General features: G+C 72.2%; 50 protein-coding genes, 1 tRNA gene and 1 pseudogene (1 of these 52 cut by a window edge). 29 read left to right on the forward strand and 23 right to left on the reverse strand.

Annotation, left to right across the window (positions count from 1 at the left end; all coding sequences use genetic code 11):
- The 3 genes from TU31_RS19340 to TU31_RS19350 all read right to left on the reverse strand — a co-directional run.
- Nucleotides 1-255, reverse strand: partial view of an FmdB family zinc ribbon protein gene (locus TU31_RS19340; protein WP_042156218.1) — the 5' portion only. It extends 84 nt beyond the left edge of the window; 255 of the gene's 339 nt are visible here — the first part of the coding sequence; its start codon is at nt 253-255; its stop codon lies beyond the left edge, outside the window.
- A gap of 112 nt (nt 256-367) precedes the next feature.
- The gene (locus tag TU31_RS19345; RefSeq protein ID WP_042156221.1) at nt 368-1,669 is read right to left on the reverse strand and encodes an MFS transporter; all 1,302 of its coding nucleotides are present in this window, start codon (nt 1,667-1,669) and stop codon (nt 368-370) included.
- Nucleotides 1,670-1,984: 315 nt separating this feature from the next.
- On the reverse strand, nt 1,985-3,505 hold the full coding sequence (locus TU31_RS19350) for a potassium/proton antiporter (RefSeq protein ID WP_042156223.1): 1,521 nt from the start codon (nt 3,503-3,505) through the stop codon (nt 1,985-1,987).
- Between the two features lie 188 nt (nt 3,506-3,693).
- Here TU31_RS19350 and TU31_RS19355 point away from each other — a divergent pair, with 188 nt between their 5' ends.
- Nucleotides 3,694-6,417, forward strand: coding sequence for a penicillin acylase family protein (locus TU31_RS19355; RefSeq protein ID WP_042156225.1), 2,724 nt, complete (start codon nt 3,694-3,696; stop codon nt 6,415-6,417).
- Nucleotides 6,418-6,580: 163 nt separating this feature from the next.
- Here TU31_RS19355 and TU31_RS19360 read toward each other — a convergent pair whose 3' ends face one another.
- Complete coding sequence (locus TU31_RS19360) at nt 6,581-7,189, reverse strand: 5-formyltetrahydrofolate cyclo-ligase (RefSeq protein ID WP_078885864.1); 609 nt, start codon at nt 7,187-7,189, stop codon at nt 6,581-6,583.
- A 111-nt stretch (nt 7,190-7,300) separates the two neighbouring features.
- On the opposite strand from TU31_RS19360, the gene galU reads away from it, so the two are divergent.
- From galU to TU31_RS19395, 7 genes are all read left to right on the forward strand, one after another.
- Nucleotides 7,301-8,203, forward strand: coding sequence for a UTP--glucose-1-phosphate uridylyltransferase GalU (gene galU, locus TU31_RS19365; protein ID WP_042156230.1), 903 nt, complete (start codon nt 7,301-7,303; stop codon nt 8,201-8,203).
- 4 nt (nt 8,204-8,207) lie between these two features.
- Nucleotides 8,208-9,548, forward strand: coding sequence for a molybdotransferase-like divisome protein Glp (gene glp, locus TU31_RS19370; RefSeq protein WP_042156232.1), 1,341 nt, complete (start codon nt 8,208-8,210; stop codon nt 9,546-9,548).
- Nucleotides 9,549-9,608: 60 nt separating this feature from the next.
- The gene (moaC, locus tag TU31_RS19375) at nt 9,609-10,091 is read left to right on the forward strand and encodes a cyclic pyranopterin monophosphate synthase MoaC (RefSeq protein WP_042156234.1); all 483 of its coding nucleotides are present in this window, start codon (nt 9,609-9,611) and stop codon (nt 10,089-10,091) included.
- On the forward strand, nt 10,088-10,591 hold the full coding sequence (locus TU31_RS19380; RefSeq protein WP_042156236.1) for a MogA/MoaB family molybdenum cofactor biosynthesis protein: 504 nt from the start codon (nt 10,088-10,090) through the stop codon (nt 10,589-10,591). Before moaC ends, TU31_RS19380 begins: the two co-directional genes overlap by 4 nt.
- Nucleotides 10,592-10,605: 14 nt before the next feature.
- On the forward strand, nt 10,606-11,220 hold the full coding sequence (locus tag TU31_RS19385) for a GNAT family N-acetyltransferase (RefSeq protein ID WP_042156238.1): 615 nt from the start codon (nt 10,606-10,608) through the stop codon (nt 11,218-11,220).
- Nucleotides 11,221-11,371: 151 nt separating this feature from the next.
- Entirely contained in the window at nt 11,372-12,403 is a 1,032-nt protein-coding gene (gene sepX, locus TU31_RS19390) for a divisome protein SepX/GlpR (RefSeq protein ID WP_042156239.1), read from the forward strand.
- A 75-nt stretch (nt 12,404-12,478) separates the two neighbouring features.
- A tRNA-Ala gene (locus TU31_RS19395) sits at nt 12,479-12,551 on the forward strand.
- Nucleotides 12,552-12,677: 126 nt separating this feature from the next.
- Here the strand turns inward: TU31_RS19395 and TU31_RS19400 are convergent.
- From TU31_RS19400 to TU31_RS19435, 8 genes are all read right to left on the reverse strand, one after another.
- On the reverse strand, nt 12,678-12,863 hold the full coding sequence (locus TU31_RS19400; protein WP_052718988.1) for a hypothetical protein: 186 nt from the start codon (nt 12,861-12,863) through the stop codon (nt 12,678-12,680).
- Between the two features lie 191 nt (nt 12,864-13,054).
- The gene (locus TU31_RS40280) at nt 13,055-13,747 is read right to left on the reverse strand and encodes a M23 family metallopeptidase (protein ID WP_078885865.1); all 693 of its coding nucleotides are present in this window, start codon (nt 13,745-13,747) and stop codon (nt 13,055-13,057) included.
- Nucleotides 13,748-14,009: 262 nt separating this feature from the next.
- Nucleotides 14,010-15,305: a glycosyltransferase gene (locus TU31_RS19410; protein WP_042156243.1), complete on the reverse strand. Its 1,296-nt coding sequence runs from the start codon at nt 15,303-15,305 to the stop codon at nt 14,010-14,012.
- Between the two features lie 331 nt (nt 15,306-15,636).
- Complete coding sequence (locus TU31_RS19415; RefSeq protein ID WP_042156245.1) at nt 15,637-16,422, reverse strand: MerR family transcriptional regulator; 786 nt, start codon at nt 16,420-16,422, stop codon at nt 15,637-15,639.
- 205 nt (nt 16,423-16,627) lie between these two features.
- A complete protein-coding gene (locus TU31_RS19420; RefSeq protein WP_042156247.1) occupies nt 16,628-17,023 on the reverse strand; it encodes a GntR family transcriptional regulator in 396 nt (131 codons plus the stop codon).
- Between the two features lie 169 nt (nt 17,024-17,192).
- Nucleotides 17,193-18,209: an ABC-2 membrane transporter-related protein gene (locus TU31_RS19425; RefSeq protein ID WP_042156249.1), complete on the reverse strand. Its 1,017-nt coding sequence runs from the start codon at nt 18,207-18,209 to the stop codon at nt 17,193-17,195.
- The gene (locus tag TU31_RS19430) at nt 18,206-19,135 is read right to left on the reverse strand and encodes an ABC transporter ATP-binding protein (RefSeq protein ID WP_042156252.1); all 930 of its coding nucleotides are present in this window, start codon (nt 19,133-19,135) and stop codon (nt 18,206-18,208) included. Before TU31_RS19430 ends, TU31_RS19425 begins: the two co-directional genes overlap by 4 nt.
- 133 nt (nt 19,136-19,268) lie before the next feature.
- Nucleotides 19,269-19,754 (reverse strand): GNAT family N-acetyltransferase, encoded by a 486-nt coding sequence (locus TU31_RS19435; protein WP_042156255.1) that lies wholly within the window; start codon nt 19,752-19,754, stop codon nt 19,269-19,271.
- Between the two features lie 143 nt (nt 19,755-19,897).
- Here TU31_RS19435 and TU31_RS19440 point away from each other — a divergent pair, with 143 nt between their 5' ends.
- Together TU31_RS19440 and TU31_RS38065 are read left to right on the forward strand one after the other, a co-directional pair.
- Nucleotides 19,898-20,701 carry an exodeoxyribonuclease III gene (locus TU31_RS19440; protein WP_042156257.1) on the forward strand — a complete coding sequence of 268 codons (804 nt, stop codon included), beginning with the start codon at nt 19,898-19,900 and terminating at the stop codon, nt 20,699-20,701.
- Nucleotides 20,702-20,801: 100 nt separating this feature from the next.
- Nucleotides 20,802-21,569 carry a DUF6333 family protein gene (locus tag TU31_RS38065; RefSeq protein WP_042156259.1) on the forward strand — a complete coding sequence of 256 codons (768 nt, stop codon included), beginning with the start codon at nt 20,802-20,804 and terminating at the stop codon, nt 21,567-21,569.
- 224 nt (nt 21,570-21,793) lie between these two features.
- Here the strand turns inward: TU31_RS38065 and TU31_RS19450 are convergent, their stop codons facing one another.
- Complete coding sequence (locus TU31_RS19450; protein WP_042156261.1) at nt 21,794-22,315, reverse strand: hypothetical protein; 522 nt, start codon at nt 22,313-22,315, stop codon at nt 21,794-21,796.
- Between the two features lie 416 nt (nt 22,316-22,731).
- Here TU31_RS19450 and TU31_RS19455 point away from each other — a divergent pair, with 416 nt between their 5' ends.
- Entirely contained in the window at nt 22,732-24,639 is a 1,908-nt protein-coding gene (locus TU31_RS19455; protein ID WP_245698604.1) for an AfsR/SARP family transcriptional regulator, read from the forward strand.
- Nucleotides 24,640-24,664: 25 nt separating this feature from the next.
- Here the strand turns inward: TU31_RS19455 and TU31_RS19460 are convergent, their stop codons facing one another.
- Nucleotides 24,665-25,471, reverse strand: coding sequence for a MerR family transcriptional regulator (locus TU31_RS19460; protein WP_245698605.1), 807 nt, complete (start codon nt 25,469-25,471; stop codon nt 24,665-24,667).
- Nucleotides 25,472-25,690: 219 nt separating this feature from the next.
- Here TU31_RS19460 and TU31_RS19465 point away from each other — a divergent pair, with 219 nt between their 5' ends.
- From TU31_RS19465 to TU31_RS19480, 4 genes are all read left to right on the forward strand, one after another.
- The gene (locus TU31_RS19465) at nt 25,691-27,214 is read left to right on the forward strand and encodes a flavin-containing monooxygenase (protein ID WP_042156268.1); all 1,524 of its coding nucleotides are present in this window, start codon (nt 25,691-25,693) and stop codon (nt 27,212-27,214) included.
- Complete coding sequence (locus TU31_RS19470) at nt 27,211-28,188, forward strand: alpha/beta fold hydrolase (RefSeq protein WP_042156270.1); 978 nt, start codon at nt 27,211-27,213, stop codon at nt 28,186-28,188. Before TU31_RS19465 ends, TU31_RS19470 begins: the two co-directional genes overlap by 4 nt.
- On the forward strand, nt 28,185-29,066 hold the full coding sequence (locus TU31_RS19475) for an SDR family oxidoreductase (protein ID WP_042156272.1): 882 nt from the start codon (nt 28,185-28,187) through the stop codon (nt 29,064-29,066). Before TU31_RS19470 ends, TU31_RS19475 begins: the two co-directional genes overlap by 4 nt.
- 127 nt (nt 29,067-29,193) lie before the next feature.
- A complete protein-coding gene (locus TU31_RS19480) occupies nt 29,194-29,451 on the forward strand; it encodes a hypothetical protein (protein ID WP_042156274.1) in 258 nt (85 codons plus the stop codon).
- A gap of 87 nt (nt 29,452-29,538) precedes the next feature.
- Here TU31_RS19480 and TU31_RS19485 read toward each other — a convergent pair whose 3' ends face one another.
- A complete protein-coding gene (locus TU31_RS19485; protein WP_042156276.1) occupies nt 29,539-30,168 on the reverse strand; it encodes a hypothetical protein in 630 nt (209 codons plus the stop codon).
- 230 nt (nt 30,169-30,398) lie between these two features.
- The gene (locus TU31_RS19490; RefSeq protein ID WP_042156278.1) at nt 30,399-31,016 is read right to left on the reverse strand and encodes a L,D-transpeptidase; all 618 of its coding nucleotides are present in this window, start codon (nt 31,014-31,016) and stop codon (nt 30,399-30,401) included.
- 238 nt (nt 31,017-31,254) lie between these two features.
- Here TU31_RS19490 and TU31_RS19495 point away from each other — a divergent pair, with 238 nt between their 5' ends.
- Nucleotides 31,255-32,238: an RICIN domain-containing protein gene (locus tag TU31_RS19495; RefSeq protein WP_042156674.1), complete on the forward strand. Its 984-nt coding sequence runs from the start codon at nt 31,255-31,257 to the stop codon at nt 32,236-32,238.
- A 22-nt stretch (nt 32,239-32,260) separates the two neighbouring features.
- Here TU31_RS19495 and TU31_RS19500 read toward each other — a convergent pair whose 3' ends face one another.
- The gene (locus TU31_RS19500; protein WP_042156675.1) at nt 32,261-35,596 is read right to left on the reverse strand and encodes a S41 family peptidase; all 3,336 of its coding nucleotides are present in this window, start codon (nt 35,594-35,596) and stop codon (nt 32,261-32,263) included.
- A 317-nt stretch (nt 35,597-35,913) separates the two neighbouring features.
- Here TU31_RS19500 and TU31_RS19505 point away from each other — a divergent pair, with 317 nt between their 5' ends.
- The 6 genes from TU31_RS19505 (at nt 35,914) to TU31_RS19530 (ending at nt 42,832) form a co-directional block, all read left to right on the forward strand.
- Nucleotides 35,914-37,047 carry an energy-coupling factor ABC transporter permease gene (locus TU31_RS19505; RefSeq protein ID WP_042156280.1) on the forward strand — a complete coding sequence of 378 codons (1,134 nt, stop codon included), beginning with the start codon at nt 35,914-35,916 and terminating at the stop codon, nt 37,045-37,047.
- Between the two features lies 1 nt (nt 37,048).
- Entirely contained in the window at nt 37,049-37,810 is a 762-nt protein-coding gene (cbiQ, locus tag TU31_RS19510) for a cobalt ECF transporter T component CbiQ (protein WP_042156282.1), read from the forward strand.
- Nucleotides 37,798-38,568, forward strand: coding sequence for an energy-coupling factor ABC transporter ATP-binding protein (locus TU31_RS19515; protein WP_042156284.1), 771 nt, complete (start codon nt 37,798-37,800; stop codon nt 38,566-38,568). Before cbiQ ends, TU31_RS19515 begins: the two co-directional genes overlap by 13 nt.
- Nucleotides 38,569-38,691: 123 nt before the next feature.
- Nucleotides 38,692-39,909, forward strand: a complete 1,218-nt coding sequence (locus TU31_RS19520) for a serine hydrolase domain-containing protein (protein ID WP_107070719.1) — start codon at nt 38,692-38,694, stop codon at nt 39,907-39,909.
- A gap of 396 nt (nt 39,910-40,305) precedes the next feature.
- Complete coding sequence (locus tag TU31_RS19525; RefSeq protein WP_245698606.1) at nt 40,306-41,793, forward strand: alpha/beta hydrolase; 1,488 nt, start codon at nt 40,306-40,308, stop codon at nt 41,791-41,793.
- An 85-nt stretch (nt 41,794-41,878) separates the two neighbouring features.
- Nucleotides 41,879-42,832 carry a TIGR01777 family oxidoreductase gene (locus TU31_RS19530; protein ID WP_042156288.1) on the forward strand — a complete coding sequence of 318 codons (954 nt, stop codon included), beginning with the start codon at nt 41,879-41,881 and terminating at the stop codon, nt 42,830-42,832.
- 18 nt (nt 42,833-42,850) lie between these two features.
- Here the strand turns inward: TU31_RS19530 and TU31_RS19535 are convergent, their stop codons facing one another.
- The 3 genes from TU31_RS19535 to TU31_RS19545 form a co-directional block, all read right to left on the reverse strand.
- A complete protein-coding gene (locus TU31_RS19535; RefSeq protein ID WP_042156290.1) occupies nt 42,851-43,702 on the reverse strand; it encodes an EamA family transporter in 852 nt (283 codons plus the stop codon).
- A 161-nt stretch (nt 43,703-43,863) separates the two neighbouring features.
- Nucleotides 43,864-45,516 carry a penicillin-binding transpeptidase domain-containing protein gene (locus TU31_RS19540; RefSeq protein ID WP_042156291.1) on the reverse strand — a complete coding sequence of 551 codons (1,653 nt, stop codon included), beginning with the start codon at nt 45,514-45,516 and terminating at the stop codon, nt 43,864-43,866.
- Nucleotides 45,517-45,671: 155 nt separating this feature from the next.
- Nucleotides 45,672-47,411, reverse strand: a complete 1,740-nt coding sequence (locus TU31_RS19545; protein WP_042156293.1) for a dolichyl-phosphate-mannose--protein mannosyltransferase — start codon at nt 47,409-47,411, stop codon at nt 45,672-45,674.
- A gap of 88 nt (nt 47,412-47,499) precedes the next feature.
- Here TU31_RS19545 and rsmI point away from each other — a divergent pair, with 88 nt between their 5' ends.
- The 6 genes from rsmI (at nt 47,500) to TU31_RS19575 (ending at nt 53,141) form a co-directional block, all read left to right on the forward strand.
- The gene (gene rsmI / locus TU31_RS19550; RefSeq protein WP_042156295.1) at nt 47,500-48,369 is read left to right on the forward strand and encodes a 16S rRNA (cytidine(1402)-2'-O)-methyltransferase; all 870 of its coding nucleotides are present in this window, start codon (nt 47,500-47,502) and stop codon (nt 48,367-48,369) included.
- 176 nt (nt 48,370-48,545) lie between these two features.
- Nucleotides 48,546-49,007, forward strand: coding sequence for a hypothetical protein (locus TU31_RS19555; RefSeq protein ID WP_042156297.1), 462 nt, complete (start codon nt 48,546-48,548; stop codon nt 49,005-49,007).
- Between the two features lie 33 nt (nt 49,008-49,040).
- On the forward strand, nt 49,041-49,916 hold the full coding sequence (locus TU31_RS19560; protein ID WP_042156299.1) for a TatD family hydrolase: 876 nt from the start codon (nt 49,041-49,043) through the stop codon (nt 49,914-49,916).
- A 189-nt stretch (nt 49,917-50,105) separates the two neighbouring features.
- The gene (locus TU31_RS19565; RefSeq protein ID WP_042156301.1) at nt 50,106-51,260 is read left to right on the forward strand and encodes a resuscitation-promoting factor; all 1,155 of its coding nucleotides are present in this window, start codon (nt 50,106-50,108) and stop codon (nt 51,258-51,260) included.
- A 22-nt stretch (nt 51,261-51,282) separates the two neighbouring features.
- The gene (gene rsmA / locus TU31_RS19570; RefSeq protein ID WP_042156303.1) at nt 51,283-52,215 is read left to right on the forward strand and encodes a 16S rRNA (adenine(1518)-N(6)/adenine(1519)-N(6))-dimethyltransferase RsmA; all 933 of its coding nucleotides are present in this window, start codon (nt 51,283-51,285) and stop codon (nt 52,213-52,215) included.
- A 23-nt stretch (nt 52,216-52,238) separates the two neighbouring features.
- On the forward strand, nt 52,239-53,141 hold the full coding sequence (locus TU31_RS19575; RefSeq protein WP_042156679.1) for a 4-(cytidine 5'-diphospho)-2-C-methyl-D-erythritol kinase: 903 nt from the start codon (nt 52,239-52,241) through the stop codon (nt 53,139-53,141).
- Between the two features lie 18 nt (nt 53,142-53,159).
- Here TU31_RS19575 and TU31_RS39190 read toward each other — a convergent pair.
- Nucleotides 53,160-53,872, reverse strand: a pseudogene (locus TU31_RS39190) (aminoglycoside phosphotransferase).
- Nucleotides 53,873-54,170: 298 nt separating this feature from the next.
- Here TU31_RS39190 and TU31_RS19585 point away from each other — a divergent pair.
- On the forward strand, nt 54,171-54,614 hold the full coding sequence (locus tag TU31_RS19585) for a nuclear transport factor 2 family protein (RefSeq protein ID WP_042156305.1): 444 nt from the start codon (nt 54,171-54,173) through the stop codon (nt 54,612-54,614).
- A 144-nt stretch (nt 54,615-54,758) separates the two neighbouring features.
- On the opposite strand, the gene TU31_RS19590 is transcribed toward TU31_RS19585, so the two are convergent.
- Both TU31_RS19590 and TU31_RS19595 read right to left on the reverse strand, forming a co-directional pair.
- Nucleotides 54,759-54,977 carry a DUF397 domain-containing protein gene (locus tag TU31_RS19590; protein ID WP_042156308.1) on the reverse strand — a complete coding sequence of 73 codons (219 nt, stop codon included), beginning with the start codon at nt 54,975-54,977 and terminating at the stop codon, nt 54,759-54,761.
- Complete coding sequence (locus TU31_RS19595; protein ID WP_042156309.1) at nt 54,958-55,812, reverse strand: helix-turn-helix domain-containing protein; 855 nt, start codon at nt 55,810-55,812, stop codon at nt 54,958-54,960. Before TU31_RS19595 ends, TU31_RS19590 begins: the two co-directional genes overlap by 20 nt.
- Nucleotides 55,813-55,899: the final 87 nt, after the last annotated feature.

The raw sequence follows: 55,899 nt of genomic DNA on the forward strand, positions 1-55,899 counted from the left end.
CGAGGAGCTCGACGAGTCCGAGGAGGACGTCGTGCCCGACGTGGAGGCGCTCTTGGCGGGGCTGCTGCTGGACGACGAGCCGCGGCTGTCGTTGCGGTAGAAGCCGGAGCCCTTGAAGACGATGCCGACCGCGGAGAACACCTTCTTGAGGCGTCCGTTGCAGGCGGGGCACTCCGTGAGCGCGTCGTCGGTGAACTTCTGCACCGCCTCGAGGCCCTCGCCGCACTCGGTGCACTGGTACTGGTAGGTCGGCACTTGTCTTCCTCCTGGCACTCTCACTCGATGAGTGCTAACGACGCTCCATATTGCAGTATTCCCGCGCGCCAGTCCACCGTGACCGGCGGACGGTGACCGACTCCACGCTCGGTCAGGCGCGCGCCAGCTCCCGTTCGCGGTCCTCGGAAACGGCCGGGACCCGGTCCTCGGCGCCGTCCGCCGGGCCGCCGGCGGCCACGGTCGAGGAGCGCGGCAGCAGGTGGGCGCGGAGTGCCAGCAGCACCGTCAGGGCCAGCGCCGTACCGGCCAGCGGCACCAGGAAGCCCATGCTCGGGCCGAAGCGGTCCGCCAGCTGGCCTGACGAGGTGGCCGCGGCCGCCTGGCCCAGCGCGACCGCGCCGGTCAGCCAGGTGAAGGCCTCGGTGCGGGCGGCGGCCGGCACCAGCGACTCCACGAGGGTGTAGCCGGTGATCAGCGCCGGGGCGATGCAGAGGCCGACGACCAGGCCGACGGCGCCCAGCAGCGGCACCGCGGTGACCGCCCACAGCGGAGTGGTGGCCAGCGCCAGCAGCCCGTAGGCGACCAGCAGCCGGCGCCGCGGGCCGACCTTCCAGGCGATCGCGCCGCAGGCGATACCGGCGAGCATGTTGCCGCCCGCGAAGATCCCGTAGAGCACGCCGTTGATGCCGGGCTGCCCGATGTGCTGGGTGAAGGCCGTCAGCGAGACCTGCATCCCGCCGAAGACGGCGCCGATGCCGAGGAACGCCACGATCAGGACGCGTACGCCGGGCACCGACAGCGCCGAGACCCGCGGCCGGTCGCCGGCCTGCGACCGGTGCACCGGGGGCTGGCTGCGCCGCTGCGCGGCGAACAGCAGCCCGCCGGCCAGGGTCAGCGCGGCCTCGGCGACCAGCCCGGCCGCCGGATGGATGCCGGTGCACAGCGCGGTCGCCAGTACGGGGCCGACCACGAAGGTGAACTCGTCGGTCACCGACTCGAAGGCGGCGGCCGTCGGCATCAGCGGACTGCCGCCGAGCCGGGCGGCCCAGCGGGCCCGCACCATCGGGCCGACCTGCGGCGTCGAGGCGCCCGTGGGGACCGCCACCGCGAGCAGCGCCCACAGGGGAGCGTGGGCGAGGGCGAGGATGATCAGTGCCGTGACACCGGCGACATGCGCCAGGACGCCGGGGATCAGCACCGCGCGCTGGCCGAAGCGGTCGGCGAGCTTGCCGCTCTGCGGGGCGAACAGGGCCATCGCGACACCGGTCGTGGCGGACACCGCGCCCGCGGTGCCGTACGAGCCGGTGGTGGACTGGACGAGCAGCACGATGCCGATCGTCAGCATGGCGAAGGGCTGCCGGGCCAGGAAGCCGGGCAGCAGGAATGTCCATGCACCAGGGGTGCGGAGCAGTGGTCCGTATCCGGAACGGGAGTCCTTGACCGCGGATGCCACGGCCGGGCCTTTCTGCCGCCTGGTAGCGCGCCACCCGCGAGGTCGTCACGGGAACGCGCCGAGAGCTGTCCTCTCGCGCAGGACCGAGTGATACCGCGTGGTCCGCACCGGAAGAGGTGGCTGCGTAAGGCAGGGGGACCGCGGCCGCCGAGCGGTCGCGCCAGCTCTGCATCAGGCAGAGTTGGTTCGTCGATGTGCCTCTTCATACTACAGGCTGCGGGGCGTGAAGCCCTGGGATCGGTCAGGGCTTCACGCAGATTTCCTTGGGATCCGTGGAGAGATGCAGCACATTCCCGTCCAGGGAGCGGCCGGACCTCAGCGGTGGCGGTGGCGGGACCGTCCCGTGGGGCCGCCGGTCCCCAGCCAGCCGGCCAGCTTGCCGCCCTGGGAGACCGCCTGGAGCCGCCGCTCCGCCGCGTCGCGGACCGGATCGGTGGCGACCACCAGCAGCTCGTCGCCGCGCCGCAGCACCGTGGAGGGCGAGGGCACGAAGCTGGAGCCGTCCCGGACGATGAGGGTGACCGCGGCGCCCGCGGGCATCCGGAGCTCGCCGACCTCGACGCCGTGCATACGGGACGCCGGGCCGATGGACGTGGACAGCAGATGGCCGCGCAGCCGCTCCAGGGGCGCCGACTCGATGCCCAGGTCGGCGGCCTCCTCGCCGTCGCCCAGCCGCAGCCGTCTGGCCAGCCAGGGCAGCGTCGGCCCCTGGATGAGGGTGTAGACCACGACCAGGACGAAGACGATGTTGAAGACCCGTTCGCTGCCGGGCACCTCGCTCACCATCGGGATGGTGGCCAGCACAATCGGCACCGCACCGCGCAGTCCGGCCCACGACAGCAGGGTTTTCTCCCGCCACGGCACCCGGAACGGCATCAGCGCCACGAACACCGAGGTCGGCCGGGCCACCAGCGTGAGGATCATGCCGATCACCAGCGCCGGGACGATGTCGTCGATTAGGTTGTGCGGGGTCACCAGCAGGCCCAGCAGAACGAACATGCCGATCTGGCCGAGCCAGCCGAGGCCCTCGGCGAAGCCACGGGTGGCCGGGGCGTGCGGCAGTTTGGCGTTGCCGAGGATCACCGCGGCCAGGTAGACGGCGAGGAAGCCGGAGCCGTGCGCCAGGGCGCCGGCGGCGTAGGCGGAGACCGCGATGGCCATGACGGCGATCGGGTACAGACCGGACGCGGGCAGCGCCACATGCCGCATGCCGTACGCGCCGAGCCAGCCGATGGCCAGACCGATGGCGGCGCCGATCGCCAGCTCCAGGGCGATCTCACCGAGCAGGGTGTACCAGTGCTCGACCGGCCCCGCGGTGGAGAAGGCGACGACGAGGATGACCACGGGGGCGTCGTTGAAGCCGGATTCGGCTTCCAGTACGCCGGTCAGGCGGGCCGGCAGCGGCACACTGCGCAGCACGGAGAAGACGGCCGCGGCGTCCGTCGAGGAGACCACGGCACCGATCAGCAGTGCCTGGCGCCAGTCGAGTCCGGCCAGGTAGTGCGCTCCTGCCGCGGTGACCCCCACGCTCACCGCGACGCCGACCGTCGACAGTGCTGCCGCCCGGGGCAGTGCCGGTCTGATCTCTTTCCACTTGGTGCCCAGGCCGCCCTCGGCGAGGATCACGACCAGCGCCGTATAGCCCAGGAGTTGGGTCAGCTCGGCGTTGTCGAAGATGACGCCACCGGGCCCGTCCTGTCCGATGGCGACGCCTATCCCCAGGTAGATGAGCAGGCTGGGGAGCCCGCTGCGCGAGGAGAGCCGTACCGCGGCGACCGCAATGAGCAGTACGAGCGAGCAGATCAGCAGGAGTTCATTGAGGTGGTCGACAGACAGGAGCTGATCCTTCCTCGCACGGGTTCCGGTTCCGGGGGTGGCTTTCCTTACCCTATCTAGTTACTGAGACTAACAATTTACCATTACTTGAAGGTTGGCTGTGCTGGCGGTGACTCCGCGTAGGGGTCTTTGAACCCGTGCGCCTATGGTTGCTCCAGCACTCCCACCCTGCCCCTCGAAGGACAGAGATGCCCGCCAACAAGTCCGGCCCAGTCCCCAGGAAGAAGAAGGGGCGGCGCGGCCGCCTCGTCGCGATTACGGTCGTGCTGCTGCTCGTGGCGGGCATCGGCTTCGGCGCGTTCTGGGGTGTCAGTACCGTCCGTGCGTCGTTCCCGCAGACCACGGGCTCGCTCAAACTCCCGGGTCTGACCAACCCGGTGGACGTCACCCGCGACGCCCACGGCATTCCGCAGATCTACGCCGACACCGACGAAGACCTCTTCCGCGCCCAGGGCTACGTCCAGGCCCAGGACCGATTCTGGGAGATGGACGTACGGCGGCACATGACCGCCGGCCGGCTCTCGGAGATGTTCGGCAAGAGCCAGGTCAAGACCGACTCGTTCCTGCGCACCCTCGGCTGGCACGAGGTGGCGCAGAAGGAGTACGACACCAAGCTGTCGGCCGGCACCAAGAAGTACCTCCAGTCCTACTCCGCGGGCGTCAACGCCTACCTGAAGGACCACGAGGGTTCGGCGGTCTCCCTGGAGTACGCGGCGCTGGACTTCGAGAACGACTACAAGCCCGAGAAGTGGACCCCGGTCGACTCGGTGGCCTGGCTCAAGGCGATGGCCTGGGACCTGCGCGGCAACATGCAGGAGGAGATCGACCGGTCCCTGATGACCAGCCGCTTCACCCCCGCGCAGATCACCCAGCTCTACCCGGCATACCCGTACAAGCGGAACAAGCCGATCGTCGAGGGCGGCTCGGTCGACCCCGCCTCCAAGCGGTTCACGCCCGGCGGTTCGGCCAACGCCGCCCCGGCCGGCCCCGGCGGGGTCACCGCCGGCCTCCAGTCGCAGCTGTCCTCGCTGTCCAAGACGATGAACGAGGTCCCGGCGCTGCTCGGCCCCAACGGCAACGGCATCGGCTCCAACTCCTGGGTCGTCTCCGGCGCCCACACCACCACCGGCAAGCCGCTGCTCGCCAACGACCCGCACCTGGCACCCCAGATGCCGTCGCTCTGGTACCAGATGGGCCTGCACTGCCGCACCAGGAGCCCCAAGTGCAACTACGACGCCTCCGGCTTCACCTTCTCCGGGATGCCCGGCGTCGTCATCGGCCACAACCAGGACATCTCCTGGGGCATGACCAACCTCGGCGCCGACGTCACCGACCTGTATCTGGAGAAGGTCAACGCCGACGGGTACTTCTACGACAACAAGCAGCAGCCCTTCATAACCCGCAAGGAGACCATCAAGGTCGCCGGCGGTGAGAGCCGCGAGATCACCGTCCGCTCCACCAGGAACGGGCCGATCGTCTCCGACCGTGACGGCGAACTGGCCAACGTCGGCAAGGACGCCCCCGTCGGCAACGCCGCCCCGGACCGCGGTGACGGCTACGCCGTATCGCTGCGCTGGACCGCGCTGGACCCCGGCAAGTCCATGGACGCCGTCTTCGAGATGAACCGCGCCAAGGACTGGAACAGCTTCCGCAAGGCCGCCGCGCACTTCGAGGTCCCGTCCCAGAACCTGATCTACGCCGACACCAAGGGCAACATCGGCTACCAGGCCCCCGGCCGGATCCCGGTCCGCGGCAAGGGGGAGGGCCAGTTCGACGGCACCTACCCGGCGCCCGGCTGGAACCCGAAGTACCAGTGGACCGGCTCCATCCCGCAGAAGGCCCTGCCGTACGAGTACAACCCGAAGCGCGGCTACATCGTCACCGCCAACCAGGCCGTCACCGACGAGAAGTACCCCTACCTCCTCACCAAGGACTGGGGCTACGGCTCCCGCAGCCAGCGGATCAACGACCTGATCGAGTCGAAGATCAAGGACGGCGGCAAGGTCTCCACCGACGACATGCAGGCCTTCCAGAAGGACAACAGCAGCGAGATCGCCCGGCTGCTGACGCCCTACCTGACGAAGATCGACATCAAGGACAAGTACGTCCGCGACGCCCAGCAGCTGCTGGAGGGCTGGGACTTCACCCAGGAGCCCGACTCCGCCGCGGCCGCCTACTTCAACGCCGTCTGGCGCAACACCCTCAAGCTCGCCTTCGGCAACAAGATGCCCAAGGAGGTACGCCCCGACGGGCAGTGCCTCACCGTCCGCCCGGCCGACGAGACCGGCCCCGCCGACGAGAACGACAAGTACATCCGCGAATGCGGCGAGCGGGCCGGGGACACCGCCCAGCCCGACGGCGGCGACCGCTGGTACGAGGTCGTCCGCGGCATCCTCGACGACCCGGACAACGCCTGGTGGAAGACCGAGGACCGGCCCAACCGCCCCGGTGACAAGAACCGCGACCAGCTCCTGGCACACGCCATGAAGGACGCGCGCTACGAGCTGACCTCCAAGCTGGGCAAGAACATCGACAACTGGAGCTGGGGACGGCTGCACCAGATGTTCCTGACGAACCAGACCCTGGGCACCGATGGACCCGGCATGCTCCAGGGCCTGTTCAACCGCGGCCCCTGGAACCTCGGCGGCGGTGAGGCCGCGGTGGACGCCACCGGCTGGAACGCCGCCGGCGGCTACCAGGTCACCTGGGTCCCGTCGATGCGGATGGTGGTCAACCTCGCCGACCTCGACAAGTCCCGCTGGATCAACCTCACCGGCGCCTCCGGGCACGCCTACGACGCGCACTACTACGACCAGACCGACAAGTGGGCCAAGGGCGACCTGCTGCCCTGGGCGTACAGCGAGAAGGCCGTGAAGAACGCGGGCAAGGACACGCTGACGCTGTCCCCGTAGGGGCGGGCGCCGCGCACGCCGCCACCTGGTGAGCGCCGAGCCGTCGGGCGGGCCGGAGGAATCCGGTCCGCCCGACGGCTTTTCCGGCTCCTGCCGGGCCGCGCTGCCGGGTCGCGCGCCGGGTGCGCTGCCCCAGCAGCCGCCCGCCCGTATACGGCCCGCCTCAGCCCTCCGCGGACTCCCCCGGCTCCGTGAACCGATGCACCCCCGACGGGGTCACCGCGGCATGCACATGCCGGTCGTGCGGCTCGCCCGGCACCTCCGCCAGCACCTCCGCGTCGTACAGCAGCACCACCAGCGACGCCCGCGCCCCGGCCCGCTCCAGCCGCGCCAGCACCCGGTCGTAGGAGCCGCCGCCGCGCCCCAGCCGCAGCCCGCTGCGGTCCACCGCGAGCCCCGGCAGCAGCACCACGTCCGCCTCCGTGACGGCCTCCGGGCCCAGCCGCTGCCCGTCCGGCTCCAGCAGCCCGCGGCCCGCCCGTACGAGGCCCTCGGCGCCCTCGTAGAGCGCCCAGTCCAAGTCGTTGTCGGGCAGCAGCACGGGCAGCAGCACCTGCACCCCCTCTGCCCGCAGAAGATCGAGCAGGGCGCGGGTGGAGGGCTCACCGCCTATCGAGACATACGCGGCAACCGTCGGCAGCGCCCCGGGCCGCGACGCGACCGGCCACACCAACTCGTCCAGCTCCAGCGCACGTCGGGCCAGCGCCTCGCCCGTCGCCGCGACGACATCCCGCGGCAACGCTCTCCTCACCTCCAGGAGGTCCTGCCGCAACCTGCGCTTCCTATCGTGGCCAATGCTCACTGTGCGCCCTTGCTCCCGCTCTCATGCTCTATTCACCGGACCCTCATCATCGTGCCGATAGGGCCGGTTATGGTGTCGCGCATGACCCCATCGCACACACGGATCAGCAAGGCTGTCATCCCAGCAGCCGGCCTCGGCACCAGGTTTCTCCCCGCCACAAAGGCCACACCCAAGGAGATGCTCCCGGTAGTCGACAAGCCCGCCATCCAGTACGTGGTGGAGGAGGCCGCCGCCGCCGGGCTCTCCGACGTCCTGATGGTGACCGGCCGCAACAAGCGCCCGCTGGAGGACCACTTCGACCGCAATTACGAGCTCGAAGAGGCCCTGCACCGCAAGGGCGACGAGTCCCGCCTCGCCAAGGTGCAGGAGTCCAGCGACCTGGCGACCATGCACTACGTACGCCAGGGCGACCCCAAGGGCCTGGGCCACGCCGTGCTGTGTGCCGCACCACACGTGGGCGACCAGCCCTTCGCGGTCCTCCTCGGCGACGACCTGATCGACCCCCGCGACCCGCTGCTGGCGCGCATGGTCGAGATACAGGAGCAGTACGGCGGCTCCGTCATCGCCCTCATGGAGGTCGACCCGGCGCAGATCCACCTCTACGGCTGCGCGGCCGCCGCCCCCACCGGCGACGACGATGTCGTGGTCGTCTCCGACCTGGTCGAGAAGCCCGACCCGGCCGAGGCCCCCAGCAACCTCGCCATCATCGGCCGCTACGTCCTCGACCCGGCCGTCTTCGAGGTGCTGCGCAAGACCGCCCCGGGCCGCGGCGGCGAGATCCAGCTCACCGACGCCCTCCAGGCGCTGGCCGCCGACCCCGCCCTCGGCGGCCCGGTGCACGGCGTGATCTTCAAGGGCCGCCGCTATGACACCGGCGACCGCGGCGACTATCTGCGTGCCATTGTCCGACTGGCATGCGAACGTGAAGACCTGGGCCCGGACTTCCGGACCTGGCTTCGCAGTTACGTCACCGAGGAGATGTAAGACGTTGAACAACGCCACCGGCCGGACCAGCCACCAGGACCGCGTCTGGTCGGTGGCCGAGCATCTCGACGACGTGCTGTCGAAGATCGCTCCGCTCGACCCGATCGAGCTGCAACTCCTCGACGCCCAGGGCTGCGTCCTGGTCGAGGACATCACAGTCCCCGTCGCCCTGCCGCCCTTCGACAACAGCTCGATGGACGGCTACGCGGTCCGGGCCGCCGATGTCGCGGACGCCACGGAGAGCGCCCCGGTCGCCCTCACCGTCATCGGCGACGTCGCGGCGGGCAGCGGCGAGCTGCCCGGGATCGGGCCCGGCCAGGCCGCCCGCATCATGACCGGCGCCCCGGTACCACCCGGCGCCGAGGCCGTCGTCCCCGTCGAGTGGACCGACGGCGGCACGGGCCAGGGGCCGGCCGCCACGATGCGCGCCCACAGCGCCGCCCCCGAGGACGCCGGCGGCGAGGTCCGCGTCCACCGCCCGGCCGCCGCCGGCGCCCATATCCGCGCCCGCGGCAGCGATGTCACCGAAGGCGAGATGGCCCTGCGGGCGGGCACGGTCCTCGGCCCCTCCCAGATCGGCCTGCTCGCCGCCATCGGCCGCGGCACGGTCCGGGTCCGCCCCCGCCCCCGCGTCGTGGTGCTCTCGACCGGCAGTGAACTGGTCCAGCCCGGCGAGGCGTTGGGCCCCGGCCAGATCCACGACTCCAACAGCTTCCAGCTCACCGCCGCCGCCCGCGCCGCCGGCGCCATCGCCTACCGCGTCGGCGCCGTCGCCGACGACGCCGACACCCTCCGATCCACCCTGGAGGACCAGCTCATCCGGGCCGACATCCTCGTCACCAGCGGCGGTGTCAGCGTCGGCGCGTATGACGTCGTCAAGGAGACCCTGGTCGCCCTGTCCGCCACGGAGGCCGACGGTTCGTCCCTCGCGGGCGGCACGGTCGAGTTCCGCAGGCTCGCCATGCAGCCCGGCAAGCCCCAGGGCTTCGGCCTCATCGGCCCCGACCGCATCCCGCTGCTCGCCCTGCCCGGCAACCCCGTCAGCTCGTATGTCTCCTTCGAGCTGTTCGTCCGCCCGGCCATCCGCGCCCTCATGGGCCTGTCCGAGGTCCACCGGCCCACCACTCCCGCCCGGTGCACCGAGGCCGTCGCCTCCTCGCCCAAGGGGAAGCGCCAGTTCCTGCGCGGCTCCTACGACGCCGGGGCCGGCACGGTCACCCCCGTCGGTGGCGCCGGCTCCCACCTGATCAAAGCCATGGCGCACGCCAACGCGCTGATCATCGTCCCCGAGGACACCACCGAGGTCCCCGCGGGCGCGGACGTGGAGGTCGTCCTGCTCGGATAGCCCGCTGCCGCCGGGGGTACGGTGTCGTCCCACAGGCGGCAGTTTGGTACCGGGAGAACGATGAGCAGCGGCCAGCAACACCTCACCCATCTCGACGCGGCGGGCGCGGCGCGGATGGTCGACGTCTCCGGGAAGGACGTCACCGCCCGCACCGCTCGCGCCCGCGGCCGCGTCCTGGTGTCATCGCAGGTCATCGAGCTGCTGCGGGGCGAGGGCATGCCCAAGGGCGATGCCCTCGCCACCGCCCGGATCGCCGGCATCATGGGCGCCAAGCGCACCCCCGAGCTGATCCCGCTCTGCCATCCGCTGGCCGTCTCCGGCGTCACGGTCGACCTCACCGTCACCGACGACGCCGTCGAGATCACCGCCACGGTCAAGACCACCGACCGCACCGGCGTCGAAATGGAGGCGCTGACCGCGGTCTCCGTCGCCGCCCTCACCGTCGTCGACATGGTCAAGGCCGTCGACAAGGCCGCGGTGATCTCCGACATCCGCGTGGAGGAGAAGACCGGCGGCAAGTCCGGTGACTGGAGCCGGTCATGACCTCCGCCCGCGCCCTCGTCGTCACCGCCTCCAACCGCGCCGCGGCCGGCCTCTACGCCGACAAGAGCGGTCCGCTGCTCACCGAGGGCCTGGCGGCCATGGGCTTCGAGGTCGACGGCCCGCAGGTGGTGCCCGACGGCGAGCCGGTGGAGGCCGCCCTGCGCGGCGCCGTCTCCTCCGCCCGCTACGCCGTCATCCTCACCACCGGCGGCACGGGCCTGTCGCCCACCGACCGCACCCCCGAGGCCACCCGCCGGGTCCTGGACTACGAGGTCCCCGGCATCCCCGAGGCGATCCGCGCCGCCGGCCGCACGAAGGTCCCCACCGCCGCGCTCTCCCGCGGCCTGGCGGGCGTCGCCGGTACGACCCTGATCGTCAACCTCCCCGGCTCCTCCGGCGGCGTCCGCGACGGCCTCGCCGTCCTCACCGACCTGCTGCCGCACGCCGTCGACCAGATCCGCGGCGGCGACCACCCCAGACCTTCCGGGAGCCCGAGCTGAACGCGCCCTGGCCGGTGATCCTGACGGATGGTGAGGTCACCCTCCGCCCGATAAGGGTGCGCGACCAACGGGCCTGGCGCGAGGTCAACCGCCGTAACCGCGACTGGCTGCGCCCCTGGGAAGCCACCATCCCGCCGCCCCCGCCGGGCCTCGCGCCGCCGAACCGCCCCACGTTCCGTCAGATGGTCCGCCACCTCCGCGGCGAGGCGCACGCCGGCCGGATGCTGCCGTTCGTCGTCGAATACCGCGGCCGGCTCGTCGGCCAGCTGACGGTGGCGGGTATCACCTGGGGCTCCATGTGCTCCGCTCATATCGGCTACTGGGTCGACCAGGAAGTCGCCGGCCGCGGTGTCATCCCGACGGCCGTGGCGCTCGCCGTCGACCACTGCTTCCGGGCCGTGGGCCTGCACCGCATCGAGATCTGCATTCGCCCGGAGAACACCCCCAGCCGCCGGGTGGTCGAAAAGCTCGGGTTCCGCGAAGAAGGCATCCGCCCGCGCTACCTGCACATCGACGGCGCCTGGCGCGACCACGCGGTTTTCGTCCTCACCGCGGAAGAGGTGCCCGAAGGCATGCTCAACCGCTGGCGGCGAAGGAAACCCCGGACGCCCGGCGCACCCCACAAATAAAATAAATGTTCGAATGTATTCGCCGAATGACCGGATCGGCGGAGGAGCTGATCTCTACGATCACAAAAAAGTTCGAGATATCAGCCAGATCGTGCGACACACCGGCCCAATTGGCGGATGGCCCCATGCAAACCCCTCTACCGTGTGAGTTGTGAGAAGCAGCGGCCTCATCTACGCAGTCATCGTCGGGGCCTGGGCTGCCTATTTGGTGCCGATGTGGCTCCGTAGGCAGGACGAGCTCAACGAGGCCCGTCCGACCGAGCGTTTCAGCACCGCCATCCGGCTGCTGTCCGGACGCGCGGCCATGCAGCGCCGCTACGACAAGCGGCACGGGGAGTACCCCGCCGACGATGCGGGCGAAGAGGACCCGGACGCTCCGGCCGACGAGGCCGCCGCCCGGGCCTTTGGCGACCCCGCTGCGGACCCGGCCGAGGCCGGCCACACCCGGGTGCAGTCCGCTCCTCCGCGCCCCTCCGCCGCCGAGCGGACCAAGCGCGCCAAGGTCCTCGCCCGCCGCCGTCGCACCACCACCATCCTGTTCCTCACCTTCACCGTCGGCGCCATCGTCGCCGCGGTCGGCGGCCTCCCCTTCCTCTGGGCCCCCGCCCTCCCCGCCCTCCTCCTGACCGCGTACATCATTTACCTGCGCGCCCAGGAGCGGCGGCGCTTCACCTTCACCATGGACCGGCGCAAGGCGGAGGCCGCGGCCCAGCGACTGCGGGAGGGGCGGCGCCGCCCTCCGCAGGCGGCCGAGCAGCCGCCCGCCGACGATCACGCGGCCGAGGCCGGCGCTGACCTCCCGGCCGAGGCCGCCCCGGAACCGCCCCGCACCGCGACCCCCGCCCACACCGCGGGCCGCCGCGCCCTGGTGGAGGAGACCGACCACGCCGAGTGGGTCGACCAGCAGCGCGAACGCGAGCGCCCCGCCCCCGGCAGCTGGGAGCCGGTCCCGGTCCCCCTCCCCACCTACGTCACCGCCCCGGTCGCCCCGCGCGCCACCAGCCATGTCGACCTGGACGCCGACGACGCCTGGAGCTCCGCCCGCTCCAGCGCCGCCGCCGACCACCCCCACCACGACCCCCAGGCGGACCGCCCCACCCACCCCGGCCGCCGCATCCGCGGCCGCACCCCCCTCTTCGACCAGTACGAGGACGAGGACCGCCCACGCGCGGCGAACGAGTGACGGCCCTCCGCTGACCAGCACCGGAAGCGATTTCCGAGCACCGCGACCGAGATGCTAGAGTTTCACTCGTCGCAAGGGCCTGTGGCGCAGCTGGTAGCGCACCTCGTTCGCAACGAGGGGGTCAGGGGTTCGAATCCCCTCAGGTCCACAGCACGTCAAAGCCCCCGCCGGGGATATCCGGTGGGGGCTTTTTCGTATGGCGTGCCTGTCGGTGCCGGCGGTGGCCGGGCGCCAACCGCCGCTCATGGAGCTGCGGCTGCGGCCCCTGCGGGAGTCAGAGGGTGAAGAGCCAGAGCATGACGCCGACGGGGGTGAGGGCCGCGGCCAGGCCGACGGTAAGGCAGACGCCGGCCAGGAGCTTGAACACCTTGGGGCGCTGGGCGCGGCATGCGGCGAAGCATGTGAAGCCGGCGATGGCGAGGCACGGCAGCATGACGAAGACGAAACCGAACGCTGCCACGGGTCCCCCGGCGTGCTCATCCCACCCCTGTGTACAGCAGGAAAGTACAGCACCCACTGGGGCGGGTGAGGCCGCCGCCATCGGGCGGCGGTTGAGTGGCCGGTCGGCCCTCGCTCGGCCTCGGCGGCCGGCCGGGTGCGGGCTGAGGGGGGCTCAAGGGGAGTGGGGTGGGGGCCTGTCGGCGGTGGGGGCTAGCGGTGGTGGCGGTGAGGGTGGTGAGGGTGGTGAGGGCGGTGATGATGGCTGTGGCTGTGGCTGTGGCTGTGGCTGTGGCTGTGGCTGCGGCCGGGGCCGTGGCTGTGGTGGTGTCTGGGGCGGGTGTGGTGGCGGTGCGGGTGTGAGGTGGGGGTGGGGTGGGTGAGGCGGATGCCGCGTTTGGCCAGGTAGGGGAGGGGGTTGATGTCCGAGCCGTAGTGGCGGCTGGTGCGGACCTCGAAGTGGAGGTGGGGGCCGGTGGCGCGGCCGGTGGCGCCGCTGTAGCCGAGGTGGGTGCGGGCGCGGACCTTCTGGCCGGGGCGGACCGTGATGCGGGAGAGGTGGCCGAAGAGGGTGTAGTGGCCGTCGTTCATCCGGATCGTCACGGCCTTCCCGTAGGCGCCCGACCGTTTGGCGAGGACCACGGTGCCGGAGCCCACGGACCTGACCTTGGTCCCGGTGCGGACGGCGAGGTCTATGCCCGTGTGGTGACCGGCCTGCCAGCTGCCGCGGACGCCGTACGGCGAGCTGATGCGGTGGCGGACCTTCGTGGGGTGGTCCGAGGTGCCGGCCGGGGCGGCGAGGGCCACCTGGGAGGCCGCCAGGGCGAGGACACAGCTCGTGGCCGTCGGGGCCATGGCGAGCAGCAGCATTCTGCGCAGCGGGGTGCTTTTGCGGAACGTGGTCATAGTTGCGAGCCCACGCCTGGTGGCGGGCGCGCGCATCCCGGGGCGGGGCAGCGGGCCGCCGAACGGGTGGAGAAGCGTCCGCCGGGCGGGTCTTGTTCGGGCGGGCGGTGAGGGATGAGCTCGGGCGGCGGGGGTGAGTTCGGACGGGGGTGAGTTCGGGCGGGCGGCGGGGGACGAGCCCGGACGGTCGGCGGGTGGGGGATGAGCTCGGGCGGGTGGACGGGACGAGGTCGGGCAGGTGCCGGGCGGGGCCGGGGGTGGCTCAGCCCGCCGGGTGTGCGGTTTCTGCCAGGCGTTCGACTGCCTTGAGGACCTCGCCGGCGCCGTCCTCGGCGGCGAGACGGTGGGCGGCGGCGCGGGCGTGGTCGCGACGGGCCGGGGCGGCGGTGGCCTGGGTGATGGCCTGGGACAGGCGGGCGACGGCGCGGTCCCCGGACAGCTCCTTGAAGGGGATCGGGGCGGTGGCGACGCCCAGGGAGGCCAGGCGGGCGGCCCAGAAGGGCTGGTCGGCGGTGACCGGGACCGGGATGGTGGGGACTCCGGCGCGTACGCCCGCGGCGGCGGTGCCGGCGCCGCAGTGGTGCACCACCGCGGCCATCCGGGGGAAGAGGAGGGCGTGCGGGACCTCGCCGATGGTGAGGAGGTCGGCGTCCGCGGAGGTGTGCCCGACGGACAGGCCGGCCCAGCCGGACTGGAGGATGCCGCGGACCTTGGCGCGGCGCAGCGCGGCCGCCGCGAGCGTGCTCAGCCGCTCGCCCTCGCCGCCCGCCATACTGCCGAAGCCGAGGAACACCGGGGGCGGGCCCGCGGCCAGGAAGTCCTCGACGACCGGCGGGAGTCGGTCGTCCGGCGCATGCCAGGGCCACCAGTTGCCCACGACGTCGAGGCCGGGCCGCCAGTCCGTGGGGCGGGGCACCAGGACCTCGCTGAAGCCGTGCAGGACCGGCCGGCCGGAGGTTTCGGCACGGCGGCGGACCGTACGGGGCGTGGCGGGCGGCAGTCCGAGGCGGGCGCGCAGTTCGCGGGTCGCGTCGGCGTAGAGGCGGTCGACGATGCGGAGGGAGAGCCGGCCGGCGGCGCGGTTGCCCCACCGGCCCAGGGAGCGGCCGCCGCTGACCACCGGGGCGAAGTCACCGGTGGGGGCGCCGGGCACGAGGGGCAGGTCCAGGAACGGGATGCCCCGCGCCTCCGCGAGGTGGTGGCCGAGCGGTGCGGTGGTGGCGGAGAGCAGGAGCAGGCCGGTGTCCTCGCGGGCGGCGTCGGCGAGGCCGCCGCCCAGTTCCTTGATGAAGGCGGCGGCCTGGCGCATCAGGTCGCGGTTGCCGCCGGGGCCCGGGGGGCGGCCCGGCTCGGCGGTGTCCGCGGTGGCGGCGGGGCGGGTGCGGGGGTCGGCCGGCAGCCGGCGGAACTCCAGGCCGGCGGCCCGTACGAGTGCGGCGTAGCTGTCGTGGGTGGCGAGGGCGACCTCGTGGCCGGCCGCGCGGAGCCGGGCGCCCAGGCCGGTGTACGGGGCGATGTCGCCGTACGATCCGGCGGCCGTGATCAGGATCTTTGTCATGGGACGGTCAGCCCTTCTTCGGGTCGGGTGGGGGCGCGTTCGGTCGGGTGAGTGGGGGCATGCGGCTTCGGGGCGGGCAGGGCGGGGATGGCCGCCGTGGACGGGAATGCCGCGCATGCCGGGTGCGACGGGCGTCGCGGGTGTGCCGCGCAGGGCAGGCACGGCAGGCAGGCATGGCGATGGGGCGGATGCCTCGGCCCTCGCGGCCGGCAGCCGCCCGGCAGTGGCCCCGGGCGGGCAGCTGCCCGGCACCCCCGTGACCGGCAGTTGCCCGTCCCTCAGCCCGTACCGGGAGCCGCCCGCCCCTCGCCCCGTACCGGCAGCCGCACCCTCAGCCCCCGTCACCCCGCGACTGGCGGACCGCGTTGGCGTGTACGGCGGTGCGCAGGTAGGGGGCGAGGCCGGGGCGTTGTTCGGTGGGTGGGACGACCAGGGCGAAGGCGCGGGGGTCGGTGGCGAAGTCGTCGGCGATCCGGGCGTGCATGTCGGTGGGGCACGGGGTGAACCAGCGGGCGATGTGCTGCCGGTGCTCCTCCGCGAGGTCCATGGCGGGGGTGCCGTCCGCCGGTTCCCCGGCGTCGAAGGCGGTGCGGAGCCGCAGGCGCCAGTCGGCGGCCTCGGCCATGATTTTCGCCCAGTCCTCCTTGGAGTGCGCGGCGGCCCGCGCCATCGAGCGCTGATGGCCCTCGCGGTGCTGCCACTTGAGGTGGGCCTGGGTGGCGTAGGTGAGGTCGAAGGTCACCTCGCCGAAGACCTCGAACCGCTCCTCGGGGGTCAGCTCCACGCCGGTCTGCTGGACCTCCATGGCGTGTTCGGCGACCTCGACCAGCCGTCGCAGCTTGGTGATCTGGTCGTTGAGGAGGCGGTGCCGGGCGCGGAGGTGGTCCAGGGCGTTGGCCTGCGGGTCCTCCAGGATGGCGGCGATCTCGTCGAGGGGGAAGCCGAGTTCCCGGTAGAAGAGGATCTGCTGGAGCCGCGCGAGGTCGGCGTCGCTGTAGAGGCGGTAGCCGGCGGGGCTGCGGTCGCTGGGGGAGAGCAGACCGGACTTGTCGTAGTGGTGCAGGGTCCGCACCGTGATCCCCGCGAAGCCGGAGACCTGCCCGACCGAGTAGCTCATCGCAGCGCCTTTCGTCCCGTCATGTCCGGTCGGCCCGCCGTCTTCCGGTGGTGAGGTCACCGGTGGCCGGGGCCGTGCCGTGGCTTCAGAGTGGGGCCTGACGTTGCGTGAGGGTCAAGCGGGACGGGGGCGGGGCGGGTGCCGGGGGCTGCCCGCCCCGTCGGGGCCGTTCGCGAGGGGCGGGCGGCGGGCCCGTCCGGCCGGTTCAGCCGTCCGGATACCGGTCCTGGAGCACCGAGGCCACCAGCGCCTGGACGTCCTCCCGGTCCAGGCCCTCGGCGCGGGCCCGGTCCATCCAGGAGCGGAGTTCCTCGCGGAGCAGGGCGTCCGCGGCGGACTCGGGGCGGGCGAGCGTACGGCTGACGAAGGTGCCGAGGCCGGGGCGTGGTTCGACCAGGCCCTCCCGCTCCAGCTCGCGGTAGGCCTTCAGGGTCGTATTGGGGTTGACCTTGGTCGTGGCGGCCACCTGGGCGGCGGTCGGCAGCCGGTCGCCCTCCACCAGGACGCCCAACCGCAGTGCCTGCTGGACCTGTTGGACGATCTGGAGGTAGGTGGCGACACCGCTGCGGCGGTCGATCCGGAACTCGACGACGCTCACCACCTCTCTGCTTCTTCCGCCCGTGCCGGCCTGTGGGGCGCCGGGGCCGGGCTGCCCGACCGCTTGATGATCAGGCCGGCCGTCCCGGGTGTCAAAGCGCCGCCCGGGACGCGCCCCGTACGCGATTCTCCCGCGGTCGGCCGCCCGTACCGGCCGTCGCGTGGCTGCCCGTTCAGAGCGGCCGCCGGTGTGCCCGCCACACGACGAACGCCAGCACCACGACGGCCAGCGCCAGCAGAATCCCCGCGCCCCGCCACTGCATCCCGGCCATCTGCTCGTAGTCGAAGTACTGGGTCACCCGGTTGACGATGCCCAGCTTGGCCCGGCAGGCCTCGGCGTCGCCGTTGACGCAGGTGCCGAAGCCATAGAGCTTGCCGTCCGCGGTGGACACCCAGTCGTCCATCCGTACGGCGTCGAACGGCAGGCGGGGGCCGCTGTCGGAGTCGTACGGGTAGCTGACGCTGCGCAGGGTGCCGAGCCGGGGCCGGACCTGCTCGGCCCAGAGCACACCGCCGACCGTGGCGAGGACGGCGGTGGCCGCCATGGCCGGCACCACCCGCTTGATCAGCATGCCGAGGGCGATACCGCAGGAGGTCAGGAGCAGGGCCATGGCGACCGGGACGGGGCCGGTGCTGTCGAAGGGGCCGCCCGCCAGCCAGTCGCCGGTCGCGATCAGCTTGTGGGCCGGGGCCCACAGCCAGGTGAAGACGGCCGACAGCAGGGTGGTGCACAGCACCGTGACGGCCAGCGGCAGCCCGAGCGTGGCGGCGATCCAGCGGCCGCGGCTCACCGACTGGGTGGTGACCAGCTTGAGGGTGCCGTGCTCCTGCTCGCCCCCGATCAGCGGTGCGCCGAGGAAGACGCCGACGACGACGGGCAGGTACCGCAGCAGGGCGATGTCGCTGTCGAACGCCGAGCCGTAGCGGTTCTGGAACGCGGTGACCAGCCGTCCGTCGAGGTCGGGCGTGGTGCCCTGGGTGTGCAGGAAGTCCTGTACGCCGATGCGCTGGTAGACGAAGGCGGCGCAGCCCACCACGGTGGCCAGCAGGGTGAGGCGCAGGAGGGTGCGGTGCCGGCGCCAGACCAGCCAGGGCAGGCCGTGCAGCAGGCCGCGGCGGGTGGTGGCCGTACCGGCCGGGCCGCCCCCCTCGGCCGCGGCGGTAGGGCCGGATGTGTCGGTCGTGCTCATGCCGCGGCTTCCTCCGCTCCGTCGGCGCCGGTCCCGTCCATGACGAGGGTGGGGGCGTCGGGCGCGCGCAGATAGGCCAGCAGGACCTCCTCCATGCTCGGCGCCAGCACCTCCCAGCTGTCGGAGAGCGGGCCGCCGGTGCGGACCAGGGCGCTGAACTGCCGCCCGGTGACCCGGGATTCGACGACGGTGTGGTGCCGGCGCAGTTCCCCGGGCACCCCGTCGTCCCCCTCGGCGACGCCCGTCACCAGCAGGTGGGCGGGGATCAGGTCCTCGGTCAGGCCGGCCATCCGCAGCCGGCCCTCGGCGAGGACGAGGAGGTAGTCACACATGACCTCCATCTCGGAGAGCATGTGGGACGACATCAGGACGGTCGTGCCGTGTTCGGCGGCCTCGGCCATCAGCAGCCCGGACAGCTCGTGCCGGGCGAGCGGGTCGAGGTCGGACATCGGCTCGTCGAGCAGCAGCAGCTCGGGCCGCTTGCCGAAGGCGAGGGCGAAGGCGACGCGGGTGCGCTGGCCGCCCGAGAGGGTGCCGATGCGGGCGCTGAGCGGCACCTTGCCGGACCGGACGATGCGCTCGGCCAGCGCCTGGTCCCAGCGCGGGTTGAGCTCACGGCCCAGCCGCAGCGTCTCGGCCACCGTGAAGCGGGGGTAGAGCGGCTTGTCCTGGGCGAGGAAGGCGACCCGGGACAGCACGGCCGGGTCGGAGACGGGGACGCCGAACAGCTTCAGCGTGCCGGTGGTCGGCTGCACCAGCCGGGTCGCGGTGCCCAGGAAGGTGCTCTTGCCGGCGCCGTTGGGGCCGACGAGGGCGCAGATATGGCCCGCAGGGAGCCGGAAGGAGCAGTCCCGCAGCGCCCAGCCGCGGCGGTACTTCTTCCCCAGTCCTTCGGCCTCGATGGCCCATGGGCTCGGGTCGCTCACCCGGATCCCCCCTTTAGCTAGTTCATTAGTGGAATGAGTATGGGGAGCGGTACGGAGGCATGTCAACAATGGGCGGGCGGGGGTGGCGGGGCAGCCCTCCGCCCGCGCCGGACGGCGGGCTGCCCCGGCTGCCTCAGCCCTCCGCCACCAGCGCCTTCGCCATACAGCGGCTCTCCTCATACGTCCGGTACAGACCGAACTTCTCGACCATCACATAGCCGCTGGAGGCGTACAGCTCCAGCGCCTCCGGCTGCTTGGTCCCGGTCTCCAGCACCATCCGGGAGCGCCCCGCGGCCCGTGCGTCGGCCTCCAGGGCGGCCAGGATCCGCCGGGCCAGCCCCCGTCCGCGCGCCTCCGGGAGCACGAACATCCGCTTGATCTCGGCGTCGCCGACCGCGTACCCCTCCGCCGCGTCCTCCTGCCGCCGCCATCCGCCGGTGGCCAGCGGGCGGGTGCCGTCGTACGCGATCAGATACATGCCGTGCGGCGGGGTGAACATCTCCGGGGTGAGCGGGGTGATGTCGCCGTCGTCGCCGTAGCGCCGGGCGTACTCCTGCTGCACCAGCGCGTCGAGGGCGACCGCGTCGGGGTGGTCATAGCGGACGGGGCGTATCTCCATTCCAGAAAGCGTACGGGCGGGCGGGCGCCGGGTGCGATGAGGCCGGGGGCCGCGGGCCGCGAGGACCGGGCGCCCGGGGTATGGGAGCCTGACCCCTGGCCCGAGGTGAAGCGATGGGGCCGGGAAAGGGCTGGGTGAGGGTTTTGTACACCGTGACCTCGGTGAATGTGAACGGGCTGCGTGCCGCTGCCAAGAAGGGCTTCGTCCCGTGGCTGGCGGAGACCGCGGCGGATGTGCTGTGCCTGCAAGAGGTCCGGGCCGAGACCGCCCAGCTCCCGGACGAGGTGCGCGAGCCCGCGGGCTGGTACACCGTGCACGCCCCGGCGGCCGCCAAGGGCCGGGCCGGCGTCTCGCTCTACACCCGGCGGGAGCCGGACCGGGTCCGGATCGGCTTCGGCTCGGCGGAATTCGACACCAGCGGTCGCTATGTCGAGGCGGACCTGCCCGGTGTGACCGTCGCCAGCCTCTACCTCCCCTCCGGGGAGGTCGGCACGGAGCGGCAGGACGAGAAGGAACGCTTCATGGCGGAGTTCCTGCCGTACCTGGTCGGGCTGCGCAAGCGGGCCGCGGCGGACGGCCGTGAGGTGCTGGTGTGCGGTGACTGGAACATCGCGCACCAGGAGGCCGACCTGAAGAACTGGAAGGCCAACCGGAAGAAGTCCGGTTTCCTCCCGGAGGAGCGCGCCTGGCTGACCGACGTCCTGGACGGGACCCGCGGCGGCTACGTGGACGTCGTCCGCGCCCTGCACCCGGACACCGAGGGCCCGTACTCGTGGTGGTCGTACCGGGGCCGCGCCTTCGACAACGACGCGGGCTGGCGGATCGACTACGCCATGGCCACTCCCGGTCTCGCCGCGCGTGCGGTGAAGGCGTATGTGGAGCGGGCGGCCAGCTATGACCAGCGGTGGAGCGACCACGCACCCGTGACGGCCGTCTTCGACCGGTAGGCCCCGGGTGGGCCGTACGGGCTCCAGGAGCCGGTGAGCCGGCGGTGGCCGGCCCGCGGGCCCAACTGCGTTGTCAGTGGCCGCAGTTATTGTCCGGATCATGGGATACACAGAGGCCGAGACATACGACGGCGCGTGGGTCGACCACCCCGATCTCGTCAGGGCGTGGCGGGGCAGCACCACCCTGCTGACCTTGTCCTTCCCCCCGTTCCGCGACCCGGCGGCAGCCGCCGTTCCGTGGACTCCGAAACCGCACGACCCCATACGCGCCCGCCGCGTCGTCGAGTCGCTGGGCACCGTCGACGCGGTCCTGGAGGAGCTGCCGGTCCGCCGGACCGCAGACCTGGAGGAGCCGGAGATGCGGGCCGACCTCGACTATGTCGCGGTCGGCTGCTGGGGCGACCTGGTGTGGATCAGCGATCCGGCGCTGGGTGACTACGGCATGGGGTGCGGAATGGACGGGGAGATCGGTGTGCAGCGCGCGCTGCATCCGGAGGCCCGGATCGTCGGGACGATGTCCATGGATTACGGGCTCACCTACTGCCAGCACGCGGTGGACCTGCCCGGGGGCCGTCGGCTGGACGTCAGCGGGTGGATCGACGCCGAGGGCCTTGAGGTCACCGGTGACCCGGAGGACCTGCTGCGGGTCATCGGGATCGATCCCGCGACGGTGCGGAACACGTACACCGACCCCGACGAACCCGACAACATCGACTGGTGCGACTGGGACCGCTACACCGACTTCTTCGTCGGCGGCTTCGCCGACATCGACTGGAGTACCCAGCAGGACTTGCGGGCGTCCCTTTTCCGGGTCAGGCGCTCGGAAAGCGCCCAGGGCGACCTGGCCGAGGTGTGGCTCGGGAAGTGAGCCGGTCTCCCACGGGCCCGCTTTCCGGAGACGCCGGATTCCGCCGGGCATTCCCGTGTGCGGGGGCGCCGAGGGAATTCCCGGTGGCGGGGTGCGCGGCATTTCCCGCTGCCGGGTGACACGCAAGAGGCCGGTGGGGGTTGTCCGCGACGGCCGCGAGCAGCAAAACGGCCCGCCGGAGATTCCGGCGGGCCGTCACACTGGGGGGTGATGCGACCGCTGCGTCAGGAGACGCGCGAGAACTTCACGTAGCCACCGTTGTCGGGACGCTCGAAGATGCCGCGGAAGGCCCAGTTGATGTAGCCGCCGTCGCCCTGGTTCGTGAACTCGCCGTCCTCGAAGACCCAGATGCCGTAGACGACACCGTCATAGGTGGCGGTGCCGAACGACTGCACACCGTTGAAGTGGTCCTCGTACGGCTGGCTCAGGTTGTGGACCATGACGTTGTACTTGCCGCCGGCCGCGTAGAACGCCGACTCCATGAAGCTCTTGACGAAGCCCTCACGGTTCTGCGCGGTCTTGATCGACGACTCGATCTTGTTGGCGATGCCGAGAACGTCGACGTTCATGTTGAGGTTCGCGTTGGCACCGACGCTGACCGGCGACTCGCCGGCCGTGGCGGCGGGGGCCGCGGGGGCCGCGGGCGCCGCCGAGGCGGTCGCCGGGAAGGCGACGGCCGTGCCGGCCAGCGCGGCGCACAGGGCCGCCGTGGCAAGGCTCTTCTTCACGAGGTTCTTCTTGGACATGGTTCTCCTCGATGGGTACGGATGCATGCCTCTCCGGTCCCCTGTGCGGGTGGAGGGGACCGGAGAGGTGGCCCGGACGGCCGCGGGGGAAAGCGGCGGTCGCCGGCACGGAAGTGATGTTTCAAGACGGCGCTCATGATCCGCTCACATCGCGATCATGGTCTCCGCCGACAGCCCGCGTTTTTCATTGACATTCCGTCAATTCGCTGACGGTGTCCACATAGTGAGAGCGGTCGAGGCAAACGGAACCCTAGGTTCCCATCCGCGGTCTTTCTGGAAAAAGAGGCGATTTGCCGTGCCTGCATCGGCGGCGTGAAATCGAGGTCACAATGGTTCAGTTGCGGCTACTAGGGCCGGTTGAAATCGAAGTGAACAATGGGCGACTGCTGAGCCTCGGAACGGGCCGCCTGCGTACCGTGGCCGCGATTCTGATCAGCGAGGTCAATCAGGTGATCACGGTCGGCAGAATGATCGACCTGGCCTGGGACGCGGACCCGCCGGCCAGGGCGAGAGGTGTGGTCCACAACCATGTGCACCGTTTGCGGCGGCTGTTGGTCGGACAGGCCGAGATCGCCACCCGCGGCCAGGGGTATGTGCTGCTCGCCGATCCGTGTGCGGTGGACGTCAACCGGTTCCGGTATCTGGTGTCGGGGGCCCGCGAGGCCGAGCCGCGGACCGCCGTCGCGAAGCTGCGCCAGGCTCTCGGGCTGTGGCGGGGCGAGGCGCTGGCGGATGTGCCCGGCGAACGGGTGCGGCGGGCACTGGGTGCCGGGCTGACCCAGGCGAGGGTGGCGGCGCTCCAGGAGCTCGGCGCCAAGCTGCTGTTGCTCGGCCGGTACGGGGAGCTGGTCACGGAGCTGATGGCCTGGCTCGCGGAGCATCCGCTGCACGAGGAGCTGACCGCGCTGCTGATGCACGCGCTTCAGGCGAGCGGCAGACAGGCCGAGGCCCTCGACCACTATCACCGCACCCGACGCCATCTGAAGGACCAGTTGGGCATCGATCCCGGCCCGGCCCTCCGTGAGACCTATCTGGCGGTGCTGGACGGGAACCCCGCGAGCGCCCCGCCGTACGCCGGTCGTACGCCGGCCGGTCCCGGTCCCGGTTCCGGCCCCGGTTCCGGTTCCGGCCCGCGTCCGGGCTCCGGCCCCGGCCCCGGCCCGGGTCACGGCTCCCGTCCGCGCTCCGGCCCCGGCCCGGGGCCCGGCCCCGCCGCCCCGTACGGCTCCGGCTTCCCGTCGTCACCGCCCCCGGCCGTGGCCCAACTTCCGCCCCGTATAGCCGACTTCTGCGGCCGGGTGCGGGAGATTGTCGCGCTGGACCAGCAGCTGGACCGGCTGCCGCGGCCGGACTGTGTGGTGCTCACGGGCGCCGGAGGGACCGGCAAGACCACGCTGGCGGTGCACTGGGCGCACTCCCACAAGGACGAGTTCCCCGACGGGCAGCTCTTCGCCGACCTGCGGGGCTTGGAGCGTCCCCCGATGCGGCCGGCCACCGTACTGGCCATGTTCCTGCGGGCGTTGGGGGTGCCGGAGGCAAGGATCCCCGAAACCCTGGCGGAGCGCTCGGCGCTGTACCGCTCGCTGCTGGCCGGCCGGCGGATGCTCGTCGTGCTGGACAACGCCGGCACGGCCGAGCAGGCGCGCCCGCTGCTGCCCGCGACACCGGGCTGTCTGGCGGTGGTGACCAGCCGGCGGCGGCTGAGCGGGCTGGTGGTCCGCGACGGGGCGGCCCTGCTCACGGTCGGGCCGTTCGCCACGGAGGACGCCCTGGAGCTGCTGGACAACGTGCTGGGCCGGTTCCGTGTCGCGGCGGACCGGGACGCCGCGAGGGCGCTCGTCGAGCGGTGCGACAGACTGCCGCTGGCGCTGCGGATCGCCGCGGCCCGGCTGATGGCGCACCCGGACTGGTCGCTGGGGCACTGGACGGCGAAGCTGGCCGATGAGCGGCGCCGGCTCCAGGAGCTGTCCGCGCACGACGCCGACCTGGCGGTGGAGACCAGCCTCTATCTCAGCTATCGCGCGCTGTCGAGCGGGGCCGCCCGGCTGTTCCGCCTCCTCGGGCTGCACCCCGGCCCGGACGTGGACGCGCCCACCGCCGCGGCACTGGCCGGCCGCGATCTGGACCGCACCCACCGCCACCTCGCCGAACTGGGTGACGCGCACCTGGTCGAGGAGCAGCCGCAGGGGTCCTACGTACGGACCGATCTGGTGCGCATCTATGCCGAGCAGCTCGTCGCGGTCGAGGAGACACCGACCGAGCGGGACCTGGCCCGGCAGCGGCTGCGCGACCACACGGCGCGCTACGGGCCGGGGCGGTACTGAGCCGCGGCCGCCCGGCGGCCCGCGGTCACTGCTCCTGGCGCCCCTCCTCGCGCCGCCACTGCGCCAGCTCGGCCCGGACCCGGCGGTCCATGGCCATGGAGAGCTCGGCCTCGACCACGCCCTTGGTGAGCGGGCGGAGCTTTTCGATGGTCTCGCCGATGTGGTCGACCTCCTGGGGGCCGACGTCCTCGCACGCCGCGATGCGGCTGAGGACGTCGGAGAGGAGGTGGGTGCGGATGAGGCCGGTGAAGACATCGGCGAGGGCGTCGGCGTGGGCGCGCACCTGGCGGCCGGCTTCCAGCACGGCGGCCAACGGGATGCCCTGGTGGACGAGTTCGGTGGAGGCGTCCAGGAGGCGGCGGCTGATGTGGACGAACTCGTCGCCGTCGACGGCGAGATAGCCGAGGTCCAGGGACGTGCTGAGGTTCTCGGCGGTGATGTCCTCGCTGAAGTGGTCGGCGAGTTCCTCGGGGGTGAGGCGGACCGGGGTCTCCTCGGACCAGGCCGGGACCAGGGGGTTCTCCAGGCCGAGGAGTTCGCCCACATCGCGGCCGTTGTCGAAGGCCGAGAGGAGCTCGGCGATGCCGCCGAGGGTGTGGCCGCGCTCCAGGAGGGCGCCGATGGTGCGCAGCCGGGCGAGATGGTGCTCGTTGTACCAGGCGATCCGGCCCTCGCGGCGCGGCGGCGGGATGAGCTTGCGCTCGCGGTAGAAGCGCAGCGTACGGACCGTGATGCCGGCTTCCTCGGCCAGGTCGGCCATGCGCAATTCGCGCGCGGCGGGGTGGCCCGCGGGCTCCGTCCGCTCGTCCTGGGGGTTCTCGTTCGCTGCCACGGACTCAGCCTATGCCGGGGGTGCGACGCGGGTCCGGCGTACGAGCGGCGTGCGACCGGCGGTAACTTCCTGCCGCCCGCCCCCTACCGCTCGGTACGTGGCTGCCCTACGCTCCCATTGCGCCAGTGATTGCTGGCGCAGTTGGGCGGGCGGCTGTGACGCCGAAGGTCATGGCACCGAAGATGGCAGGGAAGAACGTCGAACTCGGGAGGCGGCGGGATGGCCGAGCGCGAGCGCGGGCATGTGCGGGTTGCGGTGATCGGATCGGGCTTCGGTGGTCTGGGGGCGGCGGTCCGGCTGCGGCGCCAGGGGATCACCGACTTCGTGGTCCTGGAGCGGGCCGGTGCGGTGGGCGGCACCTGGCGGGACAACAGCTATCCGGGATGTGCGTGCGATGTGCCCTCGCACCTGTACTCCTTCTCCTTCGCGCCCAACCCGGAGTGGCCGCGCAACTTCTCCGGGCAGCCGCATATCCGCGCGTACCTGGAGCGGGTCACCGACACCTTCGGGCTGCGGCCGCACCTCCGCTTCAACTCGGAGGTGCGCGCCCTGCGGTGGAACGGGGACGCGCTGCACTGGGAGCTGGAGACGGCGAGCGGGCCGCTGACCGCCGATGTGGTGGTGTCGGCGACCGGGCCGCTGTCGGACCCCAAGGTGCCCGATATTCCCGGGCTGGACACCTTCCCCGGCAAGGTCTCGCACTCCGCCCGCTGGGACCACGACTACGACCTGCGCGGCAAGCGTGTCGCCATGATCGGTACGGGCGCCTCGGCGATCCAGATCGTGCCCGCCATCCAGCCGGACGTGGAGCGCCTCACGCTCTTCCAGCGCACCCCGCCCTGGGTGCTGCCGCGCGCCGACCGCAAGATCAGCGCGGCCGAGAAATGGCTGCACACCAAGGTCCCGGCCACCCGGGCCGCGCGCCGCGGGCTGCTGTGGGGCCTCCGGGAAATGCAGGTCAGCGCCTTCACCAAGCGCCCCAATGAGCTGGGCCTGATCGAGTTCCTGGCCCGGAACCATATGAAGAAGGCCGTCAAGGACCCGGCGCTGCGGGCCGCGCTGACCCCCGACTACCGCATCGGCTGCAAGCGCATCCTGCTCTCCAACACCTACTACCCGGCCCTGGCGCAGCCGAATGTGGACCTGGTCGCCGCGGGGCTGACGGAGGTCCGCGGCAGCACCCTCGTCGGGTCCGACGGGAGCGAGGCGGAGGCCGATGCGATCGTCTTCGGCACCGGGTTCCATGTGACCGATATGCCGATCGCGCAGCGCGTCACGGGTGCCCACGGCACGACGCTGGCCGAGGAGTGGAAGGACGGCATGGAGGCGCTGCGCGGTGCCAGCGCGGCCGGCTTCCCCAACTTCCTCACCATCATCGGGCCCAACACCGGCCTCGGGAACAGCTCGATGATCTTGATGATCGAGGCGCAGCTGAACTACCTGGCCGACTTCATGCGCCAGCTGGACGTCCTCGGCGGGAAGATCGCACTCGACGCCCGGCCGTCCGCCGTCCGGGACTGGAACCGCAAGGTCCAGCAGCGGATGACCCGCACGGTGTGGAACACCGGCGGCTGCGACAGCTGGTATCTGGACGCCAACGGTCGCAACACCACCGTCTGGCCGGGCACCACCGGGGAGTTCAAGAAGGTCACCCGGCAGGTCGACCTCGCGGAGTACGAGGTGCTGCGGCCCCCGAAGGCCGCGGGCAAGAGCACCGGCGAGCGTGCGGAGGTGGCCGCATGAGCCGCCGGCCCGCCCACGTCACCAGCGGTCCGTACGCCCCGCCGGTGCCGCGCACGACCCGGACCGTCACCTCGGCCGACGGCGCCCGGCTGTACGCCGAGATCCACGGCCCCGAGTCCGCCCCCGCCGTCGTCCTCGCGCACGGCTGGACCTGCTCGACCGCCTTCTGGGCCCCGGTCGTCCGCGAGCTGGCCACCGACCACAAGGTCGTCGTCTACGACCAGCGCGGCCACGGCCGCAGCCCCGCCGTCGGCCCGGCGGGCCACAGCACCCATGCCCTCGCCGACGACCTGGTCGCCGTACTGGAGGCGACCCTGGAGACGGGCGAACGCGCCGTGCTGGGCGGCCACTCCATGGGCGGCATGACGATCATGGCTGCCGCCGAGCGGCCCCAGCTGCGCGAGCGCGCCGCGGCCGCGCTGCTGTGCAGCACCGGCAGCGCCGATCTGCCCGCCGAATCACGGGTATTCCCGCTGCGCAGCCCGCGGGGCCGCCGGCGCGCGCACCGGCTGATGCTGCGCTCACGGGCCCCGCTCGGCCCCGTATCGCCGCTCACCCGGAGCGCCCTGAAGTACGCCACGATGGGGCCGGGCGCCACCGCCGAGCAGATCGAGGCCTGTGCCCGCATCGTGCACGGCTGCCCGACGGCGGTACGGGCCCGCTGGGGCACGGTGCTCGACGGCCTCGAACTGACCGGTGGCGCCGCCCGGCTGGAGCTGCCGACCGCGGTCCTCACGGGCACCGCCGACCGGCTCACCCCGCCGGTGCAGGCCCGTCGGCTGGCCTCCGTCCTGCCCGACTTCCGCGGGCTGACCGAGCTGCCGGGCCTGGGGCACATGACGCCGATCGAAGACCCCGGCGCGGTCTCCGGACGGCTGCGCGCACTCGTACAGGACCATCTGCGCGGCACCGGCACCGCCGCGACCACCGAAGTCCCCGATGGCACCCGGCAGAAGAAGGAGAAGACGGTATGAGCGCGAGCAGGAGTCTGGCCGGGCAGGTCGTGGTGGTGACGGGTGCGGCGCGCGGGGTCGGTGCGCTGCTGGCCCGCAAGCTGTCGGCGCGCGGGGCGACGCTGGCACTGGTGGGGCTGGAGCCGGACGAGCTGCGCGGGGTGGCGGCCGGGCTGCACGGCCCGGCGCACCACTGGCACGCCGATGTCACCGATCACGAAACGATGGCCCGGGTCGCGGGCGAGGTCAAGGACCGCTTCGGCAAGGTCGATGTGGTCGTCGCCAACGCCGGGGTGGCGAGCGGCGGCCCGTTCGCCGGCTCCGACCCGGTCGCCTGGAAGCGGGTCATCGAGGTCAACCTCATCGGGGGCGCGGTCACCGGCCGGGCCTTCCTGCCCCTCCTCACGGCGTCCCGCGGCTACTTCCTCCAGATCGCCTCGCTGGCCGCGATCACCCCGGCGCCGATGATGACCGCGTACTGCGCGTCCAAGTCGGGTGTCGAGGCCTTCGCGCATAGCCTGCGCGCCGAGGTCGGCCACCGGGGCGTACGGGTCGGCGTCGGCTATCTGAGCTGGACGGACACCGACATGGTGCGGGGCGCCGACCAGGACGACCTCATGCGCGAGCTGCGCTCCCGGCTGCCCTGGCCGTCGAACAAGACCTATCCGCTGGGCCCCGCCGTCGACCGGATCGTCGCGGGCATCGAGCGCCGCTCGGCGCATGTCTACGGGCAGTGGTGGCTGCGCGGGATGCAGTCGGTCCGGGGATATCTGCCCGCGCTCATCGGGACGGTGGGCCAGCGGGAGATGCGGCGCTTCGGGGACCGGCTGGAGGGGCTGCGGGTCGGTCTGCTGGGTGCCGGCGGCGTGGCCGACGAGAAGGCACGGGCGGACCGGTGAGCCGCCGCCGATGAGCGGCGATCCTCACGGACCGTAGTCAATCGTGATCGAAATGCGAGCAATGTCCGGGCGTGTCACGCTGAATCGGGGCCAAAACCCCCCTTACACCCCACTAGGAGTGAACAGCATGGGCATCAAGGACCAGTTCCAGGACAAGGCCAACGAGCTCAAGGACCAGGCGCACAAGGCCATGGGCGACGCTCGCGAGCAGGGTCACGAGCGCGGTCAGCGCCAGGACCAGGAGCGTGGCGGTCAGCGCCCGGAGCGCGAGAGCGACCGGCGTCAGGGTGGCCAGGACCGTGGCCAGCAGCCCCGTGACCGCCAGCAGGGCCGCCGCCCGGCCCAGGACGCGATGGACGCCGCCGAGGGCCGCTTCCAGAGCTGACGTGGCACGTCCTGAACACCACGCGCGGCGACGTACGCGCCATGCGTGAGGGGCGCACCCGGTCGACCGGGTGCGCCCCACCGCATGTCAGCTGACGACCTTGAGCTTCGTCGGCCAGCCGGCCTGCCCGGCCTTGGTGAAGAGGTTGTTGATGTCCGCCGGCTTCAGCTTGATGCAGCCCAGTGAGCGGTAGTCATCGGGGCCGTCCCAGCGGTAGGGGCTGTCCTTACCGGGCTGACGGGACGCCTGGCTGCCCTCGGGCCACATCTCGCTGTGCACGAACAGCTCGGCGCGCTTGGTCCGGCCGTTCTCGCAGACCTTGTCCTCGACGTGTATCACCTTGCCGTTGACCCCGAAGTCCCCGCCGTTGTAGTGAGCGTCGTGGGCCAGCACCCGGTAGCTGCCGTTGGGCAGCCAGCCCTGCGAACCGGCGCACTCGTCCGTGCCGTTGCGGCCGCCGTCGCCGGAGCCCGCGCGGTACGTGGCGAGCACCTCGTCCTTGGCATCCGGAACGCTCTTCATCAGGGAGAGCCGCGAGTTGCCCGGGTCGCTCTGGTTCTTGTTGAAGTAGAGGTAGGTACCGTCGGCCGCGGCCGCTGCGGTGGTCTGCCCGGACGCCGGCTGGGCGGCAAGCGCGGGGGCGGCTGCGGTGGCGGCCAGGCCGCCGGCCAGAGCCAGCACGGCGGCCGGCAGCACGATCCGGTGACGGATTCCCATGGGTGTATCTCCGTTGCGGTGGGGGTGTTGCCGGGGCTCGTGCGGATGCCCCGGCCCGGGAACGCTATGACCCCCATGTGATGAGCACGTAACCGGAAGGTGATCAGCTGTCTCGGACCGGAACCCGGCTGTCCGTGCAGGTCAGTTGGGTCCCGGTCCGGTCATGCGGCGTTGGTCAGGTGGCGGCGGTCAGGCGGCGTCGGTCAGCGCCGGCCGGCCGCCGGAACCGGTCAGCTGACGACCTTGAGCCGCTTCGGCCAGCCGTAGTGCGCGGCCCTGGAGAAGAGGTTCTTGATGTGGGCCGGGGTGAGCTTGATGCAGCCCAGCGAGTAGTAGTCCCGGACGCCGTCCCAGCGGTAGGGGTTGTCCCGGCCGGGCTGCCGGGCGCCCTGGGTGCCGTTGACGTTCATCTCGCTGTGTACGAACAGCTCGGTCCGCTTGGTCCGGCCGTTCTTGCACACCTTGTCCTGGACGTGGATCGCATAGCCGTTGATGCCCCGGGCCCCGCCGTTGTGGCGCTCGGTGTGTGCCAGTACCCGGTAGCTGCCGTTGGGCAGCCAGCCCTGCATGCTCGCGCACTCGTTCCTGGCGTTGCGCCCGCCGTTGCCGGAGCCCGCGCGGTACTTGGCCAGCACCTTGTCCTTGGCGTTCGGAATGCTCTTCATCAGGTAGAGCCGCGAGTTGCTCGGGTTGCTCTGGTTCTTGTTGAAGTAGAGGTACGTTCCGCCCGCTGCGGACTGCCCGGACGCCGGGTGGGCGGCGAGCGCGGGGGCCGCCTCGGCGGCGGCGAGGCCGCCGGTGAGCGCCAGTGCGGCGGCGAGCGGAATGAACCGGTGACGGATTCCCATCGGAGTATCTCCCGTTGTGTGGTGAGCCGTTGGTGTGTGGGGCGATGCCGGCCGGGCAGGACACGACGTTGCTGGGGCCGCGGCTGTCCGGCAAGGGGAATCCGGGGGCCCGGACACCCCGGCGATGTCCGGGCAGTTCGGACGGGGGGCGGCGGCTTGTCCGGAGGGGTGTCGGACGCTGTGCGGAGTGACGGGGACGGTGTTGTGGCCGTGGCCCGGCGGCGGTTCAATGGCCCGCATGAAGAGCACGGGGGGCTTAGGCGGCTTGGATCCGGCGGCGGCCGAGGACGCGGTCGCACTCGTCGGGCTGATGCAACAGCTCAAGGAACAGTCAGGATTGACCTACCGTCAGCTCGAACAGCGGGCGGCGGAACGGGGCGAGGTGCTGGCCCGCAGCACCCTGGCCGATGTCCTGGGCCGGCGCACCCTGCCGCGGGCCGAACTCCTCGCCGTGTTCCTCCGGGCCTGCGGCTGCGCGGACGGTGAGGTCGATACCTGGCTCGCGGCGCGGCAGGGCATCGAGGAGCGGGCGGCGGCCCGCGCCCAGGAGCCGCCGGATGCCGGGGAGGCACCGGAGGCGGACGAGTCACCCGGCGGCGCCACCGTGCCGGGCACCCCGCGCCCCGGCCCGTACCGCCGGCGCCGGGTGCTGCTGAGCGGCGCCGCCGCCCTGGTGGCGCTGCTGCTCGCCGCCGGCATACCGCTGCTGACCGGGGACGGCACCGCCCCGCCCCAGGCCGTGGCGCGGTCGCCGCTGCCCACGGGTGAGGTCCGGATCCGTCCGCTGCGGGATCCGGACCTGTGTCTGACGGACGGCCGGGTGCTGCGGGCGCGTCAGTACCGCACGGTCGCCGTGCAGCGGCCCTGTGCGCAGGCCGTGCCGCCGCAGACGCATCTCACCGCAGCCGGCGCCGGGCGCCACCGCATCCAGTGGACCCACCCCGACCGGGGCAAGGGCTGTCTGGTCCTGCTGAGCGAGCCCGCACTGGCGGGGCTGCTGGAGCCGTGGGACGACTGCACGGCGGGCGGGCCCGCGCAGCTGTTCCGGGTCGAGCCGGCCGGTGGGCGGGCGGCGGCCGGCGGGGCGGCGTACCGGCTGCGGCTGAGCGGTGACGACGCCGGCCGGTGCGTCACCGTCGGCGGCGGAGGGCCCGGCGCCACCGCCCTCGCCCGGCCCTGCACAGGGGCGGACGACCAGAAATTCCTGATCGGCCCACGGTGAGGCGGCCCGGGGCCCGCCGGTGTCAGGCGCCGACCGCCTCGGCCGCGCCTCCGCTCCGCGGCGGCAACGGCGGCCGCCGCAGGTCCGGCACGTCCGACAGATCCGGAGGCATCGCCGCCGGATGCCGCTCCAGCAGCTCCAGCGCCGTACGGATCGCGACGCCCAGCTGGGGATGCCGGCCCTCGGCCCAGTGCAGCGGGGAGCGCAGCGCCTCGATGTCGACCTCGACGCCGTGGTTCTCCACGCCCCAGCCGTAGAGCCGGAACCACGCGGCGTTCATCGGGACGGTGATCGCGGTGCCGTCGGCGAGCCGGTGGCGGCCGGTCATCCCGACCACCCCGCCCCAGGTGCGCATGCCGACCACCGGGCCGAGGCCCTGGAGCTTGAAGGCCGCCGTGATCATGTCGCCGTCGGAGGAGGTCATTTCGTCGGCGACCGCCACGACCGGGCCGCGCGGCGCGTTGCTGGTGTACGAGACGGGCTCGGCGTCCCGGGTCAGGTCCCAGCCCATGATGGTGCGGGTCAGCTTCTCGATCACCAGCTCGGAGATGTTGCCGCCCGCGTTGCCCCGGACGTCCACGATCAGTGCGGGCCGGGAGACCTCCATCCGCAGATCGCGGTTGAACTGTGCCCAGCCGGAGCCGCCCATGTCGGGGATGTGCAGATAGCCGCACCGGCCGCTGCTCAACTCCCGTACCACCGCCCGGCGTTTGGCCACCCAGTCCTGGTAGCGCAGCGGCCGTTCGTCGATCAGCGGGACCACCGCGACCCGGCGGGCCGGACCGTCGCCGTCCGGCGGGGAGAAGGTGAGCTCGACGGTGGTGCCGCCGGCCGCGGCCAGCAGCGGATAGGGGCCGGTCACCGGGTCCACCGGACGGCCGTCGACATGGGTGAGCGCGGTGCCCTCGCGGATGCCCGTACCGGCCAGCGGGGAACGGGCCTTGGAGTCCGAGGACTCACCGGGCAGGATCCGGGTGACCACCCAACGGCCGTCCCGGCGCACCAGGTTGGCGCCGAGCAGACCCATGGCGCGCTGGTAGTGCGGCGGCCCCTCGTTGCGCCGGGCGCCGGTGACATAGGCGTGCGAGGTCCCCAGTTCGCCCATCACCTCGCGCAGCAGATCGGCGAACTCGTCGGGGGAGGCGACCCGGTCGAGCAGCGGACGGTACTGCGCCAGCACCGCGTCCCAGTCGATGCCGCACATCCGCGGCTCCCAGAAGTACGCCCGGGTGATCCGGCCCGCCTCCTCGAACGCCTGGTGCCACTCCGCCACCGGATCGACGTCGTGCAGGATGCGCCGCAGGTCCAGGAAGACCGTGGTGTCGCTGTCCGGCTGCTCGGTCGCCGGCACCGCGCGCAGCTCGCCCTCGTCGTTGACGACCAGCCGGGAGCCGTCGCCGCTGAGCGCGAACCCGTCCAGGGAGCTGGTGAGTTCGGTGCGCCGGGCCTTGGTCAGATCGAAGTGTTCGAGGGTGGGACGGCCCGAGGTCTCGGCCGGGTTGGCGAAGGTCTCGCCCAGCGCACCCGAGATCGGCCAGCGCAGCCAGACCAGCCCGCCGCCGCTGACCGGCTCCAGGGAGGAGTACTTGGACGCCGCCACCGGGAACGGCGTGACCCGGTTCTCCAGCCCCTCCACCTCGACCAGCAGCGGCCCCTCACCGGCCGGCGGAATCTCGTCCGGGTCCAGGCCGCCCGCGGCCGGCCGGCCCTCCGGGGACAGTGCGAAGGGGGACGGGGTCGCCGACGACAGCGGGACGAGATGGGGGCGGCAGCCCAGCGGGAACGACAGATCGCCGGTGTGCACGTCGTAGACCGGGTCGAAGCCGCGCCAGGAAAGGAACGCCAGATAGCGGCCGTCGCGGGTGAACACCGGCTGCTCGTCCTCGAACCGGCCGTTGGTGACATCCACGATGTGCCGGTCGGCCAGCCGGGCCATCTTGATCTGCCGCAGCGAGCGGCCGATGCCGGGGTGCGACCAGGTCAGCCAGCGGGAGTCGGGGGAGAACGCCAGATCGCGGACCGGGCCGTTGACGGAGCGGATCAGCTCGGTGACCCCGCCGGAGGCGGTCTCCTCCTCGCCCGCCCCTTCCTCGGGCCGGGCCACGTCCACCAGCAGCAGCCGGCCGTCGTTCGCGGCCACCGCCAGCCGTTCCCCGTCCGGGGCGGCGGTCATCTCCTGGACCCGGCCCAGCTCACCGGCGGCCAGCCGGCGCGGCTCGCCCGGCGCGCTGGCCCGCGGCAGGTTGGTGATCTCGATCGCGTCCTCGCCCTCGGCGTCGGTGACATAGGCGATCCGCCCGCTGTCGCCCAGCATTTCGGGGAGCCGGACCCGTACGCCCGGGACGTCATGGATGGTCCGGGCCGGGCCGTCGCGGTGGGTGAGCCAGTACAGGCTGCCGCGGACGCCGACCGCGCTGGCCCGCCCGGTCGCGTCCACCGCGAGCGCGGTGACATGCGCGGCGGCCGGGACCTGGTAGCTGCGCCGGCCGGCCCGCGGACCGCCCAGGCGCACCGCCAGCTTGCGCGGTACCGCGTCCGGGCCGAGGTCGTCGACCAGCCAGAGGTCACCGGCGCACTGGTAGACGATCCGCTCGCCGTCGGTCGAGGCGTGCCGGGCGTAGAAGTCGGCGTGGTCGGTGTGGCGGCGCAGATCGGTGCCGTCGGGCAGACAGGAGTAGACGTTGGCGATGCCCTCGTGGTCGGAGAGGAACGCGACCCGGCCGCCGACGAACATCACCGAGTCGAGATGCCCGTACAGATCCGGCAGCAGCCGGGTGCCGTGCAGCCACATCCTGCCCATCGCACCGCCGCGGTAGCGCTTCCAGGAGGCGGGCTCGTGCGGTGGTTTGCCGCTCAGCAGCAGGGTGCGGTGCTCCCCGTCGATGTCGGCGACCGCGATGTCGGAGACCGGCCCCCAGGGCAGCTGACCGCCGGGGCTGCCGTCGGTGGGGAGGCTGTAGGCCCACGAGTAGTACGAGAACGGCTGGCCGTGCGAGGAGACCGCGAGGATGTGGGACTGGCCCTCGTGGTCGGGGGGCGTCCAGCCGCAGACCCGGGCGTCGGTGCTGCCCCAGTACGTCAGCCGGCGAGCCGGGCCGCCCTCGACCGCCGCGACATGGACCTCGGGGTCGAGGCTGCGCCAGGTGGTGAAGGCGATCTGCTGCCCGTCGGGGGAGAAGCGGGGGTGGCCGACGCGGGTGCGGTCCACGGTCAGCCGCCAGGCGCGGCCGGGTTCCGCGCCGTCCGGGGCGAGCGGGGCGATCCACAGGTCGTCCTCGGCGGCGAAGCAGAGCAGCTCGCCGTGCAGATGCGGAAAGCGCAGATATGAGCCGCCGGGCGGGTCCGGCCGGGCCGGCATGCGGCGCAGCCGCCCGCGAGGCTTGGCGGGGTGTGGCTCCGGGCGCGGCCCGACGGCCTCGGGTGCATCGCTCACGCACCCATCGTTTCGGGACGAGCAAGCGGCGGCAACTCGGTCGGGTGAACATCGGCCCTCGGTATGCGGCCGACCGGCCCGGCTTCCGCCCGTTCGTACGTATGTGCCAGCGGGGGAGGGTGCCCAGATGAGACCCCCCTTCGAGGGCGCCGAGGCGGTTCCGCATCATGGGCGCTCTTGCAACATATTTGCAGGAGGCCCCACCATTGGTGGGTTGCAGCGCCTGGAGCGGAGAAGCCGAGATGCACGTACCCGATGGATTCATCAACGCGCCGGTATCGGCGGCGACCGGAGTGGTCGCCGCCGTCGCGGTGGCGGTCAGCCTGCGCGGTGCCCGGCGTGAGCTGGCGGGTGCGGGGCCGGTCGGCGCTGCCGCCGCCGAGCGTACGGCGCCGCTGGCCGGACTGGTCGCGGCGTTCATCTTCGCCGTACAGATGCTGAACTTCCCGGTCGCCGCGGGCACCAGCGGACATCTGCTGGGCGGTGCGCTCGCGGCGATACTCGTCGGCCCGTACACCGGTGTGCTGTGCGTCTCGGTGGTGCTGCTGATGCAGGGCGTGCTGTTCGCCGACGGCGGGCTGACCGCGCTGGGCGTCAACATCACCGATATGGCGATCGTGACGACCGTGGTCGCCTACGGCCTGTTCCGGGGCCTGGTGAAGGTGCTGCCGCGGCGCCGCCGCTCGGTCACCGTGGCCTCCTTCGTCGCCGCGCTGCTCTCGGTGCCCGCCGCCGCGGTCGCCTTCACCGCCCTCTACGCGCTCGGCGGGACCGCGGACGTGCCGATCGGCAAGGTCTTCACCGCCATGGTGGGCGTGCATCTGCTGATCGGCATCGGCGAGGCGGCGATCACCGCCCTGACCGTAGGCGCCGTGATCGCGGTGCGCCCCGACCTGGTCTACGGCGCGCGCGGCCTGACCAAGCCGCTGGAGCTGCGGACCTCGCCGCTCGCCGGGCCGGCCGACGGGGCCGCCCCGGCTGCCGAGCCGTCCCCCGTGCCCGCTTCCCCCGTCCCGGCCCCCGCACGCCGCTCCGTCCGCCGTGTCTGGCTGGCCGGCCTCGCCGCCGCCCTGGTGTGCGCGGGCGGCGTCAGCTACTACGCCTCCGCCGACCCCGACGGCCTGGAGAAGGTCGCCCACGACCACGGCATCGACCGCAAGGCCGAGGACCACGCCGCCAAGGACTCCCCGCTCGCCGACTACAGCGTCAAGGACATCACCGACCCGCGGCTGTCCGGCGGCCTCGCCGGAGTCATCGGCGTCGGCGCGACGCTGGCCGTGGGCACCGGCGTGTTCGTCGTGCTGCGCCGCCGCCGGAGCGCCGCCACCGCCGAGCGGTCCGACGCGGGTGCCGGGCGCCCGTCGGAGAGCGTCTGAGATGGGCGCGGGACACGCGCACAAGCTCTACCGGCACGGGCATTCGCCGGTCCACGCGCTGCCGGCGCACTGCAAGATCGCGGCGGTCTTCGGCTTCGTCCTCGTCGTCGTCTCCACCCCGCGGGAGGCCGTCTGGGCGTTCGGGCTGTACGCACTGCTGATCGCGGCCGCCGCCGGGGCCGCCCGGGTCCCGGCCGGGTTTCTGCTCAAGCGGCTGCTGATCGAGGTGCCGTTCGTCGCCTTCGCGGTGCTGATGCCGTTCGTCGCCGAGGGGCCGCGGGTCGCCGTCCTCGGAATGAGCCTGAGCGAGTCCGGACTGTGGGGCGCCTGGAACATCCTGGCCAAGGGCACGCTCGGCGTCGCCGCCTCCGTGCTGCTCGCGTCCACCACCGAGCTGCGGGAACTGCTGCTGGGCCTGCAGCGGCTCCGGATGCCGCCGCTGCTCGTCCAGATCGCGTCCTTCATGATCCGCTACGGCGATGTGATCACCGACGAGATGCGGCGGATGCGGATCGCCCGGCTCTCCCGCGGCTTCGAGGCGCGGGGCGTCCGCCACTGGGGCGTGCTCGCCAAATCCGCCGGGGCGCTGTTCATCCGCTCCTACGAGCGCGGGGAGCGGGTCCACCTCGCGATGGTCAGCCGCGGCTACACCGGCACCATGCCCGTGGTCGACGCCGGCGCCGCCACCCGCACACAATGGACCCGCGCGGCCGCCCTCCCGCTGGCCGCGCTCGCCGTCTGCCTCCTGGGATGGACCCTTTGAGCACCACCACGCCCCCCTCCCTCGCCGTCTCCGGGCTCGCCTACGCCTACCCCGACGGCCATCAGGCGCTCTTCGGCGTCGACCTGACCGTCGGCCGTGGCGAGCGGGTCGCCCTGCTCGGGCCCAACGGCGCCGGCAAGACCACCCTCGTCCTGCACCTCAACGGCATCCTCGAAGCGGGCGCCGGCAGCGTCGCGGTCGCCGGGCTGCCCGTCGCCAGGGAACATCTCGCCGAGATCCGCCGCCGCGTCGGCATCGTCTTCCAGGACCCCGACGACCAGCTGTTCATGCCCACCGTCCGGGAGGACGTCGCCTTCGGGCCGGCCTCCGCCGGGCTGCGCGGCGCCGAACTGGACGCACGGGTCACCGAGGCGCTCACCCGGGTCGGTATGGCGGAGTTCGCCGACCGGCCGCCGCACCATCTCTCGTTCGGCCAGCGCCGCCGGGTGGCGGTGGCGACCGTCCTGGCCATGCGCCCCGAGATCCTGGTCCTCGACGAGCCGTCCTCCAACCTCGACCCCGCCTCCCGCCGGGAACTCGCCGACATCCTGCGGTCATTGGACGTCACCGTCCTGATGGTCACCCACGACCTGCCGTACGCGCTGGAGCTCTGCCCGCGGTCCGTCGTGCTCTCCGGCGGGGTGCTCGTCGCCGACGGCACCACCCAGGAGCTGCTGTGCGACGCGGAACTGATGCGCACCCACCGGCTGGAGCTGCCCTTCGGTTTCGACCCGCGGTCGGTCGACGTCCCGCTGTGACCCACCGCTGAGACTCTCCCGGCCCGGCCGCGCTGTTCACATGTGACGAACGCCACGGGCCGCGGTCCTGGTCATGAGCACTGATCCGCGCGTTGCACCATGGATGGGTCACGAAAGCGACGGATGAGTGGGAAGCGGGAGTCAGTGGTGGACGTCCAGGGCACGGTCGAGGACGGCTTCGAGCCGGTCCGGGACGCCTTCATGGCCAACTTCGCGCGGCGCGGTGAGCGGGGCGCGGCGGTGGCCGTCTACCGGCACGGGCGCAAGGTCGTGGACCTGTGGGGCGGCACCAGGGACGGAGACGCCGGCAAGCACGCGGCGGACGCGGCGCCCTGGGAGGCCGGCACCGCCCAGGTGATCCGTTCCGCGACCAAGGGCATCGCCGCCGTCGTCCCGCTGCTGCTCCACCAGCGCGGACAGCTCGACCTCGATGCGCCGGTCGGCACGTACTGGCCCGAGTTCAAGGCCGCCGGCAAGGAACGCGTACTCGTCCGCCATCTGCTCTCGCACCGCGCCGGGCTGCCCGTCCTGGACACCCCGCTCACCCCGGACCAGGCCATCGACGGCGTCAGCGGCCCCGCCGCGCTCGCCGCCCAGGCGCCCGCCTGGGAGCCCGGCACGGACCACGGCTACCACGCGCAGACCTACAGCTGGCTGCTCGGCGAGCTGGTGCTGCGGGCGACAGGCCGCACCATCGGCAGCTGGATCGCCGACGAGATAGCCGGGCCGCTCGGCCTCGACCTGTGGGTCGGCCTGCCCGAGGCGGAGCAGTCCCGCGTCGGGCGGCTCGCCGCCGTCGAGCCCCCGGCCCCGCCCGCCGCGTCCGGGCTCCGGGTCCGCCCGAAGCAATCCGTCGCCGACGCGTACGCCGATCCGGACTCGCTCACCAGCCGCGCCTTCGCCGCGATCTCGCCGGCCCCCGACGAGAACGCGCCCGCGTACCGGGCCGCCGAGCTGCCCGCCTCCGCCGGCGTCGCCACCGCCCGTTCGCTGGCCCGCTGTTACGCCGCGCTCATCGGCCCCGTCGACGGCCGCTCCCGGCTCTTCGCGCCCGCGACCCTCACCCTCGCCCGGACCGAGGAGTCCGCGGGCCTCGACCGCACCCTCCTGGTCCATACGCGGTTCGGCCTGGGCTTCATGCTCCACGGGCCGGCCTCGCCGCTCCTCGCGCCCGGTTCGTTCGGCCACCCGGGGCGCGGTGGCGCGCTCGCCTGCGCCGATCCCGAGAGCGGGCTGGCGTTCGGCTATGTCACCAACGGGATGCAGCGGGGGGTTACGGCGGATCCGCGTGCCCAGGCGCTGCTGCGGGCCGTTGCTGCGGTTTCCCACGTTGCCGGGTGATCCGCCGTTCTTCTTCTGTGAGTTGGTGCCCGCCTTCGGCGGGAGCCGGGGGAGATTGTGGGCTGACCCGTCTTCTCGTGGGTGGGGGGTGCCGGGTTCGGGGCCTCGGGGGTGGTGTTGTGGACTGCTTCGCTTTACGTCCTCAACACCACCCCCGAGGCCCCGAACCCTCCCGTTTGTGGGCGGGCCGGCCCGGTGGGGGTGGGGAGGGGAAGGTGGGGGTTCCCGTGGGGAGTTGGCTGCGGGGGGTTGTTACGTCGCCATCATCCGGTCATGGAAGGGCCATGATGCGGGGGCGGTTCAGTGTGCGGCATGAACGCTTCAGATTCCTTTTCGCGGCCCGGGGACGGGCCGGTCGAGAGCTTGGACGGTCGGGCGCGCTGGTCGCGTCGGAGGGTGGGCCGCACGGCTTCGGTGGGCGTGGTGGTGCTTGCCGGGTCGTTGCTGGTGCCGTGGAGTGCGGGGGCGAGTCCGGAGCCGGCGGCGGGGGCGGGGCCCGTAGGGACGGTCAAGTGGGCCGCCTGCCCCAAGGCCGAGCCGCCCTACCCCGACCCGAGCAAGCGGACCCGGTGCGGGACCGTGGAGGTTCCGGTCGACTGGGCGAAGCCCGACGGGCCGACGATGAAGATCGCGGTGGCCCGGCAGAAGGCCACCGATCCCGAGAAGCGCCTCGGCGTGCTGCTCTCGAACCCGGGCGGCCCCGGCTCCAGCGGTCTGGACGACGCCTACTACGCCGACAGCCCGGACGAGGGCTATGACAAGAGCATCCGGAGCCGCTTCGACATCATCGGCTTCGACCCCCGCGGTATCGGCCGCAGCGGAGAGCTCCGGTGCGACGAGAAGCTCGCCGGGAAGATCCCCACCCGCCCGAAGAACGCCGCCGAATTCGAGCGGATGCGCACCCTCAACAAGCAGCTCGCCGACAGCTGCCGGGCGGGCAGCGGGCCGGTCGCCGACCACATGGACAGCGTCAGCGTCGCGCGTGACATGGACGCGATCCGCGCCGCCCTCGGGGAGAAGAAGATCAGCTTCCTGGGGCACTCCTACGGCACGCTCATCGGCCGCCAATACGCCCGCCTCTTCCCGCAGAAAGTCCGGGCGCTGGCCCTCGACAGCGCGATGGACCCGTCCCGGCCGGACGCCGGGCGCTTCCTCACGGACGGTTCCGCCGCCGCCGAGGGCGGGGTGCAGCAGCTCGCGGACTGGTGCGCGAAGAACACGTCCTGTGCGCTGAAGGGCAAGGACGTGAAGGCCGTCGTCCGGGGGCTCTTCGCGCGTGCCGACGCGGGCACGCTGTCCGAACCGGGGCGGCACGGCCCCACGCGGAAGAAGGTCACCGCCGACCAGCTGTCCGGCTTCCTCACCGAGTACCTGCGGAAGTGGAACCCGCAGACCGCCGCCGAGCAGCTGAGTGCCCTGAACAGCGGCAAGGGCAAGGTCTACTGGACCGACAGCACTCCGGACCTCGCCTGGCGCACCGTGATGTGCCGGGACTACGACTTCCGCCTCCGTGACTGGGACCACTACCGCGAGCTGCGGCAGCAGGCCCGGTCGGCCGCTCCGCACGCCCGCTACAACGCCCAGGCCCTGGACATGATCCTCGGCTGCCAGGGATGGCCGGCCGCGCCCGAGCCGGAGCCGGCCCGGGGCAAGGGCACCCTCCCGCCCGTCCTGGTGGTGAACGCCAAGCACGACCTGGCGACCCCGCTGCCGGGGGCGCGGCGCATGGCGCAGGAATTCCCGAAGGGGCGGCTCGCCGTCCTCGACGCGGTGGGCCACTGGCTCTACCGCCAGTGCGAATCGCCGCTCCCGGCACGGGCGGTCGACACCTATCTCCGTACGCTGAAGACACCGCCCGACGGCACGGTCTACCCGCGTCGTTGACGGGGCCCGGGGCGGTGGCATCTGCTGGTGCCGGGCGCGGTGTTCCCGCGCCCGGCAGGCCCGGCGACCACGAGGGGGGAGCCCGATGAAGATAGTGATACCCGGCGGGACCGGTCAGGTGGGCGGCATCCTGCGCCGTGCGCTGGCCGCCGCGGGCCACGAGGTCGTGGTGCTGACCAGACGTCCGGTGCGCGCGGGGGAAGTGGCCTGGGACGGTGCGACGGCCGGCCCCTGGACGGCGGCGCTTGAAGGTAGTGACGTCGTCATCAACCTGGCGGGGCGCGGCGTCAGTTGCCGCTACACCCGGGCCAACCTCCAGGAGATGATGGACTCCCGGGTGGACTCCGCCCGGGTCGTGGGCGAGGCGATCGCGGCGGCCGCCCGGCCGCCCCGCGTCTGGCTCCAGATGAGTACCGCCACCCTCTACGCCCATCGGTTCGACGCGCCCCATGACGAGGCGACCGGTGAGATCGGCGGCGCGGAGCCCGGTGTCCCGGACTACTGGGCGTTCAGCGTCGAGATCGCCAAGGAATGGGAGCGGGCGCAGGAGGAGGCCGCCACCCCGGACACCCGCAAGGTCGCGCTGCGTTCCGCGATGGTGATGAGTCCGGATCGCGGCGGGGTGTTCGATGTGCTGCTGCGGCTGGCCCGGCTGGGGCTCGGTGGCCCGGTCGCGGGCGGCGCACAGTATGTGTCCTGGATCCATGACCGCGACTTCGTCCGTGCGGTCGAGTTCCTGGTCGACCGGAACGACCTGACCGGGCCGGTGAATCTCGCCGCGCCCGGTCCGCTGCCGCAGCGGGACTTCATGCGCGCGCTGCGGGCCGCCTGGGGCGTCCCGGTGGGGCTGCCCGCCACCAAGTGGATGGCCGAGCTGGGCGCGTTCGCGCTGCGCTCCGACACCGAACTCCTGCTCAAGAGCCGCCGGGTGGTGCCCGGGCGGCTGAGCGAAGCGGGCTTCACCTTCGCGTACGAGGCGTGGCCGCAGGCCGCCGACGACCTGGTGCGGCGCGTCCGTGGCGGACGGACGGCCGGCTGAGCGGTCCGCGCCGCGCCCTCAGCCGGTGTGCAGCATCAGGCCGATGCCGATGACCATCAGGCCCGCCGCGGCGATCCGGGGGGCGCCGAAGCGTTCCTTGAAGAAGAGGGCGCCGATCGCGGCGCCGACGATGATGGAGGACTCGCGCAGCGCGGCGATGGGGGCGAGGGGAGCGCGGGTCTGGGCCCACAGGACCAGGCCGTAGGCGAAGACGGAGAGCACGCCGCCGGCCAGCCCGCGCAGCGCGAACGGGCGGAGCTCGGTGAGGAGTCGGCCGCGGCGGGTGGCGAGCGCGTAGGCCGGGATCGCGATGCCTTCGAGGAGCATCAGCCAGGCGATATAGCCCAGGGAACTGCCGGAGGCCCGTACGCCCAGGCCGTCGACGGTCGTGTACGAGGCGATGGCGAGGCCGGTGGCGAGAGCGGCGACCAGGGCCGGCCAGTGCGGCCTGGTCCCGGAGCCGCGGATGCCCCAGAGGGCGACCCCGACCAGGCCGGTGGAGGCCAGGGCCACGCCGGCCAGGGCCCAGCCGTCGGGGAGCTCGTGGACGAAGACGGCGGCCAGGACGGTGACGACCAGGGGCGCGGTGCCGCGGGCGATGGGGTACATCTGCCCGAAGTCGCCCAGGCGGAACGACTGCATCAGCAGGGCCTGGTAGACGATGTGCAGCACGGCGGAGGCCAGGAGGAAGGGCCAGGCGCCGGCGGCCGGAAGCGGGGTGACGGCGGCCAGCGCGAGGCCGCAGACCGCACCGCCGCCGCCGACCAGGGTGAAGGCCAGCAACTGGTCGCGGATGCCGTGGGCGATGGCGTTCCAGCTGGCGTGGGTCACGGCGGCCATCAGGACCGCGGCGACGACGAGCGGGGTCACGAGGTGCGCTCGCGCACGCCGGTCGCTATGGCGGTCGGGGTTCCCGGGGCGGTGCCGGACGCGGAATCGCTCATGGCCCGCACGCTAGCGAAAGCTGTACGGGCCATGCGAACCGGATTCGACGACTGAGACGGGGCGCCCCCACAGCGCCCCGTCCCGCGTCAGCCGGAGGTGAGCAGGGCGCGGACCACCGGGCCCGCGTTGGAGCCGCCGTGGCCGCTCGCCGGGACGACGGCCGCCGCGGCGAGGTCGTTGCGGTAGGCGGTGAACCAGGCGTTGGGCTTCTTCTGCCCGTCGACCTCGGCCGAGCCCGTCTTGGCACCGACGTCACCGCTGACCCCGGACATCGCCTGGGCGGCCGTACCGGATGTCGCGGTCAGCTTCATCAGGGACTTCAGCCCGCTGAGGGTGGACGGCTTCATCGTGCGGGGGGCCTTGGCGAGCGTCCGGTGGTCCAGTTCCGGCGAGACGATGTACGGCTGGTGGAAGGAGCCGGCCCGGACCGTCGCGGCGAGCGTGGCGACATTGAGCGGGTTCATCCGCACCCCGCCCTGGCCGATCAGCGAGGCCGCCATCTGTGCGTCGCTCTGCACCGGCACCGCGCCGTCGAAGGTCGGGATGCCGGTCTGCCAGTTGAGGCCGATACCGAAGACGTCCCGGGCCTCCTTGGTCAGATCGTCGTCGCTGAGGTCCTTGGCCTGCGAGATGAAGGCGTTGTTGCAGGACGCCGCGAAGCTCTGCGCGAACGTGCCGTTCTTGATCTCGGACTTGTCGAGGTTCTGGAACTTCCAGCCGCCGACCGTCACGTACTTGGGGCACGGGTGGGACTTGCCCGGCGAGGTCATGCCCTTGTCCATCAGCATCGCCGCGGTGACGATCTTCATCGTGGAGCCGGGGGCCAGCGACCCCTGGGTGGCCAGATTGAAGCCCTTCTCCGGGGAGTTGGCGAGCGCCAGGATCTCACCGGTGCTGGGCTTGACCGCGGCCACGGAGGCGGACTTCTTGCCCTTGACCGCCCGCTCGGCCGCCGACTGCATACCGGCGTCCAGGGTGGTCTTGAGCGTGCCCGGCGTCCCCTTGGACAGCACCTTCAGCGTCTTTTCGGGCAGCTGGTCGGCGGGCTTGGCGCTCTTGGCGCGGTGGATGAACAGCTCCACGCCCGGCTTGCCGTCGGTCTTGTCGCCGTACTTGTCCCGCAGGCTGTCCAGCACCCCGGCCAGCGCCGGATGCGCCTCGGGGGTCAGCTCGGTGCCCTTGCGGTCCACGGCCTTGATCGGCGGCGCCTCCGCCTCGCCGGTGCGCAGTTCGTCACCCTTGGCCAGGCCCGGGTGCATCATCGTCGGCTTCCAGGCGATCTGCGGCTTTCCGGTGGCCTTCGCACGCTGCACGGTCGCGGAGGTGCGGTACGAGTACGCGGCCTTGATGCCCTTGTAGTCGATCTGCGCGGCGACGGTGTACGGCACCTTGTCACCGGCCGGGGCGCCCGGGGTGAGCGTCACCTTCGAGAACCGTGCCTGCTTGCCGAGGGCCGCGAGCGCGCTCTTGCACTTCTCCGGGTCATCGGTCAGTCCGGCCGCCTTGGCCGCGTCGCCGGACTGCCATGCGGTGAGGAACTGCCGCGACGTCGTCTGCACTTCCTTGGCCGACAGCGGGCCGGTCGGCACCTTGGTGCCGTCTTCGCCCGACTTGGCATCCGCCGAGCTGACCTCCTGCGACGACTCGTCCGAGCCGCCGAACAGCGTGAAGCCGCCCACGACTCCCGCCACCAGGGCCACCGATCCGCCGATCAGCCCGTACTTCACCTCACGGCGCATGCCACTGATTCCCTCCCAGAGCTTCGTCCTTGAATACGCACACAAGAACGTGCCTCGCACTCTAAGGGACACGGGAGGGCTGTGAGTCTCGATACGGGCACGGTCCGGTGACGCGCTGTTGTACGGCTGTTACAGAACTGTCGAATGGGCGCCCCTTACACCCAGGTGTCGAACCACATCCGGTGGTGCCAGGCCGACTTGGGGATCGGCATCCCTGTATAGAGGGGGTAGAAGTAGATGAAATTCCATGCGATCAGGAGAACCAGGACACCGGCGCCGACCGCGCCGATGGTGCGGCGGCGCTCCGTCGAACCGGGCGGCCCGATGAGCGCCCCGATCAGCATCGCCAGCGCCAGACACAGGAACGGGACGAACACCACCGCGTAGAAGAGGAAGATGGTCCGTTCCTGGTAGAGGAACCACGGCAGATAGCCGGCCGCGACACCGCAGACGATCGCCCCGGCCCGCCAGTCCCGCTTGAACAGCCAGCGGTAGAGGACATAGAGGAGCGCGAAGCAGGCCGCCCACCACAGCAGCGGGGTGCCCAGCGCCAGCACCTCGCGGGCGCAGCCCTCGGCCGCCGTGCAGCCGTCCTGGCCCGCCTTGGGGTCCTCGTAGAAATAGGAGACCGGGCGGCCCAGGACCAGCCAGCTCCACGGGTTGGACTGGTAGGCGTGCGGGGTGGTCAGTCCGGTGTGGAAGGAGTAGACCTCGGTCTGGTAGTGCCACAGGCTGCGCAGCCAGTCCGGCAGCCAGGTCCAGTGGCCCGTACGGCCCTCCGGTGAGGTCGCCCAGTCGCGGTAGTAGCCGCCCTTGGTGGCGATCCAGCCCGACCACGACGCCAGATAGGTGGCGAGCGCGACGACGACGGTGGCCCCGAAGGCGGGCAGGACATCGCGGCGCAGGGCCGAGCGGAAGGGGTGCCGGGCACCGGCCGTACGGCGTGCCGCGACATCCCACAGCACCGCCATCAGCGCGAAGGCCGCGAGGTAGTACAGACCGTTCCACTTCGTCGCGGTGGCCAGGCCCAGACACAGTCCGGCCGCGATGCGCCACGGCCGCCACCCGAGCCGCAGCCGGCCGCCGACCCCCTCGTCGGGGAGCGGCACCCCTCCCGGCCCGACCGGCAGCGCCCCCGCCAGCCGGGCCCTGGTGCGGTCCCGGTCCACCAGGAGGCAGCCGAACGCGGCCACCACCCAGAACATCACGATCAGATCGAGCAGCGCGGTCCGGCTCATCACGAAGTGCAGACCGTCCACCGCCAGCAGGGCGCCGGCGAGACAGCCCAGCGCCGTCGAGCGCATCAGCCGGCGTCCGATACGGCACACCAGCAGCACCGACAGGGTGCCGAGCAGCGCCACCATGAACCGCCAGCCGAACGGGTTCATCCCGAACAGGCCCTCGCCGACCGCGATCAGCCACTTGCCCATCGGGGGGTGGACGACATACGAGTGCTCGGGCGAGAGCAGCAGCTGCGGCGGATGCCCGACCAGCGCGTCATTGGCGTTCTTGGCCCAGGTGCCCTCGTAGCCGTACTGGAGCAGCGACCAGGCGTCCTTGGGGTAGTACGTCTCGTCGAATATCACCTTCCGCGGGCTGCCCAGGTTCCAGAACCGCAGCACCCCGGCGAACAGCGCCACCAGCAGCGGACCGAGCCAGCCCGACCAGCGCGTCAGCCGGGCCGCGGCCTCCGGTCCCGCTCCGAACACGGCCCACAGACGACCGCTCGGCTCGGGGAAGGCGGGCACCAGCCGCGCGCGGACATCGGTCTGCGGGCGGGCGGGAAGCCCGAAACGGCGCAGTCGCCGCTGCCACACGGGGGGCGCTCCGGGCGGCTCCGGGGCGTGCTGCGCGGCGGCGTCGGTCGCGGTGGTGTCACTCGTCACCCGGCCCATCGTAGGGAAGCCGCCTGTGGAGCGCCGTGGACCGCACCGGGGGACACCGACCGGCCGGAGCGCGCCGGCGCCCTGGGAGGATGGGCAGGTGACTGGAACGCTGGTACTTGCAGGAACGCCCATCGGGGAGATCGCGGACGCGCCGCCGCGGCTCGCCACCGAGCTGGCCGCCGCCGATGTGATCGCCGCCGAGGACACCCGGCGGCTGCGCCGGCTGACCCAGGCACTGGAGGTTCAGCCGTCCGGGCGGATCGTGTCGTACTTCGAGGGCAATGAGGCGGCCCGGACGCCCGAGCTGGCCGAGGCGCTGGCCGGCGGGGCGCGGGTGCTGCTGGTCACCGACGCCGGGATGCCCTCGGTCTCCGACCCCGGCTACCGCCTGGTCGCCGCCGCCGTCGAACGCGGCATCAAGGTCACCGCCGTCCCGGGCCCCAGCGCGGTGCTCACCGCCCTCGCCGTCTCCGGGCTGCCGGTGGACCGCTTCTGCTTCGAGGGATTCCTGCCCCGCAAGGGCGGTGAGCGGCGCACCCGGCTGCGCGAGGTCGCCGACGAGCGCCGCACCCTCGTCTACTTCGAGGCACCGCACCGGCTGGACGACACCCTCGCCGCGATGGCCGAGATCTTCGGCGCCGAGCGGCGCGCGGCGGTCTGCCGGGAGCTGACGAAGACGTACGAGGAGGTCAAGCGCGGGCCGCTGGCGGAGCTGGTGCCCTGGGCGGCCGAGGGCGTACGCGGCGAGATCACCATCGTCGTCGAGGGCGCCCCGGAGAGCGGGCCGCAGGATCTGGGCCCCGAGGAGCTGGTGCGCCGGGTGCGGGTCCGCGAAGAGGCCGGGGAGCGCCGCAAGGAAGCCATCGCCGCGGTCGCCGCGGACGCCGGGCTGCCCAAGCGGGAGGTCTTCGATGCGGTGGTCGCGGCGAAGAACGCGGCGAAAACCGACCCATCAGAAGGTAAATGACTGGCCTGAAAGGTAAAGAACTGGCCGGTATGGCGGGTACTTTTCCCTGCCCCCGGCCAAATCTGGGCCAATACGGTCGGCGATCTGCTGCTTTGTGACCGGGAAGGGCGTCCACTGGACGTCGGGACGAACCGGTTCCCGAAGACCTTGTCCAGCGGACAAGAGGAGCGCAGCACATGACGGATTTCGCCAGGACCCCCGGAGTTTCCACGACGACCACCGGCGGAGAGCACCCCGCCCCCCGGCCCGACGCCGCCGCGCACGAGGCGTACTCCTTCGCCTGTATGCGGTGCGGCCACGGCTGGGAGCAGGCTTACGAGATAGTCCATCAGGTCGACGGCAAGGGCGAGCTCCATGTCGTCTACTACGCGGACGGCGCGCGTGTCCCGTCCCCGCTGACCTGCCCCACCTGCGTGAACTGCGGCAGTGACGTCGTCCGCATCATGCGCTCCGGCCAGGTCTCGATGGTCTCCGAGGCGATGGCGAACATGCATCAGCGCCGGCCCGGCGGCGAGAAGAAGGAAGCCCCCGCGGCGGACCCGGACGCCACCGACGGCACCGCCGGGGACAAGGACACCGGCCGCCACCACTGGCACCTCTCCGACCTGCTGCATCCCTTCCAGCACCACCGGAAGTGAGCCCCGTGCCGCGGCCCTCGTAGGATCGCGGCCATGGCACCGCAGGACAAGAACACCCCGCCGCCGCTGCCCGAACCGCTTCGGGTGGCGGTCGCGGACTCGCACACCCACCTGGACATGCAGGACTCCTCCGTCGAGGAGGCGCTCGCCAAGGCCGCCTCCGTCGGGGTGACCACCGTCGTCCAGGTGGGGTGCGACCTGGCCGGTTCACGCTGGGCCGCCGAGACCGCGGCGGCCCACGACAGTGTGCACGCCACCGTCGCCCTGCACCCCAACGAGGCGCCCCGGATCGTCCTTGGGGACCCCGACGGATGGTCTCGGCAAGGCGCCCGGGAGCCCGGCGGCGACAGCGCCCTGGACGCCGCCCTCGCCGAGATCGACCGGCTGGCCGCGCTGCCGCAGGTCCGCGGCGTCGGCGAAACCGGCCTGGACTACTTCCGTACGGGCCCCGAGGGCATGGCCGCCCAGGAGGCCTCCTTCCGCGCCCACATCGAGATCGCCAAGCGGCACGGCAAGGCCCTGGTCATCCACGACCGCGAGGCCCACGACGACGTACTGCGCATCCTGCGCGAGGAGGGCGCGCCCGACCGGGTCGTCTTCCACTGCTACTCCGGCGACGCCGAGATGGCCAAGATCTGCGCCGCGGCCGGCTACTTCATGTCCTTCGCCGGCAACGTCACCTTCAAAAACGCCCAGCACCTGCGCGACGCCCTCGCCGTCGCCCCGCCCGAGCTGGTCCTGGTCGAGACCGACGCCCCCTTCCTCACCCCCGCCCCGTACCGCGGACGGGCCAACGCGCCGTACCTCATTCCGGTCACGCTGCGGGCCATGGCCGAGGTCACGGCCATGACGGAGGACGCCATGGCCACCGCCGTCGCGGCGAACACGGCGCGGGCCTTCGGTTACTGACGGTTCGCGGCGGCCCTCGTACGGCCCCCGCGGAGGCCGTACACCCCACCGGAACGCCCGCCCGCACCCCCGAATCCCGCCCACATCCGGCCACTTCCATCACTGTCCGTAGTGGGTCAACTTTGGAGAGTCACGAAGACTCCGCTACATTCCGGCCGTCAACCGCAGCCGGGGCATGTGGAGCGCGCCGTGAGTCATTCGCAGAGCAGCCACCGCGCCGCGCGCGGCCGTCGCAGACGCCGTGCCGAACACCCCGACGCGCTGCGTCTGCTGCTGCCCCGGGCCCTGGTCGTCGCCTTCCTCGCCGGCGGCACCACCGCCTTCATCGCCCACGACAAGGCGGTCCGGCTCACCGTCGACGGCACCCCGCGCACCCTGCACACCTTCGCCTCCGACGTCGACGACCTGCTGGCCGACGAACGGCTCGACATCGGCGCCCACGACATCGTCGCGCCCGCCCCCGGCACCGCCCTCAGCAGCGGTGACGAGATCGTCGTCCGGCACGGCCGCCCGGTCGAGCTGACCATCGACGGACAGCGCCGCACGGTGTGGACCACCGCCGAGACCGTCGCCGGCGCCCTCCACCAGCTCGGCGTACGGGCCGACGGCGCCTATGTGTCGGCCTCCCGCTCGCGGCGCATCGGGCAGCGCGGCCTGGAGCTGGCGGTCCGTACCGAACGCTCGGTGACGATCGTCGCCGACGGCCGCGCACACCACCTCCGCACCAACGCCGCCACCGTCCGCGAGGCCCTGGCCGAGGCCGGGCTCGCACTGCGCGACCAGGACACCACCTCGGTGCCGCCGGACAGCTTCCCGCACGACGGCCAGACCCTCTCGGTGCTGCGGATCACCGGCTCCAAGGAAGTCCGCGACCGGCCCATCCCCTTCCGTACGATCCACCGGGCCGACGCCCGCCTGGCCCGCGGCACCGTGGTCGTCGTCCAGCAGGGCCGCCCCGGAGTCCGGCGGGTCACCTACCGGGTGCGCACCGTCAACGGCGTCAAACAGCGGCCGAAGCGGCTGCACAGCGAGGTCGTGCGCGCCCCGCGCCCGCAGATCGTGCACCTCGGCATCCGGGAGCTGCCCACCTCCGTACGCGGCGCCGACCACCTCGCCTGGCATGCGCTGGCGCAGTGCGAGGCCGGCGGCCGGCCGAACGCCGTGGACTCCTCCGGCACCTACGGCGGGCTCTACCAGTTCGATGTCGGCACCTGGCGGGCCCTCGGCGGCCACGGCCGGCCACAGGACGCCACCCCCCAGGAACAGACCTACCGCGCCAAGAAGCTCTACATCAGAAGGGGGGCGAGCCCGTGGCCGGTCTGCGGCCGTAAGCTTCACGGGTGAACGAGCGCAACGAGGCTGTGGCATGAGCAAGAGCACCACCGACGATCCCGGCCCCCTGCTGGGCGCCGCCGACATCCGCGAGCTGGCCGCCGCGCTGGGCGTCCGCCCCACCAAGCAGCGCGGCCAGAACTTCGTCATCGACGCCAACACCGTCCGCCGGATCGTCCGGACCGCCGAGGTCCGGCCCGACGATGTCGTGGTCGAGATCGGCCCGGGCCTCGGCTCGCTGACCCTGGGCCTGCTGGAGGCCGCCGACCGGGTCACCGCCGTCGAGATCGACGAGGTGCTGGCCGCCGCGCTGCCGGACACCGTCGCGGCCCGGATGCCCGACCGCGCCGACCGCTTCGCGCTGGTGCACAGCGACGCGATGCACGTCACCGAGCTGCCCGGCCCCGCGCCCACCGCGCTGGTCGCCAACCTCCCCTACAACGTCGCCGTGCCGGTGCTGCTGCACATGCTCGCGACCTTCCCCACCATCGACCGCACTCTGGTCATGGTGCAGTCCGAGGTCGCCGACCGGCTGGCCGCGCGCCCCGGCAACAAGGTCTACGGCGTGCCGTCGGTGAAGGCCAACTGGTACGCCGAGGTCAAGCGGGCCGGCGCCATCGGCCGCAACGTCTTCTGGCCCGCCCCCAACGTCGACTCCGGCCTGGTCTCCCTCGTCCGCCGCGAGAAGCCGATCGAGACCACGGCGAGCCGCGACGAGGTCTTCGCCGTCGTCGACGCGGCCTTCGCCCAGCGCCGCAAGACGCTGCGGGCCGCACTGTCCGGCTGGGCCGGTTCGGCCCCCGCCGCGGAGGCCGCCCTGGTCGCCGCGGGCATCTCGCCGCAGGCCCGCGGCGAGGCACTGACCGTCAAGGAGTTCGCGCGGATCGCCGAGCACAAGGGGCCGGGCGGTGCGCCGGGCATCCGTCAGTCACGGGGAGAGCGCACATCAGGGGGAGAGCAGGCATGACCGACACGACCAACACGACCGACATGACCGCCACCCCGGTCACCGTCCGGGTACCGGCCAAGGTCAACGTCCAGCTGGCCGTGGGCGCCGCCCGCCCCGACGGCTTCCACGACCTGGCGAACGTCTTCCTCGCCGTCGGCCTCTACGACGAGGTCACCGCCACCCCCGCCGACACCCTCCGGATCACCGCCGAGGGCCACGACGTCGACCAGATCCCCCTGGACCGCACCAACCTGGCCGCCCGCGCCGCCGAACTCCTCGCCGCCCGGCACGGCATCGAGCCGCACGTCCACCTCCACATCCGCAAGGACATCCCCGTCGCCGGCGGTATGGCCGGCGGCAGCGCGGACGCGGCCGGCGCCCTGCTCGCCTGCGACGCCCTGTGGTCCACCGGAGCCTCGCGGGACGAACTCCTCGCCATCTGCGCCGAGTTGGGCAGCGACGTCCCGTTCAGCCTGGTCGGCGGCGCGGCGCTCGGACGGGGCCGCGGCGAACTGCTGACGCCGCTGGCCGTCGGAGGCACCTTCCACTGGGTCTTCGCGGTGGCCGAGGGCGGCCTCTCCACCCCCGCCGTCTACGGCGAATTCGACCGCCTGACGGCAGGGACGGACGTACCGGAGCCGGAGGCGGCCCCCGAGCTGCTGGCCGCCCTGAAGTCCGGCGACGCCACCGCGCTCGCCTCGGCCCTGTCCAATGACCTTCAGCCCGCGGCACTGTCCCTGCGACCGTCACTGACCGAGACCCTGGAGGCGGGCACCGCGGCCGGTGCACTGGCCGCGTTGGTCTCCGGCTCGGGGCCGACCACCGCTTTCCTGGTCAAGGACGCGGAGGCGGCAGCGGTCGTCGCGTCGGCGCTGCTGGCGTCGGGGACGTGCCGGCAGGTACGGGTGGCGGAGGCGCCGGCGGTGGGGGCTGTGGTGGTTTAGGGCGGGCGCAGAGCCGGCTCAGCTCGCCTCGCGGTGGTCGTGCCAGGTGGCCGCGGCAGCCGCGAGGCGCAGGGTCCACGGGTCGGGGTCGGCGGTGCTGATCTCGTCCCAGACGTTGCGGTTGGCGGCGGCGAAGGCGGCGATGCCCTCGGCCGGAGCGGTGTGCCACGCGGGCACCTCTGCGGCCCAGCGTTCTGCCGAGGCGGGGGCGTGGCCGGATGCGATGAGCCAGATGACCCAGTAGCCGGCGTCGAGCCAGGACGCTCCCCGGGTGGCCCAGCCCCAGTCGACGAGGCGGGCCCGATCTCCCTGTGGGGCACGGCCGTTGACCAGCACGTTGGTGTTGTTCAGATCGGTGTGCAGGAGGTGGTCTCCCCCGAAGAAGCGGAGGTCGCCGGGGCGGGCGGCGTAGCGCTCAAGGCGTTGCTCGGCGTGCCGCAGTTCGATGTCCGGGCGGGGCGTTCCACCGAGACGGCCCAGGAGGGCGGCGACTTCCTGTAGGTCGGTAGGTCGGGGGAGGCGGGGGAGTAGTCGGCGTGATGGCCGTCCAGGGCCTCGAAGCCGAGGAGGTCCCATCCGGCGGCTTCGACGCGCCAGTGGAGCGCGGGACCGACTCCGGTGAGAAAGGGGGCGACGGCCGCCTCCCGGCGCTGGGTCCAGGCGCGGGGGTGGTCGGTGCGCAACCCCTTGATGTGCCAGGTCCCGCTGGCAGAGGTGACGCGGGCGGCGATCTCATCGTCCGTAGACTCCGAGAACCGACGCCGACATTTTCGAGGCTATCGAGAAGGCACTGAGCTGACGACGTAGGACGTGCTTCAGCGATCAGTCGCACCGGCCGGACAGGGATCCGCGCCGCGAAGCGGACCGAGACATCGATCTTCCCCAAGCTCTCGGCTTTGCTCAAGCAGGAAAGTGGATCTTGGTGAGGCGCTTGCTTACTTCAGAGGTAATCGTTTTGACCCGCCCGCGCTGGCAGGGTTGGCGATCTCTCCGCGTCGGAGGACGCGGACCAGGACGGAGAGGTCGGCCATGTCCATAGCCGCACGTACGAACACGCGCACCGTCGTTGAGGAGTTGCTGCGCAGGATCGGCGAAGGCGACCCCGAGCACATCGCCGAGCTGTATGCCGAACAGGGCGATTGGAAGCTCGATTGGCCGGAGGGCGAGCACGGCCGCGCTGCCACTCCGTGGATCCGTCACCGGTCCACTCGGGCCGACGCGGCCGCCCACTACCGCGAGCTTGCCGAGCACCATGTGCCGGAGCACGTGGCTACTGAGGTCGAGCGCATTCTCATCGACGGAGACGACGCGGTCGTGCTCGGCGAGATCCGCCAGACCGCCCGGCCCACGGGACGTGCGTATCGTGCCCGTTTCGCCCTGCATCTCACCGTCGAAGACGGCCTTGTCACTCGGCACCATGTCTACGAGGACAGCCTCGCCGTCGCCCAGGCATTCGAGGCGGAGGAACGGTGACATGGGCTTCTGGCCCGTTCCGGTCTTCCCTGCCGCTGCTTCGGTCCCCGCAAGGGAAGCCTGCCCGCCTTGCGGAGCTACAACGCGGCGGGGCTGAGCGGCATTTCCGCGGGCGCCCGGATTCTGCGGGCGCCCGGGAGGACGTCAGATGCCCGGGAAGCCGGTGTCCTTGACGGCGGTGACGAAGGACGACCAGGCGGCGGCCGGGAAGATGATCGCCGGGCCGTGTGGGTCCTTGGAGTCGCGGACGGGGACGATGCCGGGGAGGTTGTCGGAGACCTCGACGCAGTTACCACCGTCGCCGTTGCTGTAGCTGCTCTTGCGCCAGACGGCCGTGCTCAAGTCAGTTTGGCTGTTTGCCATTTCGGTAATCCTCAGCCGCTTCCTCGATCATGGCGAGGGACGCCTCCGGCGGCAGCGCGACGGCCCTGAGCCGATCGTATGCCTTGCGGTACTTCTTCACGAGGACTGGATCGTCGATCGTGTCACCGCTGTACTGCGCTTCCGTGTAGACCAGCGGTGGGGCGTCCGGGAAGGCCATGATCATGACTGTGCTGGGCATGAGCGGATGCGGTCCACAGTTCCACGGAAGGATCTGTGGAACGATCCGGCGGCTCCGTGCCAACGCTGAGATGCGGTCGAGCTGGTCGGCCGCAGCTTCCGGCGGAAGGATGGGGTGGCGCAGTAGCGACTCGTGCAGGATTGCCCAGTACTCCGGGGTCTTGTGGTTGCGCTCGAAGAGGCAGGCACGCGCGGTAGACGCGTTGACCTTCTCGTCCACTTCTGCGTCGGACGCCAGCGGGTGCGCTGCCTGCACCACTGCCCGTGTGTACGGCTCGGTCTGCAACAAGCCAGGAACTACGGTCGGGGACCACTCCTCGATGCTTTCCGCGTACCTTTCCGCCTCCAACGCCCGCTCGAAGTACTCGGCGTGCCCCGTCCGCCTCGCCTTCCGCACGTCCTCGCAACACCGCTGGAAGAAGCCATCCGTCTTGAGGACCTTGTCCACGTGCTCGGCCAGTTCCGGCGGCATCCGGCGTTCGCCGCGTTCGATCTCGCTGAGGTGGCTTTGGCCGTAGAAGCTGCCCTCGACCAGTTGCTGAAGCGTGAGCCCGGCCAACTCCCGCTGGTAGCGCAGCTCCTTGCCGTAGAAGGTGGGGACTCCCGCTGAGCCGTCAATGTCCTTGCGTCGTGCCACGGTTCACCGCCGTACGTGTAGCTGGTTCACAGTCGATGCGGACGAGCCACGGCGGTCCCCACATTTCCACCAGGTCATACCGCGCAT

This window comes from Streptomyces lydicamycinicus, assembly GCF_000829715.2.
In the GTDB taxonomy this organism is placed as follows: Bacteria; Actinomycetota; Actinomycetes; order Streptomycetales; family Streptomycetaceae; genus Streptomyces; species Streptomyces lydicamycinicus.

What these genes read in the sequence shown, in the direction of transcription:
- TU31_RS19355 (WP_042156225.1), top strand. Translation starts at nt 3,694, where the DNA reads ATGCCCGCCAACAAGTCCGGCCCAGTCCCCAGGAAGAAGAAGGGGCGG.
- galU (WP_042156230.1), top strand. Translation starts at nt 7,301, where the DNA reads ATGACCCCATCGCACACACGGATCAGCAAGGCTGTCATCCCAGCAGCC.
- moaC (WP_042156234.1), top strand. Translation starts at nt 9,609, where the DNA reads ATGAGCAGCGGCCAGCAACACCTCACCCATCTCGACGCGGCGGGCGCG.
- TU31_RS19380 (WP_042156236.1), top strand. Translation starts at nt 10,088, where the DNA reads ATGACCTCCGCCCGCGCCCTCGTCGTCACCGCCTCCAACCGCGCCGCG.
- TU31_RS40280 (WP_078885865.1), bottom strand. Translation starts at nt 13,747, where the DNA reads ATGACCACGTTCCGCAAAAGCACCCCGCTGCGCAGAATGCTGCTGCTC.
- TU31_RS19410 (WP_042156243.1), bottom strand. Translation starts at nt 15,305, where the DNA reads ATGACAAAGATCCTGATCACGGCCGCCGGATCGTACGGCGACATCGCC.
- TU31_RS19415 (WP_042156245.1), bottom strand. Translation starts at nt 16,422, where the DNA reads ATGAGCTACTCGGTCGGGCAGGTCTCCGGCTTCGCGGGGATCACGGTG.
- TU31_RS19425 (WP_042156249.1), bottom strand. Translation starts at nt 18,209, where the DNA reads ATGAGCACGACCGACACATCCGGCCCTACCGCCGCGGCCGAGGGGGGC.
- TU31_RS19435 (WP_042156255.1), bottom strand. Translation starts at nt 19,754, where the DNA reads ATGGAGATACGCCCCGTCCGCTATGACCACCCCGACGCGGTCGCCCTC.
- TU31_RS38065 (WP_042156259.1), top strand. Translation starts at nt 20,802, where the DNA reads ATGGGATACACAGAGGCCGAGACATACGACGGCGCGTGGGTCGACCAC.
- TU31_RS19450 (WP_042156261.1), bottom strand. Translation starts at nt 22,315, where the DNA reads ATGTCCAAGAAGAACCTCGTGAAGAAGAGCCTTGCCACGGCGGCCCTG.
- TU31_RS19465 (WP_042156268.1), top strand. Translation starts at nt 25,691, where the DNA reads ATGGCCGAGCGCGAGCGCGGGCATGTGCGGGTTGCGGTGATCGGATCG.
- TU31_RS19470 (WP_042156270.1), top strand. Translation starts at nt 27,211, where the DNA reads ATGAGCCGCCGGCCCGCCCACGTCACCAGCGGTCCGTACGCCCCGCCG.
- TU31_RS19475 (WP_042156272.1), top strand. Translation starts at nt 28,185, where the DNA reads ATGAGCGCGAGCAGGAGTCTGGCCGGGCAGGTCGTGGTGGTGACGGGT.
- TU31_RS19480 (WP_042156274.1), top strand. Translation starts at nt 29,194, where the DNA reads ATGGGCATCAAGGACCAGTTCCAGGACAAGGCCAACGAGCTCAAGGAC.
- TU31_RS19485 (WP_042156276.1), bottom strand. Translation starts at nt 30,168, where the DNA reads ATGGGAATCCGTCACCGGATCGTGCTGCCGGCCGCCGTGCTGGCTCTG.
- TU31_RS19490 (WP_042156278.1), bottom strand. Translation starts at nt 31,016, where the DNA reads ATGGGAATCCGTCACCGGTTCATTCCGCTCGCCGCCGCACTGGCGCTC.
- TU31_RS19495 (WP_042156674.1), top strand. Translation starts at nt 31,255, where the DNA reads ATGAAGAGCACGGGGGGCTTAGGCGGCTTGGATCCGGCGGCGGCCGAG.
- TU31_RS19500 (WP_042156675.1), bottom strand. Translation starts at nt 35,596, where the DNA reads ATGCCGGCCCGGCCGGACCCGCCCGGCGGCTCATATCTGCGCTTTCCG.
- TU31_RS19505 (WP_042156280.1), top strand. Translation starts at nt 35,914, where the DNA reads ATGCACGTACCCGATGGATTCATCAACGCGCCGGTATCGGCGGCGACC.
- cbiQ (WP_042156282.1), top strand. Translation starts at nt 37,049, where the DNA reads ATGGGCGCGGGACACGCGCACAAGCTCTACCGGCACGGGCATTCGCCG.
- TU31_RS19515 (WP_042156284.1), top strand. Translation starts at nt 37,798, where the DNA reads ATGGACCCTTTGAGCACCACCACGCCCCCCTCCCTCGCCGTCTCCGGG.
- TU31_RS19520 (WP_107070719.1), top strand. Translation starts at nt 38,692, where the DNA reads ATGAGTGGGAAGCGGGAGTCAGTGGTGGACGTCCAGGGCACGGTCGAG.
- TU31_RS19530 (WP_042156288.1), top strand. Translation starts at nt 41,879, where the DNA reads ATGAAGATAGTGATACCCGGCGGGACCGGTCAGGTGGGCGGCATCCTG.
- TU31_RS19540 (WP_042156291.1), bottom strand. Translation starts at nt 45,516, where the DNA reads ATGCGCCGTGAGGTGAAGTACGGGCTGATCGGCGGATCGGTGGCCCTG.
- TU31_RS19545 (WP_042156293.1), bottom strand. Translation starts at nt 47,411, where the DNA reads ATGGGCCGGGTGACGAGTGACACCACCGCGACCGACGCCGCCGCGCAG.
- TU31_RS19555 (WP_042156297.1), top strand. Translation starts at nt 48,546, where the DNA reads ATGACGGATTTCGCCAGGACCCCCGGAGTTTCCACGACGACCACCGGC.
- TU31_RS19560 (WP_042156299.1), top strand. Translation starts at nt 49,041, where the DNA reads ATGGCACCGCAGGACAAGAACACCCCGCCGCCGCTGCCCGAACCGCTT.
- rsmA (WP_042156303.1), top strand. Translation starts at nt 51,283, where the DNA reads ATGAGCAAGAGCACCACCGACGATCCCGGCCCCCTGCTGGGCGCCGCC.
- TU31_RS19575 (WP_042156679.1), top strand. Translation starts at nt 52,239, where the DNA reads ATGACCGCCACCCCGGTCACCGTCCGGGTACCGGCCAAGGTCAACGTC.
- TU31_RS19585 (WP_042156305.1), top strand. Translation starts at nt 54,171, where the DNA reads ATGTCCATAGCCGCACGTACGAACACGCGCACCGTCGTTGAGGAGTTG.
- TU31_RS19590 (WP_042156308.1), bottom strand. Translation starts at nt 54,977, where the DNA reads ATGGCAAACAGCCAAACTGACTTGAGCACGGCCGTCTGGCGCAAGAGC.